We start from the raw sequence: 44,087 nt of genomic DNA on the forward strand, positions 1-44,087 counted from the left end.
CGTGACGCACCGGTGTCCGAGCCCGCCGACATCGCCGTCTTCCGGCTGGCGGAGCTCGCTCGCCGACACGTCCGCGTCGTGCTGTCCGGGGAGGGCGGCGACGAGCTCTTCGCGGGGTACCCGAAGTACCGCTGGGCCCGCCCGGTGGGGCTGGTGGACGCGCTTCCCGTGCCCGTGCGCAAGGCAGCGACATCGTTGGTGGAGCGCCGACTGGGGTCGCGCGCGGCACGTGCTCGGATCGTTGTCCGGGCCGCCGGCGCGGCTTCCGAGGAGGAGCGGTTCGCCATGTGGTTCGCGCCCTTCACCCCGGAGGAGCGGGCGGCCCTGCTGCCGGGCACCTTGAGGCGGGACGGCGAGGGGGCGTCGGACGGGCCCCGGCGGGACGTCATCGCCAGGATGCTCGCTGCCGATCTGGCCACCTGGCTCCCGGACAACCTGCTGGAGCGCGGCGACCGGATGTCTATGGCCACGTCCCTCGAGCTGCGTCCGCCGCTGCTCGACCACCGGTTGGTCGAGCTCGCTTTCCGACTGCCGTCCTCGGTCAAGCTACGCGGAGGCACCACCAAGTGGGTGCTCAAGGAGGTCGCTCGGCGCTACCTCCCGCAGGAGGTCGTCGACCGCCGCAAAGTCGGGTTCCGGGTGCCTCTGGACGCGTGGTTCCGCGGTGCGCTGCGCGACTCCGTGCGGGACCGGCTGACCGGGGAGGGCTCGTTCGTGGCGGAGACTCTCGATCGGACGCGGGTCCGCGGGCTGATCGACCGGCACGAGACCGGTCGCTTCGACGAGGCGAACCGGATCTGGACCCTCCTGTGCCTCGAGGTCTGGCACGAGACCTTCTTCACGACATCGGCCCGCGCCTCCTCCGCGATGACGAGGTGGACGCCGTGAAGGATCACCGTCGCCTCAGCGGCGGCTCACACCGCACCGGCCGGGCCGCTGAAGTCCACCGTGCTGCGGACCCTGCGGTCGATCCGGCGATCGACAGTGACCGCGAGCAGGAGCGCCGCACCTACAGAGAGCAAGCCGAGAGCGAGCCCAGCTCGGACAAGTCCGGACTTCGTCGCGCCGACGTACGAGACGGGCGGCTCCTGCGGCACACGGACCACCTGTATGCGATCGGCGGGGGCCGCTCCCTGCTCGGCCTGCAGCGACTCGACGAGTGTCTCGACGCGTGCCTCAGCGACTGCCAGGCGTGCGGTGACCTGCTCTGGCGTCGAGTCGACCGCCTCGACGGACAGCACCGGCCGGGTGAAGCTGTTCGTCCACTGCCCGCCGACATTGGGTACGGAGACGGACGATCCCTGCCGTACCCCGGCACCAAAGAGGGATGCGCTCGCCGAGGAGAGCCGAGTCACGGGTGCACCGTCGTTCATCTCGCGCTCCACGACCCCTGCGAACGCGACCAGACTCTCGCGGCGCGCGTCGCTGATCCCATCGGTCGCAGCCGCGCCCGGCAGGACCATGACGAGATCCATCTGAGCGTGGTAGGTCGGCTGCGGACGCAACAGTGCGCCGGACCACAACAGCGCGAGCGCCAGCGCCGGCAGGACGACGTACCAGCGCCGCGCCGCTGTCCGGATGAGCTCGTCGAGGCTCACGCTCGAGCCCTCCTCGTCCACGACGTCTCCATCAACTACTCATCGGTGAACCCACGATGACCAGGCGTCTCGAGCATATCCTTCTCACCCGTTTCAACCTGCCCTCTCCAGGAGCGGAGCAGCTCATCCGAGAGCAGGACGGCTGGCTTCGCGAGCGGGTGCAACTGTTCGAGCAGTTCTGTCTGCCGAGTGTCCGGGCGCAGACGGAGCGCCGCTTCCACTGGATCGTGTACATCGACCCGCGGAGCCCCGAGTGGTTCATGCAGTGGGTCGAGGGCGCCACGGCCGATGGCACGTTCCACGCGGTACCACGGGCGCAGGTGCCCCGGGACCTACTGATGCAGGACATCCGACGGGTGGCCGGCTGCGAGCCGGAAACGTTGATCACCACCAACCTCGACAACGACGACGGACTCGCCGTGGACTTCGTCGCCCGGGTCCAGGCTCAGACCACCGTCTCGGGCAGGACTGCCGTTTACATGACGCGTGGACTGATATGGGCAGGCGGCGGGCTGTACCTGCGGACCGACCGGCACAACGCCTTCGTCTCCGTCCGGGAGCCTTGGGAGAGTGCCGTCACGTGTTGGTCGGAGTGGCACAACCGCCTGCACCTGCAGATGCCCACCGTTGAAGCAGACGGTGCTCCCGCTTGGCTTCAGGTGGTGCACGGTTCGAACGTGAGCAACCGGGTGCGCGGCCGCCGCGTCCCACCCGCCCCCTACGCGAGGCTCTTCGGCCAGCTGCTGGACGACGTCGAGGCACCCTCTGTCGGGGACATCGTCGTGGACACGTTGCTGCACGTGCCGCGTCGCGCCGTCAGGGAAGCGGTGCGTGCCGTTGCCAAACGGCTGGTGACGACTCTGCTCGGTCGTGAAGGCGTGGACCGGCTGCGCCGCTCGCGGGCATCCGCTCGGACCAGGGCCTGACGGCACCGCTTCACCCGCCGGGAGCCTTCCGCGCACAAGCTGCGATGTCAGAATCGACCAGACGACTCCACTAGATCATCGGAGCGAGCCACCGTGGACCTCTCGGAGATGCGAACCGTTCTCGCCCGTCGCTGGTACCTGGTCGTTCTCGGACTGCTCGGCACCGGCGCCCTGTGCGGGCTGACGGCAACTCTCATCGGTCCGACGTACGAGTCGAGCGCGAGCATGGCGCTCGTGCCCGGCCCCGCGACCATCGTGGAGAACGGTAATCCGCTGCTCTACCTCGGTGGCCTGACCCAGGCCCGCGACGTACTGGTCAAATCCGTTGAGGCCGACGAGGTCATGCGCTCGTTCTCGGACGTGCACCCCGGCACCACGATCGACGTGCTCCCGGACGGAAGTTCGAGCGGGCCGCTCATCACCGTCTCGGTGTCTGCGGCGTCCGAGCAGGCTGCCACTGTGGCGATGGCTGACATGATGACGACCGTGTCCACCGAGCTGAGACACCTTCAGGACGAGGTCGCGGTCCCGGAGACGAGCAGGATGAGCGCGCTCATGCTCGCGAGAGACTTCGAACCGACCGTCGTCCGGAAGACCCAGATGCGCGCGGTGGGAACAGCACTCGCGGTCGGCGTGGGTCTCACGCTGTTCGTCACCGCGACGATCGACGGCCTGCTGCTCGCGCGCTCGGCCCGCAGGCGGGAACGCGAGCGCGAGCAAGGCGGTATCGATCGCACCGGTACGGCGCCCGCCGTCTCGACCACCGGCGTCCGAGAGACCATTCACCCGCGCGGGTCAACACTCATGAGCCGCTCCTCCCCGCCGGTCCGCAACAACCGCTGACGCCCGATGACCGTCCCTCCGCCGGCAGCACTTGACCCGGACACCCGTCCCGCCGGACGGCGGGGCGCCGACGGGACGACCGCGCTGACCGTGTATCTCGTTCTCCTGTGTGCGGTGCCCTCAAGCCTGACGGTGACTGCACTGGGGTCCGTAGGACGTCCGGCCGCGCTCTGGGGACTGGGGTGCACACTGTGGTGGCTCTGCCACCAGGCGCAGCGGCCCGCCGCATCTGGGCGACCACGGCAGCCGGTGCGCATCGCGCTCGCTGTCCTCTGCGCCGTAACCCTGGTGAGCTACGCGCTCGCCCAAGTCCGCGGGTTGCCCGCCGACGAGGCCAGCCCGGCCGACACGGGACTCCTCCGGCTGATGTCGCTCGCCGGGGTGTTGCTCGTCGCGAACGACGGGGTGGACACCCGCGAGAGACTTGCGGCCCTGATGCATCGCGTGGCTCTGGCAGGTGGCCTCATGGCAGCGCTCGGGATTGCTCAGTTCTTCACCGGCCAGTCATGGATCGCCTCCATCGAGCTGCCGGGATTCAGCAGCGACGTGGACCTGGCGAGTCTGCAGAGCCGGAGCGGCTTCATCCGGCCGAGCGGAACGGCGACGCATCCTCTGGAGTACGCCGCCGTCCTGGCTGCGGCATTCCCGATCGCTGTGACGGCGGCCATCCACGGGACCGTCCGAGGGCGGGTGCGGCGCTGGCTGCCGGTGGTCGCGATCGCGACGGCCACCGTTCTGTCGGTCTCGCGCTCGGCCCCGCTTGGCGTGGCGGTCGGCGCTCTCGTGCTGCTGCCCACGTGGTCTCGTCGAGTCCGGCGACGCGCTGCCGTCTCAGCCGCGCTCCTTCTGGGCGTGGTGTACGTCACCGTGCCGGGGATGATCGGGACCCTGCGGAACCTCTTCGTCGGTGCGCGCTCAGACCCCAGCACCATCTCACGGACCAGCAGCTACGACCTGGCCGTCGAGATCGCCGGCCGTCACGTGTGGTTCGGCCGCGGCTTCGGGACCTTCCTCCCCGCTTATCGCATTCTGGACAACCAGTACCTTCAGACGCTCATCGAGATCGGCCTGATCGGGTTGGCCGCGTTGCTCGCACTCATCGCCACCGCGACCGCGTGTGCCGTGAGGGCGCGCCGGTTTGCGGCGCTACCGCACGATCGGGAGGTGGCCGTTGCGCTCGTGGCGTCGACCACGTCGGTGGCGGCGCTCTTCGCCTTCTTCGACGCCTTCATGTTCCCGATGGCGGTCGGGATCCTGTTCCTCCTGATCGGGATGTGCGGTGCCGCTCGCAACGTGCTGGGAGAGGACGAGTCACCGGCTGGCGACTCGCCGGCCCGCACTCTCGGACGATCGGCGGGCTCGGTTTCCCCCGGGCACCGCAGCGGCCCATGAGCAGGCCGTGCGAGCGCGGCGCGCCCGCTGCAGGCGCCGGCTCAGCCGGTGGGAGCAGCGGGCGCGCCACGGTCACGGCTCCGGGACGACGCGGCCCCGGAAATTGACCGCGTCGGACGCGTTGCTGATGTGATTGTCCTGCCACGTGCTCCAACCCGGACCGCCGCTTGCGTACGTGGCCCCCCACCCGGTCCCGCTGAAGCGGTTGTCGGTCGCGACCAAGTTGCTGTAGGTGCTCCCGTAGGCGGCCTCCAGCCCCAGCTGGTAGCCGTTGCCCTCCAGCAAGTTGCCGTCGATGACGACGTTGTCGATGTCGCCGCCGTAGGTCTGGATGAAGAGGGCACCTGTGTCGTTGCCCCCATCGGCCACGAACCGGTTGTTCCTCACGGTCAGCGTCCGCGCAGAGTTGCTGGAGGCGTCGAAGTCACGGATCGTGAATGCATCGCTGTGATTGCCGGTGGTGGCGCCGTCACCCCAGGCGACGAGATCGTCGACGTAGTTGCCCTCGACGACGGCGCTCAGCCGGGACCCTGTGTTGTACAGCGCGATGCCGCTGCCGACGTGGTGGATGTAGTTGCCACGAAGGTTCGCCACCCCACGGAAGCCGTCGGCGAACGCCACGTTCTGCGCGCTCAGCAGGGACCCGTCGATCTCCGAGTTCCGGATGGTCACCTCCGCGGTGACGATGGCTCCGGTGTCGTTGTCGGTCGTGCTCAGCAAGGGCAGTCCTCGCCACATGGAGGTGGGCTGGACGCAGCTCTCCTCGATGACCACGCCATTGTTCAGGATCAGCGGGGTGGTGATCCGCTTGCGCGAGATCACGGTCCCGGCCGGCACCTTGGAGCCACCGGTGTAGACGGGGAGCTGGTCGCAGCGCAACCCGAGGCGCCGCAGGCCGGTGTTGTCCGCGGTGAGGCTCCACCCCTTGACCGACGGAGCCGGGGCCGGCGCAGGAGCCGGAGCGGGCACCGGCGCAGGAGCAGGAGCCGGCGCCGGAGCCGGAGCCGGAGCGGGCACCGGCGCGCTCGGCGCGCGGGAACCCGCGGCGCTGAATACGACGTCGACCCAGTACTGGGCACCGTTCCAGGACGCCGTCGGGAACGTGCTCCTCCGGCCATAGGCGTACACGCCGCTCCGACCGGAGTCGACCGCCAGGTCGGGCGACGAGGAAGGCCGACTGAACCGCTGCGTCGCCGAGTACCGGCCGTTCGGCGCGAGATACGACACGACGTAGCGCCGACCTGCCTCGACCGCGACCGGGTTCGCGAAGGTGACGGTCTGCCACCCGCTTCTGCTCTCCCCGGTGAAGGTCGCCGTCGCGAGCCGGGCACCGCTGCTGCTCCACAGATTGCCGACGTGGGTGCCGGTGTTCTCGGCAGTCTTCCAGTAGCGGACCCCGCGGACGAACCCAGCGGTCTTGACGGTGAAGGCGGTGCCGAGCTCGACGGAGGCGCGGTCTGCGTCCACCTGGGCACCGACCGGGGTGGCCGTACCCCACAGCGTCTGCGTCTCGGCGGCGCTCGCACGGTCCGGCACGGTGCCGATACCGAGCAGTCCGATCGCCAGGGCCAGGAGCGCGGTGAGGGTCGACCGGGACCGTCTGGTGAAGGCAGGTCGCGCCGCTGCCGCGACGGAGGCGTGCTTCATGAGAGTGAGAACTTTCGTTAGGAGGGCCTGGTCCTGGTCGAGCGCGCCGGAAGCGCAACTCGGATACCAGGTCGGCGCGGACGGCCTCGGATCGAGTGACCGTTACCGAATCGTGACGACTTTTGTAACAGACGCTCAGGGCTGCCTCCGAAGCGGCTCCCGCGGGCGGCGCCCCCGTTCCGTCCCCGACCCTTCGGCCCAGCCCCCTGACCTGCTCCGGAGCTCGGGAACATGAGTCGCCTCACACTCGGGCTCCGTGGTGGCAGCCGTGCCATCCGTCGGCATGTGCCGCGGACGGCATGCTGGCCCAGGTGCACCAACGACGGCGGACTTCACGCCGGACGGTCGCCGGGACCACAGGGCCACCGTGACCCGACAGCCTCGGTCACGGGAAAGCCCGCTCGGACGAGGCCGTGGCGTGAAGCACCTCCATCCGGCCACGACGGACGCGCTCGATGAAGGCGACGCCGGAGCGTTGATCCGCTCCGGACGCGGCGACGGTGTGGTACCACAAAACCGTGTCCGAGGGACCGGAGGTCGAGGCCGCGCGTGTCGCCCGGCTCGCTGCTGCCGTGCCGTGCGACCGGCCTGGCGGGATCACCCCCCTGGACCAGGCCACGCACAGCGCCCGTGCCTCCGGCAGCCGCCCGCTGGTCGTCTACTGCGCGGGCGTCCGCTGGGACGGTTTACGGGGTACCGACCAGCACATGGCTGTCCACCTCGCGCGGCACGTGGACGTGCTTTGGGTGGACCCACCACTGTCGGTCGTCGAGCCGCTACGAACCAAGACCGGAATCCTGTCGCCACGCCGGCTGGAGCCGGTGCACCACCGGGTGCTGCGGCTGACGACACCGGCGCCGCCGTTTCCCGAGCGACGCGGGTTCCGCGTGATCACGACCGCCGTGATGCAGGCAAGCATCCGGCGCGCGGTCCGTGCGCTCGGCCGTCCCGCCGCAGCCATGATCGTCTCCTGCGCGGGGCCTCGCTTCAGCGCACTGCCCGAGGCCCTGCACGTCTACTACGCGACGGACGACTTCGTGGCCGGCGCCGAGCTCATGGGGGTCGATCGGGCGCGCCTCCTCCGTGACGAGGCGTCCCAGCTAGCCGGTGCCGAACTTGTCGTCGGGATCACGTCGGAACTGACGCGCCGGTGGACCGCGGCCGGGCGGCGGACCGTCGTGCTGCCCAACGGGTGCGACACGACGCACTTCGCCGACAGCCAGAGCGCTCCCCGCCCGACGGACGTCGACCTCGCAGGCCCGGTGGCGGGCGTAGTCGGGCAACTCTCGGCTCGGTTGGATCTGGGACTTCTGGAAGCCGTCGCCGGCGCCGGCGTGTCACTCCTGCTCGTCGGGCCGCTCCAGACGACTTTCGAGCCTTCAAGGGTGCGTGCGCTGCTGCACCGGCCGAACGTCCGATGGGTGGGCGCCAAGCCGTTCGATGTCCTGCCGTCTTACCTCCGGGCAATCGACGTGGGCCTCACGCCGTACGCGAACAGCGAGTTCAACCGTGCCAGCTTCCCGCTCAAGACGCTGGAGTACCTGGCGGCAGGGCTGCCCGTGGTGTCCACCCCTCTGCCGGCGGTGGACACTCTAGCCAGCGCCTTCGTCCGAACGGGCGCGAGCCCGGACGAGTTCGTGTCCGCGGTACGAGCGGCTCTCGCCGAAGGATCGCCGCCGGAGCTCGTGCGGGCGCGGCTGGACTTTGCGGCGCAGCACTCGTGGGCGGTCCGCGCGCAGCAGCTCCTTGCTGCCATGGGCCTGCCGGACGCTGGCGGGTCGAGCCCGGCGTCAAGCAGCGCAGACATCACACAGGACGCGCGTTGAAGTCGTCCAGGGCCACCGTGCCGGACCGCCGCTGTCTCCGCCGCTGCACCTTGTACGCGACGAGCCCAGCCCCGGCGGTGACTCCGTCGGCGAGACGGCGCGGCACTGTCGGCCGCGCGGCCCACGCCTCTCGGTAGACGCCTTCGAGCTGCTCGGCCGCCGCCGCCAGGCTGAAGCGACTCTCGACGAGCGCCCGACCGTACGCGCCTAGCCGGCGCCGCAGTGCCACGTCGTCCAGGAGCGGTTCCAGCGCCCGAACAAATTGCGCTTCAGCGGCGGCCGGCTCGGTATCGGACCCCACGCCGTACCAGCCGTCTCGCAGGAAGGTGCCGACGGTCCCCTCGGTCAGCACGTCGAAGAAGCCGCCCTCGCCTTGCACCACCAGCGGCTTGGCGAACGCAAGCGCCCGCAGTGCCGAACCACCCATCCCTAGTGCGACGTCTGCGGCGTCGTAGGCGCCGCGGGGGTCCGAGAGGGACCCGGTCATGACGACGGCCCGGTATCCGGACTGCGCGTTGGCCGCCGAGGCGGCGATCGCGACCCGGTCACGCGCGGGTCCATCCCCCACGATCACCAGCCGCAGGGGTCGGCTGCTGGCAAGACGCCCGACGGCGCGCACCGCCGTGAGGATTCCTTCGAGCTTGAGCTCGGGAGCCAGCCGGGAGACGACCACGACCGTCGGGATCCCAGGGTCCAGTCCGTACGTCTGTCGGAACTCGTCCGCGTACGGGCCGGACCGGTTCGCGACCGTGTCCACAGGCGGTTCGATGACATCCGTACGACCCGACCGCGTCGAGGCGACCGCGCGTTGGATACGCGCGGTCCCCACCACGAGCGGCATGGAGGACGGCAGGAACGGCGCCACGGCCATCGACATGACCGTGACCACAGCCGCGGTCCGTGGGGCCGTGGCCGTGGCGGCCCACGCCTCCAGGGCGGGGGGCCACTCGTACCCGTGCACGACGTCGGCACGCACAGCTCGGGCCAATCGCGCGAGTCCGACGGCCCGAGCGGGGCCCGGACGCATCCGCGACCTGACCGCCGGCTCGTACCGGAGGCCGCGCGAATGCAATTCGTCGACCAGAACGCCCTCGTCGGCGTACACCGCGACCTCGTGCCCACGGTCGCGCACAGCTCCCGCCAGCTCGACAGCATTGAGCTGGCTACCGCCCAATTCCATCGCATGCGGGCACACGACGACCCGCAGCGGCCGCCCTGCGCTCACGAGCCCAGCCCCGAGGAGGTGTCCCGCAGCGCACGTAGGTCGTCCCGCGAGCGCCAGCCGAGGGCTACGACCGTTGAGAGCCCGGCCACAGCGGCGCCGGCGAGGGTCCCCAGTGGCGAGCTGACTTGCCACGCCGACCAGGCGACCACCGCCCCCAGCGCGAGGGACCCGCCGAGCGGAACCGCGACCTGGCGCACCACGTGTCGCAGGCCCACGAGCTCACGCCGGAGCAGGACGAGGTACACAGGCACGACGACCAAGGCTGCTACCACCACCTGCGCGACGGCCACACCTTGCGTTCCCCACCCGGCGGCGCCCAGAGACGTCGCGGGCACCAGCATCACCAACCAGAGGGCCTGCACGGCGAAAAGCCTCCGAGAACGCCCGAGCACGACAAGGTAGTCGTAGGCGAGCTCGATCAGGATGCGCGCCGCGGCCAGCAGCGCCAGCCAGCGCAACGGCTCGGCGGCTGGCGCCCACGCCTCTCCGTACACGAGGTGCACGACGTCCTCCGCCACGGCGGACAGCACGACGCACATGGGCAGAGTGACGGCTGCCAGCGGGCGCAGCACCCGGGTGAACGTACGACGCATTTGAGCCGGGTTGTCCTGCAGCCGCGCGAACAGAGCAGGAGCTACGGAGCGCAGCGGCTGGGACAGCACCGTGACGGGCCAGCTGGACAGGTTGAAAGCCAGGACGTAGAACCCCAGCGCGACCGGCCCCAGCACGCGTCCGACGACGAGCTGGTCGACGTAGCTAGCGGCGAAAACGACGACGCTGGCACCGGCGAGCGGGAGTCCGAACGCCAGCAGCGGCCGCAGCCGGGATCGGTCGAGCGCCAGCCTGTACGGCTCCGGGGACAGGGCCACGAAGAGAACGGCCGAGACGACCGCGCCTGCGAGGCGCCCGATCACAAGCGCCCAGGCACCCACACCCACCAGCGCCAAAGCGACCGATACGCCGGCTCCGAGCCAGGTGTTCACCTGGTCCACGAGCATTCGCTGGTCCTGACGGAACGCCCGCTGCATCAGCGCGGCTGGCGCCGCGACCGCGCCGTTGATGACGACGCACAACGCGAGGACCCGCACGAGATTGGCGGCCGACGGGTCCCCCATCGTCGTCGCGAAGGCCGGCGCGACCGCGAAGGCACCAGCAGTGACGAGCACGCTGGAGGCCAGTGAAACCGTGGACACCGTCGGCGCGATCTCGCGGGCGTCCCCCGGCCACCGCACGATCGCCAGGCTCACGCCGAGCTCGTTGAAGCTCAGCACGGCGACGAGCGCGACGTAGGCGATCGCGTACGTGCCGAAGGCTTCCGGTCCCAGCACCCGCGCAAGCACGACCCCGATCGCGAGCGTGCCAAGCTTCGCCGCAGCAGTGTTCGCGACGCTCCACGCCAAGGCCTTGTGCGCCTTGGCCGGGGCCGCGGCTGCACCCGCACGGCCTGGCCGTCTGCCCCTCGTCGCCGCCGACGGCGTCACGGGGCCTGGCCCGTCATCGCCCCGACTCCCTCAGTGTCTCGACCACCTGCTCCTGCTGCGCGCTGGTCAGGTGCGGGTACATCGGCAGGGACAGGATCTCGTCGGCTGCCTTCTCGGCGACGGGGAAGGCACCGCGGCCGAGCCCGAGGTGTGCGTAGGCACCGGTGAGATGGACCGGCGTGGGGTAGTGGATCCCGGCCCCGATGCCGGCGTCGTTGAGCTCGCGCAGCACCCGGTCCCGCTCGGCCACCCGCACGACGTAGAGGTGCCAGACGTCCTCGTTCCCGTGAGCGCTGAGCGGCGTGCGCGCGACCTCGACGTCGGCGAGCAGCTCGCCGTAGTACCGGGCGGCCGCACGACGACGGTCGTTCCACCCCTGCAGGCGCCTCAGCTTCGTCTCCAGCACGACGGCCTGGACCGTGTCGAGGCGGGAGTTCATCCCGACGATCTCGTGGTCGTACTTCCGCTCGCTGCCGTGCGCGGACAGCACCCGGATCCTGCGGGCGACGTCGGCGTCGTCGGTCGTCACCGCGCCCGCGTCGCCGGCGGCGCCCAGGTTCTTGCCAGGGTAGAAGCTCGTGCCCGCCGCCAGGCCGAAGCCGCCCGCGAACCGGCCGTTGCGGCGGGCGCCCTGGGACTGCGCGGCATCCTCGACCAGCGGCACGCCGGCATCGGCCGCGACCTTGAGCAGCTCCTCCATCGGCGCCACCTGACCGAAGAGGTGCACCGGCACGATCGCCTCGGTGCGTGAGGTCACCGCTGCCCGCGCGGCCGCGGGGTCCATCAGCAGGTGCTCGTCGTCGACGTCGACCAGCACGGGGACGGCGCCGATCCTCGACACCGCCTCCGCCGTGGCGATGAAGGTGTTCGCCGGCACGATCACCTCGCCGCCGGACGTCACGCCGACGGCCCGCAGCGCGAGCTCGAGGGCGTCCGTGCCGTTGCCGACGCCGACGCAGTGCTCGACCTCGGTGAAGGCGGCGTAGGCGCGCTCGAAACGCCCGACGGCTGGACCGCCCACGAACGCGGTCGTGGCGAACACCTCGTCGAGGCCCACCCGCACCTCGTCCGCGATCTCGGTCTGCTGCGCGGCCAGGTCGACCAGGGGGATCCTCACGTCGTTCACACCTCTCCGGGCCGGGTCGGTCGTTGGTCGAGCGGCCGGGCCGGGACGCCCGCCCACGTCTCTCCGTCCGGCAGGTCGGTCAGCAGGGCCGCGCCCATGCCGAGGGTCGCGCGAACGCCCACCATGACGCGCTCGCGGACGCTCGCGTTCATCCCGACGTAGGCGGCACGGCCCACACGGACGCCCCCGCCGAGGCTGACGCCGGAGGCGAGTGTCACGAAGTCCTCCACGACGTCGTCGTGGGTGAGGGTGGCGTTCGGCATGACGACGACGTGCCGGCCCACGCGGACACCGGCGGTCAGCACCACGCCGGCGAGCAGGATCGAGCCGGTGCCGACCATGCATCCCGGCGACACCCTCACGTCGGGATGCACCAGCGTGAAGTAGCGGTCGTCGTCCACCCCGACGGTCGACAACCGCTCCGCGAGGCGCTCGCGACCGCTTCCTCGTCCCATGCAGAGCAGGAGGGACGCAGTCGGGTACCGCTTGACCTCCTCGACGCCGCCGAGCACCGGCACGCCGTCCAGCGTCGTCCCGCGCAGGTCGACGTCGTCGTCGAGCACGCCGAGGACCTCGGTCGCCGCCGTCAGCCGGGTCACCGCCAGCACCTCGCGGGCGAGTCCGCTCGCGGCGAGGAGCAGCAGCGGCGTCGGCCGCGGCACGGCGGTCAGATCCTGACCGCGGCGGCGGACCGTAGTGCGTCGGCCACCTGCTCGATCTGTGCGCCGGACATCTGGTGGAAGACCGGCAGGATCAACGTGCTGTCGGTGAGGTGCTCGGTCACGGGCAGCGGCTGGGAGCCGGCGTCGCGCCCGGCGTAGGCCGGCTGCCGGTGGGTGGCCATGATCCCGCGCCGGGCTGAGACCTCGGCGGCGGCGAGGTGCGCGAGAAGGGCGTCGCGGTCCAGCGGGAAGTCCGGTCCGACCTCGACCCAGAACGACTGGAAGTTGCAGGTCCCCCACGGCGGGTCGGCCACCGGGCGCAGTCCGGGGACCTCGGCGAGCTGGTCGGTGTAGACGGCGGCGATCTCACGCCGGCGGGCGACGACCTCCGGCAGCCGGCCGAGCTGGACGATCCCCACTGCCGCCTGCAGGTCGGTCATCCGGTAGTTGAACCCGACCTCGAGGTACTGCTCGGCGGGCGCCAGCACGCTCGCATGCCGTTCGGCGGCCGAGACGCTCATCGCGTGCTCGCGCAGCCGGCGCGCGCGGTCCGCCCACTCCGGGCGGGACGTCGTCACCATGCCCCCCTCCCCGGTGGTGACGATCTTGCGCGGGTGGAACGACCAGGCGGCGACGTCCGCACCCACTCCCACCGGGCGGCCGCGGTAGGTCGAGCCGGCACCACAGGCGGCGTCCTCCACGACGACGACCCCGAGCGGGTCGCACAGCCCGCGGACCGCGCCGAGGTCGACCGGGACACCACCCTGGTCCACCACGATGACCGCGCGGGTGCCCGGCGTCATCGCTGCCGCGACGGTGTCGGCGGTCAGGTTGCCGGTGACGGGGTCGACGTCGGCGAAGACCGGCCGGGCCCCGACGTACACGACGGCGTTGGCGGTGGCGATGAAGGAGAACGACGGCACGACGACGTCGTCACCGGGGCCGATGCCGGCCACCACGAGCGCCAGGTGCAGAGCCGTCGTGCAGCTGGACACCGCGACCGCGTGGTCGGCCTGCTGCACACGGGCGAACTCCTGCTCGAAGGCAGCGACCCGGGGTCCCTGCGCCACCCAGCCGGAGCGGATGACCTCGGTGACCGCCGCGATCTCCTCGGCGCCCAGCCAGGGCTGCATCACGTTGATCCGGCTCATCGCGGTGCCACCACCGACCGGCGTCCGGCCGCGATCGCCTCACGCTGGGGCCGCCACCAGGTCACGAGCTGCCGTAGGCCGTCCTCGAGGCCGACGGTCGGCTCCCATCCGAGGTCCCGGCGCGCGGCGGAGATGTCCGCCAGTCGTCGGGTGACGCCGTTGACCGCGCGGTCCGGGCCGTGCTCCACCTCGAGGTCGGAGTCCATCGCCCGCAGCAGCGCCCGCGCGAGCTCGAGCAGGCTCGTCTCGGTCCCGCTGGCGATGTTGTAGACGCCGTCGACGACGTCGCTGCGCGCGGCCAGCAGGTTGGCCCGCGCGATGTCGGAGGTGACCACGAAGTCCATGGTCTGGCGGCCGTCACCGAAGATGAGCGGCGGGAGCCCGTCGGCGATCCGCTCCATCCACCGCACGAGCACCTCGGTGTACAGGCCGTGCACGTCCATCCGGGGCCCGTAGACGTTGAAGTACCGGAGCAGGACGTAGTCGAGTCCGTACATCGCCCGAAAGCTGCGGACCATGCCCTCGTTGAAGGACTTCGCCGCGCCGTAGAAGGTGTCGTTGTTGTGGTGGTGGTGGCGTTCCCCGGTCGGGAACTGCTCGGCGAGGCCGTAGACCGACGCGCTGGACGCCGCGACCACCTTGCCGACCCGGTGCTCCGCGGCCGCCTCGAGCACGTTGAAGGTGCCGTCGACGAGGACCTCCAACGCCAGCCGCGGCTCCTCCGCGCACTGGGTGATCCGGATGGCGGCCTGGTGGAACACGAGGTCCTTGCCGCGCGTCAGGTCGTGGACCAGATCACGGTCGCGCAGGTCGCCCTCGACGAGGTCCACGCGACCGGAGGCCAGCGCGGCCTCGAGGTTCTGCCGTCGGCCGCGCACGAGGTTGTCCAGCACGTCGACGTGGGCGGCACCGGCGTCGACCAGCTGGTCGACGATCGTGGAGCCGATGGTCCCCGCGCCCCCGGTCACCAGGACGGCGGCCCCCTCGAGCGCGCTCACGCGACCGGCTCCAGACCCGCACCGGCGGTGACGCGCACCAGACGGCCCTCGTGGGCCAGGCTGACGGTGGACGCCTCGAGGACGTCGAGCACGCGCAACCCGGCAGCACCGTCGGTCCGGGGCGCCCGGCCCTCGCGGATGCTGGCCGCGAACTCGGCGACCATCGAGGCCAGCGCCTCCTTCTCCGGCAGGGCGGGCGACCACGCGTCACCGAGCCGGTAGGACACCTGCGTCGCCTCGCGGTCCGTGCCCCGGGCGCCGGCGAGGGTCACGCCGCGGTCGTGGACGGTCAGCCGCTGCTGCGGGCTCAGGTCGTCCCAGACCAGGGTCCGCTTGCTGCCCCCGATGACGACCTGCCGGATCTTGGTCGGGCTCAGCCAGTTGACGTGGACGTGGGCGATGGCGCCGTCGGCCAGCGGAAGGGTGAGGTACCCGACGCACGCCTGCCCGGTCCTGAGCGGGTCGGCGCCCTGAGCCGCGACGCCGGTCGGGACCAGCCCACCGGGGAGCACGAAGTCGAGGATGGACAGGTCGTGCGGCGCCAGGTCCCAGAAGACGTTGACGTCCGGCTGCACCAGGCCGAGGTTGATCCGCACCGAGTCCACGAAGTGGATGTCCCCCAGCGAGCCGTCCGCGATGAGCTCGCGGATCTTCACCACCGCCGGCGTGTAGCAGAACGTGTGGTCCACCATCAGCACCAGGCCGGCCTGCTCGGCCCGCGCGACCATCTGGCGTCCCGTCGCGCTCGTGTCGGCGACCGGCTTCTCCACCAGGACGTGCTTGCCGGCCTCGATGGCGGCGAGCGCGATGGGCGCGTGGGTCCGGGCCGGGGTGGCGATCGCGATCGCGTCGACGTCGTCGCGGGCCAGGACATCGGTCAGCGAGGTCATCACGTCCACCGTGCTCCGCGGCCCGACCACGCGCCGCGCCCGGGCCTCGTCCAGGTCGCAGACCGCGACGAGGTCCCAGTCCGGGCTGCTGCGGAAGTTCCGTGCCAGGTTCGGCCCCCAGTACCCGGCACCGACCACCGCGACGCTCAGCGCTCGTTCCATCGGACCCCCTCGGTCTCGGGATCAGTGTGGCCATCACGTGCGGTGAGATGGGGCGATTCGTGTCATTTCACCCGGTCTCGGCGGGCGGTCGCCCCGGCGTCGCGGTAGGCGTCGCTACGCTCGCGGTGTCGTCCGGACCAGGGCGCCGCACACGCGCACCCGTCGCCTCGAGGCGGTGGCGCGCGCCCCGGACGCCGATCCCCGCGGAGGAGCCCCATGACCACCCCGCCCCTCGGCCGCGTCGCCCCCACCGCCGACGTCGATCCGCGAGCCCGGGTGGGCGCGGGCACCATGGTGTGGCACCTCGCGCAGGTCCGGGAGGACGCCGTCGTCGGCGAGGAGTGCGTCATCGGACGCGGGGCGTACGTCGGACCGGGCGTCCGGCTCGGCAGCCGGTGCAAGCTGCAGAACTACGCCCTGGTGTACGAGCCCGCCGTCCTGGCGGACGGCGTCTTCGTGGGGCCGGCCGCGGTGCTCACCAACGACACCTTCCCCCGGGCGGTCACGCCGTCCGGCGCGCTGAAGAGGGCGGACGACTGGCACGCGGTCGGCGTCGTCGTGCACGAGGGGGCCTCCATCGGCGCCCGGGCGGTCTGCATCGCGCCCGTCACCATCGGCCGGTGGGCGACCGTGGCCGCCGGCGCGGTGGTCACCCGGGACGTCCCCGACTTCGCCCTGGTGGCCGGCGTGCCGGCACGCCGGCTGCGCTGGGTGGGCCGCGCCGGCGTGCCGCTCGAGCCGGGCGACGAGCCGGGGTCGTGGCGGTGCCCGCAGACCGGCGCCCGGTACGACGAGACGCCCGACGGCGTGCTGCTCGAGCGCTGACCCGCCTCAGGCGCGGGCGGCCGTGGCGTCGGGGCGCTCGGCCACCATGCCGTCCAGGGCCTTGCGCAGCAGCGTGCTCGAGGTGTGGATCGTGTACGGGAAGTAGACGATCTCCACCCCGAGCGCGGCGAAGTCGCGCTCGAGCTTGATCCCCTTGGGCGTGCCTCGCCAGTCGTCGCCCTTGAACAGGACGTCGAAGCGGACCGTCTTCCAGGTCTCGACCTTGTCCGGCACGACCTCGGCGACGACCTCGTCGACGAACGAGATGTGGCTGACGATCTCCATCCGCTCGGCCAGCGGGACGACCGGCGTCTTGCCCTTGGTCAGCTCGCACATCTCGTCCGACACGACCCCGGCGACGAGGTGGTCGCAGTGCTGCTTCGCCTGGCGCAGGATGTTCAGGTGCCCGACGTGGAACATGTCGTACGCGCCCGGCGCGTAGCCGACGATCTTGGGCATCGATCCTCCTCGTGGTGCGTCAGGGCGCGAAACGTCTCAGGGCCCACAGCACCGGGGGATGCGGTCCGCCCCTGGGCCGCGGGGTCCATGGTAGCCAGCGCCTCGTCGTGGGCGGGCAGGGCCGACCGGGTGAAGCGCGCGCTTCACCCTCGCCGGGGCGGGCGGCTGCGCCGGGCCGACCTACGATGGCGGTGCCGGCGCGCACACGGCCGGCCCGACGTGCCCGCAGGCCCGCGCACGAGCCTGAGCCCGGCGCCCAGGCCCGCCCGTGCCGTCGGCACGCGCCCCTCCGGCGGGCTCGTCGCCGCGGTCCTACGGTGGCCTTGGCGACAACACGGCAAGGACGGCTGGGAGACCTTGCCGGTGACGGAAAGGGAACACCCATGGATCCGAGCGACTACGTCCGGGCGCTCCGCAAGCGCTGGCTGGTCATCCTCGTCCTGTCCGTGCTCGGGGCCGCCGCCGGTGTCGCGCTCGCCACGACCACCACGCCCGTCTACCGGGCCACGAGCAAGGTGTTCGTCTCGCTGCAGGGAGGCGAGACGGTCAGCGAGCTGGTGCAGGGGTCGACGTTCACCCAGAACCTGGTGCAGTCCTACGTGGCCCTCGCCACCATGCCGGTCGTCCTGGACCCCGTGATCGACGACCTCGACCTCGACACGTCGGCGCGCGCGCTCGCGCGCTCGGTCACGGCCGAGACGCCGCTGGATACCGTGATCGTCGAGATCTCGGCCACCAGCAGCGAGCCCGCCGAGGCGGCCGAGGTCGCCGACGCGGTGGCCGCACAGCTCGCCGTCGCCGTGGCGGACCTGTCCTCGACCGGTGGGCGCAGCGAGGCGGTGTCCATGCGGACCGTGGCCCCGGCCGACGTCCCGGCGGCACCGATCGCGCCGAACACCCGGTTCCTCGTCGGCACCGGCCTGCTCCTGGGTCTCGCCCTGGGCGTCGTCTTCGCCCTGGTGCGCGAGCTGCTGGACACCAAGGTGCGCGACACCAAGGACGTCGCCCGGGTGACGGACGCTGCCGTGCTCGGCTCGATCGGGTCGCGCAGCCGTGCGCGCTCGGGCGCGCCGGTCATGCTCGCCGAGCCGCACAGCCCGACCGCGGAGGCCTACCGTCGCCTGCGGACCAACCTGAAGTTCCTGGACTTCGCCGGTCCGCTGCGCTCGGTCGTGGTCACCTCGCCGCTGCCGGCCGACGGCAAGAGCACGTCCGCGATCAACCTCGCCCTCGCCCTCGCGGAGGGACCGTCGCGCGTCCTGCTGGTCGACGCCGACCTGCGTCGCCCGTCGGTCGCCGGCTACTGCGGCATGGAGGGCTCGGTCGGGCTGACGACCGTGCTCATCGGGGGCGCGGACCTGCACGAGGTGACCCAGCCGTACGGCGAGGGGAACCTCGACGTCCTGCCGTCCGGAGCCGTGCCACCGAACCCCACCCAGCTGCTCAGCTCGCCGGCGATGGTCGAGCTGCTCGCGCAGATGGAGACGTCCTACGACGTCGTCGTCCTCGACTCCCCGCCGTTGCTGCCGGTCACCGACTCGGCCATCCTGGCTCGGCTCGCCGACGGAGCGCTCGTGGTGGCGGCCGCCCGCAAGACGCGTCGTCACCAGCTCTCGGAGGCCATCGGCAGCCTGGACGCGGTCGGGGCGGTCTGCCTCGGCGTCGTGCTCAACCGGGTGATGCAGCGTGACTCCGACGGCTACTACGGGTACGCGCCCGACGCGATGACGTCGCAGCGACCGCGCGGCGCCCGGTCCTCGCACCGGCGGGGACGGCGCGCGGGATCGTCGACCCCGGCCACGGCGGAGTCCGAACCCGACCCGACGCCCGGCACCTCGCCCACCGACGAGCCGCGGTCGAGCCGCCCCCGTCAGGGCACGGCGCGGGTCCCTGAGGAGCCGAGGCCGGCAGCCACCGACGCCGTCCGCTTCCTCGAGCACGCCGAGCGCTCCCGGTCCGAGGGGGCCGTGGCTCGCCGTCGCTGACGTCGCCACGCGCGGGGCCGGGGCGTCGGGGCGCAGCCTGCGACCACCCCGACGGCGGCCAGCGACCCCGGCGGTGGCGCGCCACCGGATGAAATCGGTCCGCTCACCGCCTCGAACGGCCGTCCGTCCTGGTGATCCGCCCGCGCGAGCGCCTAGCCTGCCGACCATGACCACGACGACCGCGGCGGACGCGGCTGCCTCCTCCGCCACCTCGGGGCCGAGCCTGCGCGTGCGTACGACGCAGCGGGTGGCCGAGCTCGCCCGGTTCGGCTCGGTGGGTGGCGTCGCCTTCGTCGTGGACGTGGGCGTGTTCAACCTGCTGCGCTTCGGGCCGGGCGACCTGCTCGCGGACAAGCCGATCACGGCGAAGGTCGTCGCCGTCGCGGTCGCCACCATGGTGGCGTGGCTGGGCAACCGGTACTGGGCCTTCGCCGGCAAGCGGACCGCGAGCCCGATCCGGGAGCTCGTGGCGTTCGGCCTGGTCAACGTGATCGGCATGTTCGTCGCCGTCGCGTGCCTCGCCGTGTCGCACTACGTCCTGGGCCTCACCTCGCCGCTGGCCGACAACATCTCGGCCAACGTGGTCGGCCTGGCCCTGGGGACCCTGCTGCGCTACGTCGCCTACCGGACGGTCGTCTTCACCGGTCGCTGAGTCGTCAGGCGCGGCCCGGCTCCAGCACCAGGACGGCCGTCTGGGTGCCCTCCCAGACGTCCACGACGCGCAGGCCCAGGCCCTGAAGCGTCCGGAGCTCCGGGCCGTCCCCGCTCCGGGCGAGGTCGGCGACCAGCAGGACTCGGTCAGCGGCACGCAGACCGTCGGCCGCCGCGTCGAGCGGGACGGTGCGGTCCCACAGGGTGCCGTCCCGCCAGGCGCTGCCCGCACGGGTGGGGTCGTCCAGCGGCGCGAAGACGTCGGGGTACGCGGCGGCGACGATGCGCCCGGGGAAGCGGGAGGCGCCCTCGGCGTCGAGGACGTCGGTGAAGACGACCGCGTCGCCGGGACGGCTGACCCGGTCCACGTGCTCGGCCACCAGCCGCCAGTCGGAGGCGTCCTTCGCGGTGACCACGCGCTCGCTGAGGTAGGACGGCACGGCGAGGAGCGCCACGACGGCAAGCACGAGCACCCGCCGGGACACCGGACGCACGGCGGCGACGGCGGCGCCGACCAGGAGCGCGAGCGCAGGGACGGAGAACGCCAGGTACTTGCCGGCGTACATGGGCGCGGCCACCAGCGAGTAGGCCACCACGCCCGCGGTCGGCAGCACGAGCCACGGCAGGGCGACCACGAGCAGCGACCGCTGCCCCAGCGGGCCCGGCCGTTCCTGCGGGCGACGGGCACCGCGGACGACCGCGACCAGGACGGCCGCCCAGCACACCAGCGCGAGCGGCAGGGAGAGCACGCCGTCGGTCCCGAACCACTGGTCGACCGCCACGGAGCGGAGGGTCCGCAGGCCCACGGGCGGGATCCAGCTCACCTGCCCGGCCTGCCCGGCCGCGCGCAGCACCACCGGGGCGGCGAGGCCGACCGCGACCGCGGCAGCCGCCGCGAAGGCGAGCACGCGGCGCGCCCCGACCCGGGCCCACAGCACGGCAGCGCCGTGCGCGGCGACCAGGAATCCGAGGAACATCCACAGGTCCACCGCCAGGCCGGCAGCGACGGCGTAGGCGACCCACCACCCGGCCCCGCCCCGGCGGACGGCGGCCACGAGCAGCACCGTCAGCCAGACGGCGGCCGCGGCAGCGAGCGCGGACGACCGCCCTTCGGTGGCCATCCACGTCACCCGCGGGAGGACCGCGAACACGACCCCCGCCGCCATCCCGACCGCGGGACCGGCGAGCGTGCGGCCCAGGACGACGACCCCCGCGGCGGCGACGCCCACGGCGATCGCGCTCAGCAGTCGCAGCGTCAGGACCGACGTGCCCACGACGCCGAACCAGACGTGGACCACGGCGTAGTACACGGCGTGCACGGCGTCGATGTTCTCGACCAGCCGGCCCAGCGCGCCCCAGGGCCGGGTCGTCGCGGAGATCGTCGCGGCCTCGTCCGCCCACACCGACGGCACCCAGGACCCCAGCGCGCCGAGCAGCGCGGCGCCCGCACCGACCGCCAGCGGAGCGGCCGCCCCCGCCGACGCAGCGCTCGTCCGCCCGTCGACCGGTGGCGCGACGACCGGGGCGGTCATCCCCCGGCGCGCGCGGGGACGGGGCTGTCCCCGTGCCGGCGTGCCGGAGCCATCCGCTCCAGACCCCAGCGGGTCACCCGGACCACGGCCTCGAGCACGATCGACCGGTTCATCTTCGACTGGCCGCGCTCGCGCTCCACGAAGGTGATCGGCACCTCCACGACCCGCAGGCCGGCCTGGACGGACCGGCGGACCAGGTCGATCTGGAAGCAGTAGCCCTGGCTGTCGACACCGTCGGCCACGAGCTCGCGCAGCTGCTCGCTGCGGTACACCCGGTACCCACCGGTCGCGTCGGCGACGTGCAGGCCGCACATCAGGCGGGCGTACAGGCTGCCGGCGCGCGAGAGCAGCTTGCGGTGCACCGGCCAGTTGACCACCGAGCCCCCCGGCACCCAGCGCGACCCGAGGACGACGTCGGCGGCCCGGGCGCCGACCGCGGCGAGCAGGTCGGGGAGCTGCTCGGGGAGGTGGGAGCCGTCGGCGTCCATCTCGACGACGGCCGCGTAGTCGCGCTCGAACGCCCAGGCGAACCCGGCCAGGTAGGCCGCACCGAGACCCTCCTTGCCGGCGCGGTGGAGCACGAACACCTGCGGGTCCGACGCGGCGAGGGCGTCGGCGAGGTCGCCGGTGCCGTCGGGTGAGTTGTCGTCGACCACCAGGACGTGCGCGTGGGGGGTCGCGGCGCGGACCCGGCCGACGACGGCGTCGATGTTCTCCCGCTCGTCGTACGTCGGGATGACGACGAGGACCCCCGCCCCCGTGGCGGTCCCCTCGTCCCGCGGACCGTCGGTCGTTGCCATCCTGCGCCCCTCCACCTGGGTGTGTCCGACGCCGGTCGACGCCTGACGGGACGACCGCGCGCGACGAGCACCGGTGCACCGCACGCTCGTCGGCGCGGTCCGTGCCGTCAGCACCGACCCTAGTGGCGAGCACCACGGCCCCAGGGCGTCGCCGGCGGGTGATCCCCGGAATTCGCCCGCTCGCCCGCACCCGGTTCCCCCGATGCGCGCACGCGCTCTCCACGGACGGTGAGCGAGAATGTGGGGCAGCACGTGACCGCGGCGCGACCCGTGCCTCGTGACGAGCACCATCAGCAGGGAGCACCGTGGAACTGAGCGAGTACCTCGCGACCATCCGCAGGCGAGCGTGGGTGATCGCCGTCCTCGCGGTGCTCGGCGCGACGGGCGGCTACGGGCTCGCGGCGTCCCAGCCCGACCAGTACCGCGCGACCGCCAAGGTGTTCGTCTCGCTCGAGCAGGGCGAGACCGTGTCGGAGCTGGTGCAGGGGTCCGCGTACACCCAGAGCCTGGTGGAGTCCTACGTGCAGCTGGCGACGATGCCCGTCGTCCTCGAGCCGGTGATCGACCGTCTCGGTCTGGAGACCACACCGCGCGCGCTGGCGCGGTCCGTCACCGCGGAAGCCCCTCTCGGCACGGTCATCATCGAGGTCTCCGCGGTGAACACCTCGCCGGCGCAGGCCAGCGACGTGGCCAACGCCGTCGTGGACAGCCTCGGCACCGCCGTGAGCGCGGTGTCCCCCACGGGGCCGGGCGGGCGTGACGCGGTCCAGCTCAGCACCGTCGCGCAGGCGCCCGTGCCGCTGCAGCGCTTCGCCCCCAACACCCGGCTCGGTGCAGCCACCGGCCTCGCGCTGGGTGTCCTGCTCGGGCTCGCGTACGCGCTGCTGCGGGAGGCCATGGACACCCGCGTCAGGGCCGTCCGGGACGTCGAGCGGATCACCGGCGCGGCCGTCCTCGGCTCCATCACGACCACACCGCGCCGCCGGCGGGACTCGATCGTCATGCTCGAGGACCCGCACGGCCCGAGCGCCGAGAGCTACCGCCGGCTGCGGACCAACCTGCAGTTCCTGGGCGTCGAAGGGCGGCTGCGCTCGGTCGTGGTGACCTCCGCGGTCGCCGGCGAGGGCAAGTCCACCACCGCCCTCAACCTGGCTCTGGCGGTCGCCGAGGGCACCGGCAGGGTCCTGCTGATCGACGCCGACCTGCGTCGTCCCGCCGTCGCGCGGTACACCGGCCTGGAGGAGGCGGCGGGCCTGACCACCGTCCTCATCGGCTCGGCGGACGTCGACGCGGTGATCCAGCCGTGGGGCTCGGCGAACCTCGACGTCATCACGGCCGGCGCGTTGCCGCCGAACCCCAGCCAGCTGCTGTCGTCGAACGCCATGAAGAGCCTGCTGGACTCCCTCGTGGACCGGTACGACCTGGTCGTCGTCGACTGCGCCCCGGTGCTGCCGGTCGCGGACCCCGCGATCGTCTCGCGCCTCACCGACGGGGCCCTGGTCGTCGCGGGGGTCCGCCGCCTGCGCCGCCACCAGCTCGCCGACGCCCTGCGCGCGCTGGAGTCGTCCGGGGGCCGGATCCACGGGGTGGTCCTCAACCGGCTGAAGCGGACCGACGGCGCCGGGGCGTACACCTACGAGCAGCGCTCGTCGCCGGCCCGGCGGCGCCCGCCGCGCGGCCACGACGGTCCGGCGGGCACGGACGCTGCCGCGGGCAGCTCGGGGCAGCCGCGCACGACGCCGCCCGCGGCCGGTCCGGGCCGGCAGTCGGCCGGCAGCACCTCCGGCCGGAGCCGCTCGAGGAAGGGTGCTCCCCGCGTCACGACGCGGCGCGGCACCTCGGTCCCGTGAGAGCCGGCACGGTGCCGGTGCCGCGGGCGCCGGTGGCGCCGGGCGCCACGCGGCACTCCCCCGACGGGGGCGACTCGCCGCGCGCGGCGCTGCTGACCCGGACCGTCGCCGTGGCCACCGTCGGACTCACCGGGCTGCGCGTGCCCCTCCCCCAGGGCGTCGTCCCGGGGCTGGTGGTCGCCGTCCTGCTCGCTCCGGTGTGGCTTCCCGCCCTGCGGCACTACCGCGGGGCGCGCCTGCTCGTCGCGCTGTCCGTCGCCGCCGTCCTCAACGGGTGGTGGCTGCACGAGTGGTCCGCGGCGGACCACCGCGTCGTGCTCGGTCTCGCGACCGGCAACACGATGCTGCTCGCCGGCATCGTCGGCGGCGCCGGGGTCCTGCTCTGGGCGCGCCTGCACCTGTCCGACGCATGGGTCGGCGTGTGGCTCGCTGCCGGGCTCGCGGGCGGGGAGCTGTTCCAACGAGGGCAGTGGGGCACGAACCCGTGGAAGTTCGCATTCGTCGTCCCCGTGGCCCTGCTCGTGCTCTCGCTGGCCCGGATGACCCGGCAACGGGTCGTCGAGATGGGGATGCTCCTCGCGCTGGGTGTCGTCTCGATCCTCCAGGACTCCCGGTCGGCGTTCGCCATCTTCGCGCTGACCGCGACGTTGATCCTGTGGCAGATCGTCCCGGTGCCGGTCTCCACCCGTCGGCACTCCGTGCTCAGGGACGTGCGCGTCATGGTCCTGCTCGCCCTGGTCGCCGGCGCCGTCTACAACGCCGGCACCGCCCTGCTGCTCGAGGGCAGCCTCGGGTCGGCCGCCCAGCAGCGCTCGGAGCAGCAGATCCAGCAGTCCGGGTCGCTGCTGCTCGGCGGTCGCCCCGAGCTCGCGGCGACCGCGGCGCTCATGCGGGCCCGGCCCGAGGGGTTCGGCCCCGGGACCATCGCGACCCCCACGGACGTCGTCGTCGCGAAGACCGGGATGGAGTCGATCGGCTACGACACCGGCAACGGGTACGTCGAGCGGTTCCTGTTCGGCAGCCAGATCCGGCTGCACTCGGTGACGGGTGAGCTGTGGGCCTACTTCGGCATCGCCGGGCTCGTGCTCGCCGTCGCCGTCCTCGTCGTCCTGGTCGCCGCGCTGGCGAGCGCCCTGTCGGTGCGCGCCGCGAGCGGCGTCGTCCTGTGGCTGACGTGCCTGACGGCGTGGAACGCCTTCTTCGGGCCGCTGTACGGGTCGGCGGCCGCGCTGCTGACGACGCTGGGGCTCGTGCTGGTCCGGCGGGACACCGACGCCGCAGCGCGGCTCACCGCCGGGTCGGGCGTCCGTACTCCCTGAAGGTGAGCCCGGCGACGCCGAGCAGGACGCCGAGCCCGCTGGCGAGGTCCCGCTCACCGCCGGCCCGCCGCGGCAGGGAGCCCGTCACCGCGCCCCGCACCGCCCCGGCCGCCCCGCGCAGCACCGACCACGCGCCGCGCGCGGTGAGCTCGGCGCGCTGGCGCCACCGTGCCCGGCGCGTACCGGCGAGGGTGACGTGCACCCGGCTCCAGGTGGTGCCGGTGCGGAAGCTGCGGCGCAGAACCCACCGGCGGGTGGCACGGTCCGCGGGCACCGGGTCCTCGACGACCGCCTCGTCGCACCACACGACGGTGCCACCGCGTCGCACCAGGGTCCGGGTGAACAGCGTGTCCTCGCCGCCACTGAGGCCGAACCGCTCGTCGAAGCGCACCCCGAACCGGTCCACCGCGCGCCGGTCCAGCAGCAGGTTGTTCGTCGCCGCGCCCGCCACCACCGTCCCGCTCGGTCGCCGACGGTCCGCGAAGTGCCCGGACCCGCGCACCCAGCCGTCGACGTCGTCGGGCAGCTGCTTCACCGCGGGCCCGGCCACGGCGTCGCAGCGACGTGTGGTCCACACGTCCAGCAGGGCGGCGAGCCAGCCGGCGGCGGGCGTCTCGTCATCGTCGATGAACACGAGGGCGTCCGCGTCCGCGCTCTCGTCCAGCGCCCGGTTCCGGACCGCCGCGAGGCCGGGTCGCGGCTCGTGGCGGTACCCGAGCGCGGACCCCGCCACCGCGTGCACCACGTCGCGTGCGCTGCCACCCGGATCGTTGTCGATCACGAGCACGCGGACGTCGGCGTCCACCTCGGTGGCCTGCGCCAGGACCGCCCGCACGAGTCGGGCCAGGCTCTCCGGGCGCCGGTACGTCGGGATCGCCACCACGACGCCCGGCACGCCGGGCGCGCCGGCCGGCTCAGCCGGCACGGGGACGGGGGTCACGGCGGTACTCGGCGTAGACCGCACCGGTCAGACCGGCCAGCACGCCGGCGCCGCGCGCGGCCGTGCGGGCGCCGCGGGCCTGGTGGGTCAGCGACCGGGTGGCCACCCCCAGGACGTACCGAGCGGCGCCGCCCACGGTGCGGACCGCACCGAGCGCGGCCAGCCGGGCCCGCGCGCGCGTGCGCGCCCCGGCGGAGGGGGCGACGTCCACCACGGTCCTCGACCAGGTGTTGCCGGCGCGGAAGGCGCGGCGCAGCACCCACCGACGGGTGACCCGCGAGGCGGGCACGACATCGGTCACCAGGGCCTCGTCGCACCACACCATGCGGCCACCCCGCGCCGCCGCCTGACGGGTGAACAGCGAGTCGGAGCCGCCGGAGATGCCGAACCGCTCGTCGAACCGCAGCTCCAGGGCCCGGACCAGCTCGACGTCCAGCAGGAGGTTGTTCGTCGCGGCCAGGGTGACCTCGGTCCCGGTGGGCAGCCGGCGTCGGTCGAAGAAGCGGCCGGCGGCGACCCAGGCGTCCGGCGGGACGTCGTAGGTCGAGACCACCGGACCGACGACCGCCAGGGGGCGGTCGACCACGTACTGCTCGAGCAGCAGCCGCAACCAGCCCGCACAGGGCCGTTCGTCGTCGTCCACGAAGACGACGACGTCCGACGACGCCGCCTCGTCCAGTGCGCGGTTGCGTCCGGCGGCGATGCCGGGCCGCGGCTCGTGCACGTACCGGACCGGACCGCCGTGCGCCTCGACGAAGGACCGCGCCCCGGCGTCGGGGTCGTTGTCGACCACCAGCACCTGGGCGAGCCGGCCCACCGCCAGGGCCTGCTCGACGAGCATCGGCAGGGCGACCGCGAGATCGGCGGGCCGCCGGTACGTGAGCACCGCCACCGTGACTCGCAGGTCCTGCGGTGCCACCGGACGGGCCGCCTCGCGCTGCGCCCGCGAGGCGGTCCCGACCGGCGGGCCCGCGTGGTGTCCCGGGCTCACCCGACCGGCCGGGCGACCAGGTCGTCCCAGGCGACCGTCACCGGGGAGTTGGTCGTGCTGCCCGAGAGGTAGCTCATGACCCCGATGCCGCCGGGAGCCTGCAGCGCCGCGGTCGCGTCGGTCATGGACAGCTGCCAGTCGGCCGGCTCCGCGCTGCCGTCCGCCCACACCGTGGCCCGCACGGTGGTCGGCGACGTCCCGGTCACCTGCAGCCGCAGCCGCAGCGCCTCGCCGGGCACCACCTCGAGGCCGGTCAGGGTCTGGGACCGCAGGACCGTGTCGCCGCGCCCGAGCTGAAGGGTGGCACGACCGGAGGAGTCGAGCTTGACCCGGGCACGGTAGTCGGTCGTGCCCACGCGTCGGCCCATCACCGTCAGGTACATCCCGCCCCCGGTCGCCGGCTTGTCCACCGACAGCGTCGTCGTCAGGTCGGTGCTCGTCGACGACACCGAGTCCAGCGTCGAGGTGAGCAGCGTCCCGGGTCGGCCGAGGGTGTGCCGACCGACGCCGTCGGCCACGGAGATCCCGGTACCGGACGACGACCACTCCCCGCCGGTCGGGGCGGTGCCCCAGCCCGACGTCACCGACCGGTCGAACGCGTCCGCGACGAGCTCGTCACCGCCGGCGGGCGGCGGGGTGGGTGCGGTCACGGTGACCTGGCGGGTCGCCGTCCCGGTCGCCCCGGCCGCGTCCGTCACGGTCAGACGCACGGTGTAGGTCCCGGCCGCTGCGTACGGGTGCGACACCGTCGCCCCGGTCGCCGTCGCGCCGTCGCCGAACTCCCACGCGTAGGACGCGATCGTCCCGTCCGGGTCGGAGGAGCCCGACCCGTCCACCGACGCCGTCAGGTCGGCCGTGGTCGCCGCGATCACCGCGGTCGGAGCCACGTTCGCCGGCGGCGGGGTGGTGGGTGCGGTCACGGTGACCTGGCGGGTCGCCGTCCCGGTCGCCCCGGCCGCGTCCGTCACGGTCAGACGCACGGTGTAGGTCCCGGCCGCCGCGTACGGGTGCGACACCGTCGCCCCGGTCGCCGTCGCGCCGTCGCCGAACTCCCACGCGTAGGACGCGATCGTCCCGTCCGGGTCGGAGGAGCCCGACCCGTCCACCGACGCCGTCAGGTCGGCCGTGGTCGCCGCGATCACCGCGGTCGGAGCCACGTTCGCCGGCGGCTCCACCGGTCCGGCCGAGGCCGAGGTGGCGCGCAGGTCGTCCCACGAGACCGTCACCGGGGCGTTCGTGGCGCTCCCGGACAGGTACGTCGTGATGCCGATGTCACCGGCCGACTGGAGGACGGCGGTCGAGTCGGTCGCCGAGACCTGCCACGTCGTGGGCTCGGGCGTGCCGACCTTCCAGGTCCGGGCCTGGATCGTCGTCGGGGACGTGCCGGTGACCTGGACGCGGACGTTGAGACGGTCACCGGGCGCGTACGTCAGGCCCGGGACGGATCGCGCCTGCAGAGCCGTCCCGACCCGGTTGACCTGCATGATCACGTTGCCGGACGCCTCGATCTTGACCCGCCCGCGGTAGTCCTCGGCGCCGACCCGGCGTCCGACCACCGACAGGTAGTACCCGCCCCCGGTCGGTGCCTCCGCGACCGAGACGACGGCCGAGACGTCGGTGTCGGTGGAGCGCACCGAGCCGAGGAAGGACGACAGCGTCATCCCGGGGCGCGAGACCGTGTGCCGACCCTGACCGCCGGACACCGAGATGCCCGACCCCGACGACGACCACGCGCCGCCCTCCGGGGCGGAGCCCCAGCCGGAGGCCACGGTGCGGTCGAACGCGTCCGTGGCGAGCGCCGTGCCGCCGGCCGGCGGCGGCGTCGTGACGACGACCGATCGCGTGAGCGTCGCGGAGGCGCCGTCGTCGTCGGTCACCGTCAGGCGCACCGTGTAGGTGCCTGCGGCGGCGTAGGTGTGCGATGCGGTCGCGCCGGTCGCGGTACCGCCGTCACCGAAGTCCCAGGCGTAGGCGGCGACGGAGCCGTCCGGGTCCGAGGAGCCGGACGCGTCGACGGACAGCACCAGCTCGGCGGCCGTGGCCGTGAAGTCGGCGACCGGGACCTGGTTGACCGGCTGCTCGGGCGCCGTGACGGTGACGGTCTGGGTGACCGTGCCCGTGGCGCCGTCGTCGTCCGTCACCGTGAGGCGGACGGCGTACGAGCCGGCGGCGGCGTAGGTGTGCGAGGTCGCGACCCCGGTGCCGGTCTGGCCGTCACCGAAGTCCCAGGCGTACCCGGCGACGGTCCCGTCGCTGTCCGCCGACGCGGCCGCGTCGAGGCTCAGCACGAGGTCGGACACCGAGGTGGTGAACGAGGCGCTCGGCGCCTGGTTGACCGGCGGCGCGGTCACCGTGACGGACCGCGTCGTGGACCCGGTCAGCCCGAGGTCGTCCGTGACGGTGAGCGTCACCGTGTAGGTGCCCGCGGTCTGGTACCGGTGGGTCGCCGTGGCGCCCTCCGCGCTGGCGCCGTCGCCGAAGTCCCACGCGTACGCGTCGACCGTGCCGTCCACGTCGGTCGAGCCGGACCCGTCCACGTCGAGCGTGAGGTCGGTGGGCGACGCCGTGAAGGACGCCGTCGGCGCCTGGTTGCGCGGCTGGATCGCGGTGCCGAGCGAGTGGTGGTCGGCGACCGTGGCGGCGCTCAGCGCGGTCGGGTAGACCGCGACCTCGTCGATGGTCCCGGCGAACCACGGCTGGGGCCCCCAGGTGGTGTCACCACCCACCCGCCAGTACCCGGTGTAGGCCTGGGCCTGCGTCTCGGGGCTCTGGCCGACGACGTCGCCGTCGACGTACAGCCGCATGCCCGCCGCCGACTGCGTGGCGACCACGTGGTGCCACCGGCCGTCGTTGTACGACTCGGTCGACGTCACGGTGACGGTCTGGCCGGTGTAGACGCCGAACGTCAGCCGGCCGTCGGTCTCCATGTAGACGTGCCGGTCGTAGGTCGTCGACGTCCCGGTCTGACGGTCGCCGAAGCCGATGAGCTTGCCGCCGGCGGTGGTCGTCGTGCTGAACCACAGCTCCTCGGAGAAGGCGGTCGGGTTGACCGTGCTGAGGTCGCTCGACACGAGCCCGCTCGAGCCGTCGAACACCGCTGCGGTGTCGGCGACGCCGTCGAGCACGCCGGACGCTCCCAGCGTGACGCCGCCGGTGCGGTACGTGCCGCTCTCCCCGGCCGTGCCGCTGTCGTGCGCGGTCGGTCCGGTGACCTCGCCCAGGCGCCAGTACAGCGACGGCTCGGCGGAGCGGACCGCCGCGCCGTACACGTCCGCCGGCGCCGGCCGCTCGGGTGCCACCGCACGGACGGTGTGCTCGGACGTCGCGGTCGCGCCGTCGTCGTCGGTCACGGTCAGGCGGACGGTGTAGTCCCCGGCGCCCGTGTAGGTGTGGCTCGCCGAGGCCCCGGTCGCCGTGCTGCCGTCGCCGAAGTCCCACGCCCACGCCTGCACGCTGCCGTCCACGTCCGTGGAGGTGGCGCCGTTGACGGACAGCTCCAGCCGGTCCGTGACCGTGGTGAAGTCGGCGCTCGGGGGCAGGTTGACCGGCTCGGTCCCCGAGCCGAGGGCGTGGTGCTGGGCGACCGTCGCCGGGGTCAGGGCGGTGGAGTAGACGGCCACCTCGTCGATGGCGCCCGCGAACCACGGCTGCGGACCCCAGGTCGTGTCCCCGCCGACCCGCCAGTAGCCGGTGTAGCTCTGGGCGCCGGTCTGGGCGTTCTGACCGACCAGCTCACCGTCCACGTAGAGCCGCATGCCGCCGGCGGACTGGGTGGCCACCATGTGGTGCCAGCCGCCGTCGTTGTAGGAGCGCGGCGACGTGATCGTGTTCGCCTGACCGGTCCAGGTGCCGAAGGTCAGCCGACCGTCGTTCTCCATGTAGACGTGGCGGTCGTAGCTGCCCGACGTGCCGGTCCGGCTCGACCCGAGGCCGATGAGCTTGCCACCCCTGGTGGTGGTGGTGCTGAACCACAGCTCCTCGGAGTACGTCAGCGGGTTGGTCACCGAGGCGTCTGCGGAGACGAACCCCGTGCGGCCGTCGAACACCGCGGCGGTGTCCGGGACGCCCACCGGGGCCCCGGGCGCGCCGAGCGCCACGCCACCGCGGTAGGTGCCGGTCGCCTCGTCGGTGCCGGTGTCCCGCGCCGTCGTGCCGGACGCCTCACCGAGGCGCCAGTACAGGTCCGGCTTCGCCTCGCGGACCGCGGCGCCGTAGGCGTCGGCCGGGACGGGCGGGACCGGGGACGGGCGCCCCGACGCCACGAAGTGCTCGATGACGGCGTCGCGCGACAGGGCCGTGGGGTAGACGGCGACCTCGTCGATCTGACCGTTGAGGTACGCGCTCGACGGGCGGCTGGGCCAGCTGCCGCCCACGCTGTCGCCGCCGATCCGCCAGTAGCCGGTGAGGCCCTGAGCGGACGTGGTGTCGGTGCGCTGGGCGACGCGGCGGCCGTCGACGTACAGGGCCATCCCGTTGGCGCCGAGCGAGGCGGCGACGTGGTGCCACTGGCCGTCGTTGTAGGACTGGGTGCTGTTGACGCTGCGCACCGAGCCCGGGTAGACGCCGAAGAAGATCCGGCCGCTGTTGTCCATGTAGACGTGGCGGTCGTACGACGAGGACGTGCCGGTCTTGGCCGACCCGTAGCCGATGATCTTGCCGCCCGAGGTGGACGTGGTCCGCACCCACGCCTCGACGGTGAAGGTGTCCGGGGCCGGCTCGGCGGTCTGCGTGCTGGCGATGCCGGCGCTCGTGCCGTCGAACGACGACGCTGCGTCCGCGTCGCCATCGATCGCGCCGGTGGCACCGCGGGTGACGCCGGTGCCCACGGCCGCGTCGTGGAAGCCCGCCCAGTCCAGCGCGGTGGCGCCGGAGGCCTCACCCAGTCGCCAGTACGAGGAGGCCCCGTTGTCCAGGACGGCGTTCGCGTACGGGCTCACCGCCTCGTCGGCGACCGTCACCGAGACGGTCTCGGAAGCCGCGACGTTGCCGAACGGGTCGGTCGCCGTCAGGCGGTACCGCTGCGTCGCGCCGGGCGTGAGGCCGGTGTCCACGAAGTGGCCGTCCCGCACCTGCCAGAACGGGGCGCTGACCGTCTCCTCGAAGATGGGCGGCGTCGTGATGGAGCCCCGGTACAGCCGGTACGTCAGCGTCTCGTTGTCGCGGTCGTAGTTGCCCGGCCAGCTGATCCGGACCTCACCGGGCCGGACGCTGAGCAGGCGCGGGTTGAAGGCGGCGCCGGCGAGGCGCGGACCCTGCTTGTTCGGCGCGACCTCCTTGACCGCCATCCGCACCAGACCCTGCTGCCGGGTGCCGTTGACGTGCGTGAACTCGCCGCCGTACACGACGTAGTCGCCGTTGCCGGTCACCGTCCACGTCGCCTGGTTGGCCCCGGTGAAGTTCGCCGGGGTGAAGGTCGGGAAGTAGTTGAGCAGCGACGGACCGGGCATGCCTTCCCAGTTGTAGTAGTTGCTGTACTCGTTGCGGCCGAGCGGGCCGGTGACGAAGTTCGTGTACGCGTTGGCGTAGTAGGACGTCCAGGGCTCGGTCTGCGGGTAGCCACCGACCGTGCTGCAGTAGTGCGGGTGGCCGACGGTGTACGTCACGTCGCCGGAGGTGTACACGTCGTAGGAGTCGCCGTGGCAGTCCTCCACCCAGCGCAGCTCGCCGTCCCAGTCGGCGGAGAAGGCCCCCTCGAGGTTCCCGCCCGAGCCGAAGACGTACCCGACGCCGTAGACGCCGCGCTCGTCGCCGTAGAGGTTGTAGATCGACGCCTGGGTCCCGGCGTTGCGGACCAGGTTGTTGGTGGTGAACGGGAGCACGGCCCCCGTGGTGGCGTCCACCCGGGCCAGGCCGTAGCCGGGCGCCGACGACCCGTTGACCGAGGAGAAGTTCCCACCCATCACCAGGACGGACTGGTCCGGCGAGAGCGCCAGGGCGTTGACCTGACCGTTGTCCGGCGTCACCGAGAAGGGCAGGGCCGCCCCCGTCGTCGCGTCGATGGCCGCCACCCGCGTGCGGGACGCGCTGCCCACCGCGGAGAAGATGCCGCCGACGTACACCGTGGTGTCCGTCGCCTCGACCGCCGCGACGCGGGCGTTCAGCACGGGTGCGAACGACTGCAGAGCGCCGGTCGCCGCGTCGAACGCCGCCACCCGGTACCGGGTCTGGCCGTCCACCTGCGTGAACTCGCCACCGACGTAGACCCGTCGCCCGTCCGGGGACGCCGAGACGCTGCGGACCTGGGCGTTGAAGGCGGGGGCGAAGGAGGTGATGAGCGCCCCGGTCGTCAGGTCGTACGCGAGCATGTGGCGGCGGGCCACCGTCTGCGTACCGGGCGCCGCGCCGGCCGGGCGAGCGGTCTGGAAGTTGCCGACCACGTACACGCGGTTGCCGACGATCTCCTGGTCCCACACGACGCCGTCGATCTGCACGGTCGGGAGCGCGTCCGCGGCCACCGTCTCCGGCTCGGCGGCGTCGAGGGGCGCCGTGTCGGCGACGGCCGCCGGCGCGACCAGCACCGAGACCAGGGTGATGGCGGCGGCGGCCAGCCCCGCGGCGAGTCGCCGGCCCGGCGAAGAGTGCGCGCGCATGTGTGTTCCGTTCTCCGAGCACGGGGGGAGCGCCACGGGCGAGCGGCGCACGTCGAGGGTAACTCGGGGCATCCGGCTTCTTAGGGGTCGGTCCGGGTGAAAGGACGACCGTTGAGCCAGACGGGTGCCCCCCGGCCATCCGGGTAGCTCCTGCGTCGGCACAGCGGTCGGACGACCATGGCCAGGTCACCTCGTTCGTCACGAGGTCACCTGGCCATGGAGGTCCGTCCGGTCCGGTCCGGTGCGTCCGCCGCCCCGGAGGTGTCCGGAGGTGTCAGTCGGCGGGTGTCACGCGCAGGTCGTCCCACGTGACGGCGACCGGGGCGTTCGTCGCGCTGCCCGACAGGTAGCTCGTCACACCGACGCTGCCGCCGGCCTGGAGCGCCGCCGTCGCGTCGGTCGCGCTGACCTGCCAGCCGGCCGGCTCGGCGGCCGTGGCCTTCCACACCTTCGCCCGCAGCGTGGTCGGCGACGTGCCGGTGACCTGCAGGCGCACGCGGAGCCGCTCCCCCGGCGCATAGGTCCCGGCGGACACGGCCTGGAGCGCGGTGGCGTCCCGCTCGACCTGCAGGCTCACCGCGCCGCCCGCACCCAGGCGCACGCGGGCCCGGTACTCCGCGGTACCGACCCGGCGGCCGACGACGGACAGGATCTGGGTGCCGGCGCCGGCGTCCTTGTCGGCCCCCACCGTCAGCTGGACGTCGGCGCTGGTCGACGACACCTGACCGAGGTACGACGTCATCAGGACGCCCGGCTTGCCGAGGACGTGACTCCCCTGCCCGCCGACGACCGCACTGCCGGGCGACGCGGTCCACGGTCCGCCCCGCGAGGCGGTGCCCCACCCGGCGGTCAGCGACCGCTCGAAGTCGTCGATCACGAGCTCACCGCCGGCCGGCGGCGCGGTCACGGTCACCGAGCGGGTGGTCGTGCCGGTGGCTCCCTGGCCGTCCGTGACGGTCAGCCGGACCGTGTACGTCCCCGCCGCCGCGTAGGTGTGCGACGCGGTCGCACCGGTGGCACCGGTGCCGTCGCCGAAGTCCCACACGGACCGTGCGACGGCCCCGTCCGGGTCGAACGACGCGGACCCGTCCACCGCCAGGGTCAGATCGGCCGCCTGGGTCGCGAACGATGCGACCGGTGCCTGGTTCGGCGCCGTCCGCGACGTCGCCACCGTGTAGTGGTCGAGGACCTGTGCGGCGCTCAGCGCGGTCGGGTAGACCGCGACCTCGTCGATCTGGCCCCGGAAGTAGCTGCTGCTGGGACGGCTGGGCCAGCCGTTGAGGTTGTCGCCGCCGATCCTCCAGAAGCCGTTGAGCCACTGACCGCCGGTCGTGTCGGCGCGCTGGGCGACCGGTGAGCCGTCGACGTAGAGCGTCATCCCGGTCGGACCGACGGTTCCCACGACGTGGTGCCAGCCGCCGTCGTTGTACCGCAGGGGGCTGTTCACGGTGCGGGCGCCGCCCTGGTTGGCCCCGAAGAAGATGCGGCCCAGGTTGTCCATGTACAGGTTGCGGTCGTAGCCGGTGGACAGGCCGGTGGAGCGGTTGCCGAGGCCGATGATCTTGCCGCCCGACGCCGTGGTCGTGGAGACCCACGCCTCCAGCGTGAAGGTGTCCGGCCCCTGCACCGACGTCTGGGTCGACGTGGTGCCGGTGCTCGTGCCGCTGAAGGTCGATGCGGTGTCCGTGTCGTTCACCACCGCGCCCGGCTGCCCGCGGGTCACCCCGGCGCCGGCCTGCCCGTCGAGGAAGCCGGCCGAGTCCGAGACCACCGTCCCCGCTGCCTCGCCCAGGCGCCACACGGACGTGGCGCCGTCGTCGAGCACCCGGGCGAGGTACGGCTGCCCGCTGCCCGCCGCCGGGGTCGTGACCGGCACCCACTGCGACCGGGCGACGTTCCCCTTGGGGTCGGTCGCGGTGATGCGGTACGTGTGCGTGGAGCCGGGTGCGTGCCCGGTGTCGGTGAAGGTCTGCTGCGGGACCTCCCAGAACGCGGCGGTGACCGTGCGCTCGAAGACCGGCACCGAGGTGTTCCCGTCCCGGTACAGCCGGTAGACGAGGGTCCGGTTGTCCCGGTCCCAGTTGCCCGGCCACACGACCCGGACCGAGCCCGAGCTCGTCGCCTGCAGGCGCGGGTTGAACGCCGCGCCGGACACGCGCGGACCCTGCGCGTTGGGCGCGACGGTGTCGACAGCCATCCGCACCAGGCCCTGCTGCCCGGTCCCGTTGACCTTGGTGAACTCGCCGCCGTAGACCACGTAGCGGCCGTTCCCGGTGACGGTCCACGTCGCCTGGGAGGCGCCCGTCGCGGCACCGGCCGTGAACGTGGGGAAGAAGTTGAGCAGCGACGGGCCGGGCTGTCCCTGGAAGTTGAAGTAGCCGCTGTACGGGTTGCGGCCCAGCTTGCGGGTCTCGAAGTTCGTGAAGGTGTTCGTGTTGTAGGAGGTCCACGGCTCCGTCTGCGGGTACCCGCCCAACGTCGAGCAGAAGTGCGGGTGGCCCACGGTGTAGGTCGCCGGACCGGACGTGTAGATGTCGTAGGAGTCCCCGTGGCAGTCCTCGAGCCAGCGCAGCGTCCCGTCCCAGTCGGCGGAGAAGGCGCCCTCGAGGTTGCCTCCCGACCCGAACACGTAGCCGACCCCGTAGAAGCCGGTCGCGTCGCCGTAGAGGTTGTAGATGGACGAGTTGGGCCCGCCGTTGCGCACCAGGCTGTTGACCGGCAGCGCCTCGGGCGCACCGTCGGACGTGCGCAGCTTCGCCAGCCCGTACCCGGGCGCCCCGGTGCCGTTGACGGTGGTGAAGCTCCCGCCGATGACGATGCTGGCCCCGGTCGGCGACAGCGCCATCGCGTTCACCTGGCCGTCACCGGGCGTCGCGGTGAACGGCCGGGGCGTGCCGGCCGTGACCGTCGTGTTCAGCGCAGCCACCCGGACGCGCGCCACCGGTCCCACGGCGGAGAAGATCCCGCCGACGTAGAGGGTGTCGTTCGTCGCCTCGACGACCGCGACGCGGGCGTTGACCCGGGGAGCGAACGCGAGCAGCTCGCCGGTCACCGCGTCGAAGGCGGCGACCCGCTCCCGGGTCACCAGCGGGTCGGCGGTGCTCTGGCTGCGGCGGACCTGCGTGAACTCCCCGCCGACGTACACCCGTCGCCCGTCCGGAGAGACCGACACGCTGCGGACCTGCGCGTTGAAGTACGGCGCGAACGAGGTGATCAGCGCACCGGTCGTCAGGTCGTAGGCCAGCATGTGGGTCCGGGTGACGGTCTGCGTGCCGGGGGCTGCGCCCGCCGGACGGGCCGTGGTGAAGTTCCCCACGGCGTAGACCCGGTTGCCGACGATCTCCTGGTCCCACACCACGCCGTCGATCTGCACGGTCGGCAGGGCGTCGGCGGCGACGGTCGCCGGCAGCGCCGGGTCCGAGGGCGCGGTGTCGGCGGACGCCGCCACCGGGGCCACGAGGGCGCAGAGGGCGCCGAGGGCCACGGCGGTCACGGTGGCTGCGAGCCGTCGACGAAGGGGACGGTGCTGACGCATGGGGTTCCTGTCCGAGTGACGAGCGAATCCGCGTGCAGCGGTCCAGGAATGATGATAAGGACGCCGTCCTCGGTGGAGCAGAGCCGCTCGGGGTGAAACGGACCCCGCACCGGGTGAAGTCGGCTGGGCTGAGCGCGGTTGCGGCCCGGTCAGCCCGCGGGGGTCGGTGCCTGCGCCACCACGACCGCGGCCTGGGGGACGGAGAAGACCTCGACCCGGGTGGGCGTGCGGTCCTCGGGCAGCAGGAAGACGTACACGCCGTCGACCGTCCCGCCCGGGGGCACGGCGGCCGGCAGGGCGCGGGCCCCGGAGCCGCTCAGCTGGATGCCCGGCGTCAGGGACTCGCCGAAGTACGCGTTGACGGCGGCCGAGGTCAAGGACACCTCCTGCGAGGTGCTGTTGACCACGCTCACGGTGAACCGCACGGCGGGACCGTCGATCTCGCCGGGCCCGACGCCGTCGCCGTCGACGGCCTCCAGGGCGGACACGGTGACCGCGACGCCCTCGGTCACGTCCACCGGGCTCTCGATCTCGCTCGGCACGGGGTCCGCGAACGCCGGGACCTGCCCGTCGGCCGGCGCTGCGGGCGCGGCCGGGTCGACCGCCCCTGCCCCTGCTGATGCCTCCGGGGCCGGCGACCCGGCCGGCGGACCGGTCGGGGACGGCGTCGGCGCGCCGGTCGGGGACGGCGTCGCCTCCGTCGTCGCCGACGACGACGGGTCCGGTGCGGCACCGGGGGCCGCGTCCGGCGACGCGGTCGCCCGCCACACGGTCAGGGCGACGGCCACCACCAGGACCACAGCGGCGAGGGCGATGAGCAGCGCACGGGTCCGCGACGGGCGGGCGGCCACCTCGGGGTCGGTGTGGCTCACCCCGCGGTCCGCTCGACGTGAGGCAGCGCGGCGGTCTCCCAGGCGTCGCCGTCGGCACGCCGCCGGTGCGACTGCGGGCCCGGCGTGCGTCGAGCCCGCAGCTCGCGGCAGAGCTCCTCGTACTGGTCGGTCACGACGTCCCAGTCGTAGTCCTCGGCCCGTCGCCGCAGCGCCTTGGCGCGCAGCTCGGTCCCCTCGAGGTCGGCGTCCGACGCGTCGACCGCGGCCGCGACGTCGTCCGGCGTCCGGAAGTAGCGGCCGTCGGCGCCCAGCACCTCACGGTTGAAGCCGACGTCGTACGCGGACACCGCCGTGCCGGCGCCGATGGCGCGCAGCAGCGACGGGTTGGTCCCGCCGACGGAGTGCCCGTGCAGGTAGGTCCGGGCGTTGGCGTAGAGCTGGTTGAGCAGCGTCTGGTCCCAGACCCCGCCGAAGAACCGCACCCGCTGGTCCGCCAGGGCGTGCACGCGGTGGGTGTACTCGTCGGCGTAGGGAGCGGTCCCGACCACGACCAGCGGCAGGGTGGAGGCACTCCTGGCGTAGCCCTCGACGATCAGGTGGACGTGGTTCTCCGGCTCGAAGCGAGCCACGACGAGGTGGTAGCGGCCGGGCTCCAGCGCCACGCCGTCGAGACGGTCGTGACCTGCGTCGTCGAGCAGCGGCGCGCCGTAGGTGATCAGCGAGGTGGGGACCCCGAAAGCGCTGGTGTAGTACGACGCGATGCCCTGGGCGTCCGCGATCAGGGCGTCGGACCAGCGCACGGCGGCACTCTCGGCGAACCGGTAGTAGCGGCGACCCACCGGGCCCCACTTCGCACGCCGCCACTCCAGCCCGTCGACGTGGGTCGCGACCGGGATCCGTGCCGCGCGGAGCACCGGCAGCCACGGCGAGTTCGCCGCGTTGAAGACGATCGCCGCGTCGACACGGTTCGCCGCGAGGTGGCCGACCGAGAGGCCGGTGTGGGTCAGGGTCTCCAGCGAGCGCCGGCGAGCGGCGGGCAGGTGCACGAGGCGCATGCCCAGGTAGGTGGACGGCCGGTCACCCTCACCGGCGGACGAGCGGCAGTAGACGACGACGTCGTGGCCACGGTCGACCAGTCGCCGCCCGACCTCCTCGACGCAGGTCTCGAAGCCGCCGTACCTCGCCGGCACGCCGCGCGTGCCCGCGAGGGCGATGCTCATCGCCCCGCTGCGCTCGCTCACTGGTGCTGTCCTTCCGCCGTCGCCGGGGGTCGCACGACCCCTCGTCGGCTGTCGGAGCCGCCCGGCACGGTCAACAGTACGGACCCCGCACCGGCACAGGGCCGGGCACAGGCCAATTCACCCGACTGCTCCTGCCGGGCCCGCCCGTCCTGCCCACTATCCTCGCCTGGACCGGTGCCGAGGTCTGCGGACCGCCGTCCTCGCGCACGGTGCGGCCCCCCCGACGTGCCCCAGCGCGCCGTCGGGCATCGGTGACCGCACGCCACCACCCCACGGAGCCCCATGCCGACCCCAGCCGGAACCCGACCGGACGCCCGCGCGTCGGCACCCCGTCGGCACCGTCCCTCGTGAACCGGGGTCCGGCGATCGACCCGAGGACCGGCCAGGAGCCGGGCGCCGACCGCGGCGCCCCGGGCCTCGGTCGACGCGCCGTGCGCGGTGGCGTGGTGACCATGGCCGGCCAGGTGACCCGCATCGGCGTGCAGGTCCTGTCCGTCGTGCTGCTCGCCCGGCTGCTGACGCCGCACGACTACGGGCTGCTGGCCATGGTGCTGGCCGTGATCGGGGTCGGCGAGATCCTGCGCGACTTCGGGCTGTCGTCCGCCGCGATCCAGAGCAAGCAGCTCACGCGCGGGCAGCGCACGAACCTGGCCTGGATCAACTCCGGGATCGGCGCCGGCCTCGCCCTGATCACGTTCCTGGGCGCCCCGCTGGTGGCGGCGGTGTACGACGAGCCGGACCTCGCGCCGATGACCCGCGCCCTGGCGGTGACCTTCCTGCTCAACGGGATGGCGACGCAGTACCGCGCCGACCTCGTGCGGTCGCTGCGGTTCACCCGTCTGGCGGCGGCGGACGTGAGCGCCCCCGCCGTCGCGCTGGGCGTCGGCATCGCGCTGGCGGCCGGCGGCGCCGGGTACTGGGCCCTGGTCGGGCAGCAGGTCACCCAGGCGGTCGTGCTGCTCGTCGTGCTGGGGGTCAGCGCGGGGTGGCTGCCCGGGCGCCCCGACCGTCACGCGCCGATGCGGCCGTTCCTGCGGTTCGGCGGCAACCTCGTGGCGACGGGCCTGGTGGGCTACGTCGCGAACAACGTCGACTCGCTCATCATCGGCACCCGGTTCGGCAGCGGGCCGCTGGGGTACTACAACCGGGCGTACCAGCTGCTCACCACCACGGTCACCCAGCTCCGAGCGCCCATGACGACCGTCGCCCTGCCGGTGCTGTCGACCCTGCAGGACGACGTCCACCGGTTCGGGGACTACGTCCGGCGGGGACAGGTGGTGCTCGGGTACACGCTGGTCGCCGCGATGAGCGTCGCCGTCGGCGCGGCCGAGCCCGTGGTCCGGCTCGCGCTCGGGGCGCAGTGGCTCCCGGTCGTGCCCATCCTCCAGCTGCTGGCGGTCGCCAGCGGCATGCAGACGCTCGCCTACGTGGGCTACTGGGTGTACCTCGCGCGGGGTCTGACGGGCGACCTGCTGCGCTACTCGGTGGCGACCGCGGTGCTGAAGATCACCTGCATCGTCGCCGGCAGCACCTGGGGTCCCGTGGGCGTGGCCGGCGGCATCGCGCTCTCGGCGTCGCTGGAGTGGCCGCTGTCGCTGTGGTGGCTGTCGCGCCGGACCCCGCTGCCGACCCGGGCGCTCGGCCTGGGCGCGATCCGCGTCCTGCTCGTCGGTGTGCTCTCGGGCGTCGCCGTGGGCGTGGTCACGGCGGCCCTGGACCTGGCACCGGTCGCGGAGGTCGCCGCCGCCGCCGGGACCGCCGTCGCCGTCTACGCGGTCGCGACCGCCGTGCCCGCCGTGCGGCGCGACGTGCTCGACGTCGTCCGCGTGCTCGGCTCCGCACGCCACCGGAGGGGACGATGAGCACGGCACCGCAGATGCGACCTGACCTCGCGGGGACGGCGGTCGTGGTGGTCAACTACGGCTCCAGCCACCTGCTGGCCGAGAACCTCGCCGGCACCGACCTCGGCGCCTCCGGCGTCCCGGTGGTCGTCGTCGACAACGTCACGACGCCCGACGAGCGGGTCCGGCTCCGTGCGCTGGCCGGCACCCACGGCTGGACGGTGGTCGAGATGGACCGCAACGTGGGCTTCGGGGCCGGCATGAACGCCGGGGTGGCTCGCGCGCGCGACGCCGGCCACGACGTCTTCCTGCTGCTCAACCCCGACGCGTCGATCCCCGTCGCCGGGCTGGCGACGCTGGTCGACGACGTCCGCCGCGAGCCCCTGACGCTGGTGACACCGACCATCACGCACCCGGACGGCTCGCCGTGGTTCCGGGGCGCCTGGGTCGACGTCCCGCACGGGCGCACCCGGCTCAGCGAGGGCGTCGCGGACCACCCGGACGACGCGTGGCTGGCCGGGACGTGCCTCGTGGTCCACGCCGACCTGTGGGACGCGGTGGGCGGCTTCGACGACGACTACTTCCTGTACTGGGAGGACATCGACCTGTCCTGGCGCTGCCGGACGGCGGGAGGTCGGCTCGCGGTCCGGTCCGACGTCCGGGCGGTGCACAGCGTCGGGGGCACCCAGGCGGCGACGGGCAAGTCCCCGACCTACTACTACTGGAACACCCGCAACCGGCTGCTCTTCGCCGCCCAGCACCTGTCCCGCCGTGACCTGCTGCGGTGGTCGGTACGCACCATCCCCTATGCGCGCGCCGTCCTGCTCCGCGGTGGCCGTCGGCAGCTGCTGCACCCGGTCGCGCCGGTCGGTGCGGTCGTCCGCGGATCCCTCGCCGGGCTGGCGATCGCCGTCCGCGCACTGGCCGGCCGGCCGGTGCGTCCCCGCACGTCCCGAGCCGCCCCCGGTTCGGCCGCGACCGCACGAGAAGGTGCCCCGCAGTGAACTCTCCCGTCCAGCAGTCCCCGTCGACCGAGCCGCTGAGCGAGATCGTGGCGCGTCTCGCGCGGGCGCAGAAGAGCAACCGCGGGGCCCCCGCCTACTCCCGCTGGGTGAACCGCCCGGCCGGCCGGCTGCTGGCGGCGGTGGCGTACCGCCTCGGACGGACGCCCAACCAGGTCACCGCCGTCAGCGCGGCGCTGACGTTCAGCGGCGTCCTGCTCGTCGCCGTCCTCCCGGCGACCGTGCCGACGGGCGTCCTCGTCGCCGCCCTGCTGATGGCCGGTTACGCCTTCGACGCCGCCGACGGGCAGCTCGCCCGCCTGCGGGGCGGGGGCAGCCCGGCCGGCGAGTGGCTCGACCACGTCGTGGACTGCACCAAGTCCGCCAGCATCCACCTGGCGGTCCTGGTGTCCTGGTACCGCTGGTTCGACCTGCCGGACGAGCGGCTGCTGCTGGTCCCGCTGCTGTTCGCGGTGCAGACGTCGGTGTTCTTCTTCGCCGTCATCCTCACCGAGCAGCTGCGCAAGGCGGCCGGCGTGCGCCCCCCGCCGCGGCCCGTCACCGAGACGGCCCCGGCGCTGCGCTCGGTGGTCGTGCTGCCCGCGGACTACGGCTTGCTGTGCGTGCTGTTCGTCCTGCTCGGTGCCCACCCCGTCTTCGTCGTCGCGTACACCGCGCTCGCGGTGGTCAACGTCGGCATCCTGCTGGCCGCCGCCCGCAACTGGTACGGGCAGATGCGGGCGCTGGGCTGAGACTCCCGGGGGACCGGGGCCGCCGCGGTCAGTCCCGGTTCTTCAGCAGCCTGGCCGGCACACCGCCGTAGATGCCGCCGGACGGGTACTCCCCCGCCGTGACCACCGTGCCGGCGGCGATCACGCAGCCGTCGCCGATGTGGGCCCCGTCGAGCACGGTGACCCGGGCGCCGATCCAGCAGTCCGAGCCGACGGTGATCCCGGCATGGGTCACCCCCTGGAGCCGGATGGGCGTGCGCCGGTCGTCGATCCGGTGGTTCTCGGAGTGGAACGACACGAAGTTCCCGATGATCGTGTCGTCACCGATCGAGATGCCGCCCGCGCACCCGTACAGGCTGTCGGTGCCCAGACCGACGTCGCGCCCGACCCGCAGCCCCTTCCCGATCGACCGCAGGCTGCCGGTGCACTCGATCCGGGTGTTGCGCCCGACCGACGTGTTGTCACCGAGGGTCACCCCGTGCGTCGACAGGGCGTCGATGAGGCTCCCGTGCCCCAGCGTCACGCCGGCGCCGAGGCGCAGTCGCCGACGGCACCGGACCCGGACGCCCGCGCCGACGAACGGGGGCTGCGCGCGCAGGGGGAACCGCAGGCGGCCACGCACCCGCATCAGTCCCCGCTCGAGCACCACCGAGGTGAGGTACCCGGCGTCGATCCGGGGGTCGATGCGGTACTCCGCACCCTTGATCCGGCTGATGCGCTCGTTCAGGTACGCGGTCAGCGTCGCCATGGTGCGGTCCCCCCGCCGTCGGTCCACGCCGTTCGGGCGGGTCGCCCCCCCCCCGGACCGGGGGACGCGGGACTCATTATGGACGGGCGCGCAGCTACGGCCGCGGCCTGCCCGGCCGCCCGCTGCCCGGCCGGCCGGCCGGTCGGGGTGCGTCGCCGGGCGGACACGGCACCGGCCCGTCGGGTCGACCGGTGCGGTCGACCCGACGGGCCGGTGGCGGGGTGGTCACCAGCCGCGGGAGATGGTGACGCCGGTGCCGTCGGTGAAGGTGTTGGTGGTGTTGGTGAC

Annotated in this window: 32 protein-coding genes (1 of these 32 only partly in view); 13 read left to right on the plus strand and 19 right to left on the minus strand. The window is 73.2% G+C overall.

All coding sequences use genetic code 11. The annotated features are described in order from the left end of the window. On the plus strand, positions 1-888 hold the final stretch of the coding sequence (asnB, locus tag Q0840_RS11110; protein WP_298459531.1) for an asparagine synthase (glutamine-hydrolyzing). It extends 993 nt beyond the left edge of the window; 888 of the gene's 1,881 nt are visible here — the last part of the coding sequence; its start codon lies beyond the left edge, outside the window; it ends in the stop codon at positions 886-888. A gap of 26 nt (positions 889-914) precedes the next feature. Here asnB and Q0840_RS11115 read toward each other — a convergent pair whose 3' ends face one another. Continuing rightward, positions 915-1,598, minus strand: coding sequence for a hypothetical protein (locus Q0840_RS11115; protein ID WP_298459532.1), 684 nt, complete (start codon positions 1,596-1,598; stop codon positions 915-917). Between the two features lie 56 nt (positions 1,599-1,654). Between Q0840_RS11115 and Q0840_RS11120 the strand changes: the two genes are divergently transcribed. The 3 genes from Q0840_RS11120 to Q0840_RS11130 all read left to right on the plus strand — a co-directional run bounded on the left by Q0840_RS11120 (position 1,655) and on the right by Q0840_RS11130 (position 4,759). Beyond that, positions 1,655-2,524: a glycosyltransferase gene (locus Q0840_RS11120; RefSeq protein WP_298459533.1), complete on the plus strand. Its 870-nt coding sequence runs from the start codon at positions 1,655-1,657 to the stop codon at positions 2,522-2,524. Between the two features lie 93 nt (positions 2,525-2,617). Continuing rightward, entirely contained in the window at positions 2,618-3,367 is a 750-nt protein-coding gene (locus Q0840_RS11125) for a hypothetical protein (protein WP_298459534.1), read from the plus strand. A gap of 249 nt (positions 3,368-3,616) precedes the next feature. Further along, entirely contained in the window at positions 3,617-4,759 is a 1,143-nt protein-coding gene (locus tag Q0840_RS11130; protein WP_298459535.1) for an O-antigen ligase, read from the plus strand. 72 nt (positions 4,760-4,831) lie between these two features. On the opposite strand, the gene Q0840_RS11135 is transcribed toward Q0840_RS11130, so the two are convergent. Next, positions 4,832-6,406 (minus strand): DUF4082 domain-containing protein, encoded by a 1,575-nt coding sequence (locus Q0840_RS11135; protein WP_298459536.1) that lies wholly within the window; start codon positions 6,404-6,406, stop codon positions 4,832-4,834. A gap of 518 nt (positions 6,407-6,924) precedes the next feature. Here Q0840_RS11135 and Q0840_RS11140 point away from each other — a divergent pair. After that, entirely contained in the window at positions 6,925-8,232 is a 1,308-nt protein-coding gene (locus tag Q0840_RS11140; RefSeq protein ID WP_298459537.1) for a glycosyltransferase, read from the plus strand. Here the strand turns inward: Q0840_RS11140 and Q0840_RS11145 are convergent. The 7 genes from Q0840_RS11145 to Q0840_RS11175 form a co-directional block, all read right to left on the minus strand. Next, the gene (locus Q0840_RS11145; protein WP_298459575.1) at positions 8,213-9,412 is read right to left on the minus strand and encodes a glycosyltransferase family 4 protein; all 1,200 of its coding nucleotides are present in this window, start codon (positions 9,410-9,412) and stop codon (positions 8,213-8,215) included. The genes Q0840_RS11140 and Q0840_RS11145 overlap by 20 nt on opposite strands. 41 nt (positions 9,413-9,453) lie before the next feature. Beyond that, entirely contained in the window at positions 9,454-10,857 is a 1,404-nt protein-coding gene (locus Q0840_RS11150; RefSeq protein WP_298459538.1) for a lipopolysaccharide biosynthesis protein, read from the minus strand. 94 nt (positions 10,858-10,951) lie between these two features. Beyond that, a complete protein-coding gene (locus Q0840_RS11155) occupies positions 10,952-12,055 on the minus strand; it encodes a DegT/DnrJ/EryC1/StrS family aminotransferase (protein ID WP_367183110.1) in 1,104 nt (367 codons plus the stop codon). Between the two features lie 5 nt (positions 12,056-12,060). Further along, positions 12,061-12,726, minus strand: coding sequence for a NeuD/PglB/VioB family sugar acetyltransferase (locus tag Q0840_RS11160; RefSeq protein ID WP_298459539.1), 666 nt, complete (start codon positions 12,724-12,726; stop codon positions 12,061-12,063). Between the two features lie 5 nt (positions 12,727-12,731). Continuing rightward, positions 12,732-13,877 (minus strand): DegT/DnrJ/EryC1/StrS aminotransferase family protein, encoded by a 1,146-nt coding sequence (locus Q0840_RS11165; protein WP_298459540.1) that lies wholly within the window; start codon positions 13,875-13,877, stop codon positions 12,732-12,734. Continuing rightward, positions 13,874-14,875 carry an NAD-dependent epimerase/dehydratase family protein gene (locus tag Q0840_RS11170; RefSeq protein WP_298459541.1) on the minus strand — a complete coding sequence of 334 codons (1,002 nt, stop codon included), beginning with the start codon at positions 14,873-14,875 and terminating at the stop codon, positions 13,874-13,876. Before Q0840_RS11170 ends, Q0840_RS11165 begins: the two co-directional genes overlap by 4 nt. After that, positions 14,872-15,927, minus strand: a complete 1,056-nt coding sequence (locus tag Q0840_RS11175) for a Gfo/Idh/MocA family protein (RefSeq protein ID WP_298459542.1) — start codon at positions 15,925-15,927, stop codon at positions 14,872-14,874. The genes Q0840_RS11170 and Q0840_RS11175 overlap by 4 nt, the downstream gene beginning before the upstream one ends. A gap of 216 nt (positions 15,928-16,143) precedes the next feature. Between Q0840_RS11175 and Q0840_RS11180 the strand changes: the two genes are divergently transcribed. Beyond that, on the plus strand, positions 16,144-16,752 hold the full coding sequence (locus Q0840_RS11180) for an acyltransferase (RefSeq protein WP_298459543.1): 609 nt from the start codon (positions 16,144-16,146) through the stop codon (positions 16,750-16,752). Positions 16,753-16,758: 6 nt separating this feature from the next. Here the strand turns inward: Q0840_RS11180 and Q0840_RS11185 are convergent, their stop codons facing one another. Next, positions 16,759-17,211, minus strand: a complete 453-nt coding sequence (locus Q0840_RS11185) for an adenylyltransferase/cytidyltransferase family protein (RefSeq protein WP_298459544.1) — start codon at positions 17,209-17,211, stop codon at positions 16,759-16,761. Between the two features lie 383 nt (positions 17,212-17,594). On the opposite strand from Q0840_RS11185, the gene Q0840_RS11190 reads away from it, so the two are divergent. Further along, positions 17,595-19,196: a polysaccharide biosynthesis tyrosine autokinase gene (locus tag Q0840_RS11190; protein ID WP_298459545.1), complete on the plus strand. Its 1,602-nt coding sequence runs from the start codon at positions 17,595-17,597 to the stop codon at positions 19,194-19,196. A 166-nt stretch (positions 19,197-19,362) separates the two neighbouring features. Beyond that, positions 19,363-19,848 carry a GtrA family protein gene (locus tag Q0840_RS11195; RefSeq protein WP_298459546.1) on the plus strand — a complete coding sequence of 162 codons (486 nt, stop codon included), beginning with the start codon at positions 19,363-19,365 and terminating at the stop codon, positions 19,846-19,848. Between the two features lie 4 nt (positions 19,849-19,852). Here Q0840_RS11195 and Q0840_RS11200 read toward each other — a convergent pair whose 3' ends face one another. Both Q0840_RS11200 and Q0840_RS11205 read right to left on the minus strand, forming a co-directional pair. After that, positions 19,853-21,379, minus strand: a complete 1,527-nt coding sequence (locus tag Q0840_RS11200) for a glycosyltransferase family 39 protein (RefSeq protein WP_298459547.1) — start codon at positions 21,377-21,379, stop codon at positions 19,853-19,855. Further along, positions 21,376-22,179 (minus strand): polyprenol monophosphomannose synthase, encoded by an 804-nt coding sequence (locus Q0840_RS11205; protein WP_298459548.1) that lies wholly within the window; start codon positions 22,177-22,179, stop codon positions 21,376-21,378. Before Q0840_RS11205 ends, Q0840_RS11200 begins: the two co-directional genes overlap by 4 nt. A gap of 305 nt (positions 22,180-22,484) precedes the next feature. On the opposite strand from Q0840_RS11205, the gene Q0840_RS11210 reads away from it, so the two are divergent. Both Q0840_RS11210 and Q0840_RS11215 read left to right on the plus strand, forming a co-directional pair. Next, a complete protein-coding gene (locus Q0840_RS11210) occupies positions 22,485-24,029 on the plus strand; it encodes a polysaccharide biosynthesis tyrosine autokinase (RefSeq protein ID WP_298459549.1) in 1,545 nt (514 codons plus the stop codon). Then, positions 24,026-25,348: a hypothetical protein gene (locus Q0840_RS11215; protein ID WP_298459550.1), complete on the plus strand. Its 1,323-nt coding sequence runs from the start codon at positions 24,026-24,028 to the stop codon at positions 25,346-25,348. Before Q0840_RS11210 ends, Q0840_RS11215 begins: the two co-directional genes overlap by 4 nt. On the opposite strand, the gene Q0840_RS11220 is transcribed toward Q0840_RS11215, so the two are convergent. From Q0840_RS11220 to Q0840_RS11245, 6 genes are all read right to left on the minus strand, one after another. Then, entirely contained in the window at positions 25,317-26,288 is a 972-nt protein-coding gene (locus Q0840_RS11220; protein WP_298459551.1) for a glycosyltransferase family 2 protein, read from the minus strand. The genes Q0840_RS11215 and Q0840_RS11220 overlap by 32 nt on opposite strands. Further along, a complete protein-coding gene (locus tag Q0840_RS11225) occupies positions 26,263-27,207 on the minus strand; it encodes a glycosyltransferase family 2 protein (protein ID WP_298459552.1) in 945 nt (314 codons plus the stop codon). Before Q0840_RS11225 ends, Q0840_RS11220 begins: the two co-directional genes overlap by 26 nt. 68 nt (positions 27,208-27,275) lie before the next feature. Next, a complete protein-coding gene (locus Q0840_RS11230) occupies positions 27,276-33,869 on the minus strand; it encodes a PKD domain-containing protein (RefSeq protein ID WP_298459553.1) in 6,594 nt (2,197 codons plus the stop codon). A 274-nt stretch (positions 33,870-34,143) separates the two neighbouring features. Beyond that, a complete protein-coding gene (locus tag Q0840_RS11235; protein WP_298459554.1) occupies positions 34,144-37,353 on the minus strand; it encodes a LamG-like jellyroll fold domain-containing protein in 3,210 nt (1,069 codons plus the stop codon). Between the two features lie 200 nt (positions 37,354-37,553). Then, the gene (locus Q0840_RS11240; RefSeq protein WP_298459555.1) at positions 37,554-38,276 is read right to left on the minus strand and encodes a hypothetical protein; all 723 of its coding nucleotides are present in this window, start codon (positions 38,274-38,276) and stop codon (positions 37,554-37,556) included. Continuing rightward, positions 38,273-39,457 (minus strand): DUF1972 domain-containing protein, encoded by a 1,185-nt coding sequence (locus Q0840_RS11245; protein ID WP_298459577.1) that lies wholly within the window; start codon positions 39,455-39,457, stop codon positions 38,273-38,275. The genes Q0840_RS11240 and Q0840_RS11245 overlap by 4 nt, the downstream gene beginning before the upstream one ends. A 368-nt stretch (positions 39,458-39,825) precedes the next feature. On the opposite strand from Q0840_RS11245, the gene Q0840_RS11250 reads away from it, so the two are divergent. The 3 genes from Q0840_RS11250 to Q0840_RS11260 are packed head-to-tail and all read left to right on the plus strand — an operon-like array spanning position 39,826 to position 43,072. After that, positions 39,826-41,340 (plus strand): lipopolysaccharide biosynthesis protein, encoded by a 1,515-nt coding sequence (locus Q0840_RS11250; RefSeq protein WP_298459556.1) that lies wholly within the window; start codon positions 39,826-39,828, stop codon positions 41,338-41,340. Then, complete coding sequence (locus Q0840_RS11255; RefSeq protein ID WP_298459557.1) at positions 41,337-42,323, plus strand: glycosyltransferase family 2 protein; 987 nt, start codon at positions 41,337-41,339, stop codon at positions 42,321-42,323. Before Q0840_RS11250 ends, Q0840_RS11255 begins: the two co-directional genes overlap by 4 nt. Continuing rightward, positions 42,320-43,072 carry a CDP-alcohol phosphatidyltransferase family protein gene (locus Q0840_RS11260; RefSeq protein WP_298459558.1) on the plus strand — a complete coding sequence of 251 codons (753 nt, stop codon included), beginning with the start codon at positions 42,320-42,322 and terminating at the stop codon, positions 43,070-43,072. Before Q0840_RS11255 ends, Q0840_RS11260 begins: the two co-directional genes overlap by 4 nt. Before the next feature lie 28 nt (positions 43,073-43,100). On the opposite strand, the gene Q0840_RS11265 is transcribed toward Q0840_RS11260, so the two are convergent. Then, positions 43,101-43,799, minus strand: a complete 699-nt coding sequence (locus Q0840_RS11265; protein ID WP_298459559.1) for a DapH/DapD/GlmU-related protein — start codon at positions 43,797-43,799, stop codon at positions 43,101-43,103. Positions 43,800-44,087: the final 288 nt, after the last annotated feature.

It is taken from the genome of uncultured Cellulomonas sp. (assembly GCF_947494015.1).
Classification (GTDB): domain Bacteria; phylum Actinomycetota; class Actinomycetes; order Actinomycetales; family Cellulomonadaceae; genus Pengzhenrongella.

Coding starts and splice junctions, on each gene's coding strand:
- Q0840_RS11120 (WP_298459533.1), top strand. CDS start 1,655: ATGACCAGGCGTCTCGAGCATATCCTTCTCACCCGTTTCAACCTGCCC.
- Q0840_RS11135 (WP_298459536.1), bottom strand. CDS start 6,406: ATGAAGCACGCCTCCGTCGCGGCAGCGGCGCGACCTGCCTTCACCAGA.
- Q0840_RS11145 (WP_298459575.1), bottom strand. CDS start 9,412: ATGGAATTGGGCGGTAGCCAGCTCAATGCTGTCGAGCTGGCGGGAGCT.
- Q0840_RS11165 (WP_298459540.1), bottom strand. CDS start 13,877: ATGAGCCGGATCAACGTGATGCAGCCCTGGCTGGGCGCCGAGGAGATC.
- Q0840_RS11175 (WP_298459542.1), bottom strand. CDS start 15,927: ATGGAACGAGCGCTGAGCGTCGCGGTGGTCGGTGCCGGGTACTGGGGG.
- Q0840_RS11180 (WP_298459543.1), top strand. CDS start 16,144: ATGACCACCCCGCCCCTCGGCCGCGTCGCCCCCACCGCCGACGTCGAT.
- Q0840_RS11185 (WP_298459544.1), bottom strand. CDS start 17,211: ATGCCCAAGATCGTCGGCTACGCGCCGGGCGCGTACGACATGTTCCAC.
- Q0840_RS11190 (WP_298459545.1), top strand. CDS start 17,595: ATGGATCCGAGCGACTACGTCCGGGCGCTCCGCAAGCGCTGGCTGGTC.
- Q0840_RS11195 (WP_298459546.1), top strand. CDS start 19,363: ATGACCACGACGACCGCGGCGGACGCGGCTGCCTCCTCCGCCACCTCG.
- Q0840_RS11200 (WP_298459547.1), bottom strand. CDS start 21,379: ATGACCGCCCCGGTCGTCGCGCCACCGGTCGACGGGCGGACGAGCGCT.
- Q0840_RS11205 (WP_298459548.1), bottom strand. CDS start 22,179: ATGGCAACGACCGACGGTCCGCGGGACGAGGGGACCGCCACGGGGGCG.
- Q0840_RS11230 (WP_298459553.1), bottom strand. CDS start 33,869: ATGCGCGCGCACTCTTCGCCGGGCCGGCGACTCGCCGCGGGGCTGGCC.
- Q0840_RS11245 (WP_298459577.1), bottom strand. CDS start 39,457: ATGAGCATCGCCCTCGCGGGCACGCGCGGCGTGCCGGCGAGGTACGGC.
- Q0840_RS11255 (WP_298459557.1), top strand. CDS start 41,337: ATGAGCACGGCACCGCAGATGCGACCTGACCTCGCGGGGACGGCGGTC.
- Q0840_RS11265 (WP_298459559.1), bottom strand. CDS start 43,799: ATGGCGACGCTGACCGCGTACCTGAACGAGCGCATCAGCCGGATCAAG.